Origin of the sequence: Sphingomonas sp. CFBP 8765, from assembly GCF_014841445.1 — a bacterium.
Classification (GTDB): Bacteria; Pseudomonadota; Alphaproteobacteria; order Sphingomonadales; family Sphingomonadaceae; genus Sphingomonas; species Sphingomonas aerolata.
Window position 1 is genome coordinate 230686 of sequence record NZ_JACYTY010000004.1, and the last position, 56625, is coordinate 287310.

Consider the following 56625-nt stretch of genomic DNA (forward strand, 5'->3'; position numbering starts at 1 on the left):
CGAAACGGAAACGGCGCTGCCCGCCAATGCGGCGCTGGTCGACACGGATGACGACCGCCTGCCGGACGTGGTGGCACGGCTGAACTGGAAGTCGACACTGGGCGATTTCGCACTGGCCGGCATCGCGCGCGAATTGCGCACCGATACGCTGGGCCGCGGCGATACCGCCTTTGGCTGGGGCGTTTCCGGGTCCGGGAAAATCCCAATCGGCAAGCGTCACGACCTGCGTTTCATGGCGACCTACGGCCAGGGCATCGGCCGGTATCTGGGATTGGGATATGTCCCCGACGCGATCTACGGCGGCACCGCGACGCAGCTCGAGCGGATCGACAATTTCGCGGGCTTCGCGGCACTGCGTATCGGCTGGACCGATGCGATCCACTCGACGCTGATGGGCAGCTACCAATCGGCCGATTATCCGGCCGGCGTGATCGTCACGGGGCTGGCCAATGCCAAGTCCTATGGCGGCGCTGCCAACCTGTTCTGGTCGCCGGGCAAGGGCTTCGACATCGGCGTCGAATATCGCCACGCCGTCCGCGAACTGGTTTCGGGTGATACCGGTGCGCTCGACCGCATGGAATTCGCCTTCAAATACGGGTTCTGATCGCCCGACGCTTAAAAATACCACCGCTCCACTTGAGAGGATACCGCCATGGCAACGACAACAGGGGACGCATCTCCCCTTGGTCACGTGAAGCAGAGCCAGCCACTGATCATTATCGCATCGTCGCTCGGCGCGGTGTTCGAATGGTATGACTTCTATCTCTACGGGCTGCTCGCGACGATCATCACCGCGCAGTTCTTCTCGGGCGTCAACGAGACGACCGGGTTCATCTTCGCGCTCGCGGCGTTCGCAGCGGGGTTCGCGGTGCGGCCGTTCGGTGCGCTGGTATTTGGGCGGATCGGCGATGTCGTCGGGCGCAAGAACACCTTCCTCGTCACGATGGCGATCATGGGCCTGTCGACGTTCCTCGTCGGCCTGCTCCCGAGCTATGCCTCGGTCGGCGTCGCCGCGCCGATCGCGCTGGTCGTGCTGCGGCTGCTGCAGGGCCTCGCGCTCGGCGGCGAATATGGCGGTGCTGCGACCTATGTCGCCGAGCATGCGCCCGACAAGAAGCGTGGGCTGTTCACCAGCTTCATCCAGACCACGGCGTCGCTCGGTCTGTTCGCCGCCCTGCTGATCGTGATCGGCGTGCGCACGCTCGTCGGCGAGGAGGCGTTCGCGGCTTGGGGCTGGCGCATCCCGTTCATCGTCTCGATCGCGCTGCTCGCAGTGTCGCTCTGGATCCGGATGCAGCTCGAGGAGAGCCCGGTGTTCCAGAAGATGAAGGAAGAGGGCAAGACTTCCAAGGCACCGCTGACCGAGGCGTTCGCCAAATGGGGCAACCTCAAGATCGTGCTGATCGCGCTGTTCGGTGCGGTCGTGGGGCAGGGCGTCGTGTTCTACACCAGCCAGTTCTACGCGCTGTTCTTCCTCGAGAAGAACCTGCGTGTCGACGGGCCGACCACCAACATCCTGATTGCGATCGCGCTGCTGATCGCGACGCCGGCATTCATCTTCTTCGGCTGGCTGTCGGACAAGGTCGGGCGGAAATGGATCATCCTGACCGGCTGTGCGCTCGCCGCACTGACCTATATGCCGTTGTTCCACGCGCTGTCGAAGGCGGCCAACCCCGCGCTCTATGCCGCGCAGCTGTCGTCGCCGGTCAGCGTCGTCGCCAACCCCGACGAATGCTCGGTACAGTTCGATCCGGTCGGCAAGAACAAGTTCGACAGCAGCTCGTGCGACATCGCCAAGTCGTATCTGGCCAAGGCGGGCATTTCCTACACCAACGTCGTCGCACCGGCGGGCACGGTCGCACAGATCCACATCGGCGGCGCGACCATTCCGGTCGTCAATCCGGCGATCGTGACAGGGGCCGATCGTACTGCAGCGATCAAGGCGTTCGGGGCCGAGGTGAAGACCGCACTGACCGCGGTCGGCTATCCCGAAAAGGCGGACCCGGCGCAGATCAACAAGCCGATGGTCGTCGCGATTTTGGTCCTGCTCGTGCTGTACGTGACGATGGTCTATGGCCCGATCGCCGCGCTGCTGGTCGAATTGTTCCCGACGCGAATCCGCTACACGTCGATGTCGCTGCCCTATCATATCGGCAATGGCTGGTTCGGCGGGTTCCTGCCGACCGCGGCCTTCGCAATGGTCGCGGCGACCGGGGACATCTATTACGGGCTCTGGTACCCGATCCTGGCCTGTGCGGTCACCGCATTGGTCGGTCTGGTTTTCCTGCCCGAGACGTTCCGCCGCTCGCTGCACGGCTGAACGCAAGTATCGAGCAGTCCCGGGGTGCGGCAGCCGCCGCACCCCGGACCTGTTTCAGAAGAGCGTCTTGAACAGTCCGGCATTGGTCTTGCCGAGTTCGATGATCGAATCCCCACGACCACTCATCACCGCTTTCGCCATATAGAGCGTGAAGCCCTTCATCTGTTCGAGCGTGATCTTGGGCGGCATCGACAGTTCGGTGCGCGCGGTGACGGCATCGAGCAGCGCAGGGCCCGGATGCGCAAGCACCTCGCGGACGCCCGCCTCGATCTCGCCAGGGTCGGTGACGCGAACGCCGTGGAGTCCGATCGCGCGCGCCATTGCGGCGAAATCGGGATTGTCGAGCGCGACGCCGGTCTCGATCATCCCCGCCGCCTTCATCTCCATTTCGACAAAGCCGAGCGTGCCGTTGTTGAAGACGATGATCTTCACGGGCAGGCCGAGCTGCCGAACGGTCAGCAATTCACCCATCAGCATCGCGAGGCCACCGTCGCCCGACAGGCTGACGATCTGACGGCCGGGATAGGCGGCCTGCGCGCCGATCGCCTGGGGCAGGGCGTTTGCCATCGAGCCATGGTTGAACGACCCGATCAGTCGGCGGCGGCCGTTCATCTCGAGGTAGCGCGCTGCCCAGACGGTCGGGGTGCCGACATCACATGCAAAGACGGCGTCGTCGCTTGCTAGGTAGCTGACGACGCGCGCGACATGCTGCGGGTGGATCACGCCGCTGCCCGGGGTGCCGGTCGCGAGCTCGTCCAGGCCTTTGCGCGACTTGGCGTAATCCTCGCGTGCGTCGCGCAGGAAGGCGCCGTCGCGCTCGCGTGTCAGCAGCGGCAGGACATGGTCGATCGTCGCGCCGACGTCGCCGACCAAGCCGAGGTCTATCGCGGTACGGCGGCCGAGATTTTCGGGCCGCAGGTCGATCTGCGCCACCTTCGCCTTTTCCGGATAGAATTGGCGGTAGGGAAAATCGGTGCCGAGCATCAGCAGCGTGTCGCAAGCCATCATCGCGTCATAGCCGGACGAGAAGCCGATCAGCCCGGTCATGCCGACATCATAGGGATTTTCATATTCGACGAATTCCTTGCCGCCGAGTGCATGGACGACCGGTGCCTGGAGCACGCCGGCAAGCGCGACGAGTTGCGCATGCGCCCCCCGACAGCCGCGACCCGCAAGGATCGTCACCTTGCCGGCGTCGTTCAGCAGCGCGGCAAGGCTGGCGAGCGAGGCCTGATCGGGGATGATCGTGGCCGCTTCGGGCAGCAACGCGGTGCGGGATCGGGCGATAAGGCCCGTGGTCGTGCGCAATGCAACATCGCCCGGCATCGCGACGACCGCGACGCCACGATGGCCGACCGCGGCACGGATCGCTGTGTCGAGCGTGCGCGGCATCTGATCGGCATCGGAGATCGTCTCGCAATAGACGCTGCATTCGCGGAACAGCTCTTCGGGACGGGTTTCCTGGAAATAGTTGGAGCCGATTTCGGCGCTCGGTATCTGCGCCGCAATTGCGAGCACGGGGACGCGGGTCCGGTTGCAGTCGTACAGCCCGTTGATCAGATGCAGGTTGCCCGGCCCGCAGGACCCGGCGCAGACCGCGAGCTTGCCGGTCAGTTGCGCTTCGGCGCCGGCCGCGAAGGCCGCCGCTTCCTCGTTGCGAACGTGCACCCATTCGATCGTTCCGCTCCGCCTGAGCGCTTCGGTGAGGCCGTTCAGGCTGTCGCCGGCCACGCCATAGATTCGCTCGACGCCGGCAAGCTCGAGCGTCTCGACGAACAGGTCGGCGATCAGGGTCTTGGGCATCGGGCGTCTCCGGGTCTCGAAAAAGGGTGAAGGTCGAGGCCTCAACGCGTCCCGGCGGCAAGTGACGCGGCGAAATCGCGGAATCGAACCTGGGAGCGGTACGGCCGGATCGTTGCAGAAATGTAACAAGTTCAAATTTTCGGTTGGAAAACGCGCGCAGATACGATCTCGTTACCCTGAATAGGTTGCATTCAAAATTTGGAGACCCGAGCATGCGCAACGGATCCCGGCAACATGCCGGGCCCATGACAAAGGATTGATTTCGGCACGGCCAGTATTGCGTGAGCAAACGACGTAAATCGTCGATGGACTTGGGGGAAGGATCCGAAAAGGCGCTCACCATTCGGGGGTAGCCTAATGAAGATCGCTCATCATATCTCGCGTCACGCCTTGATCGTTGCCGTTGCTGCTGGGGGGGGCATGTTTCGGCCAGTGCCCAAGAGCTTACCCAGACGACAAACCCCGCCACGGTAGGATCGGCCAGCCCGCCGACAAGTGATGCGTCCGCCGACATCCCCGACGACATCATCGTGACGGGGACGCGTGTGACCGGTATTACTGCCGCCGAAAGCGCGGCGCCGATCAAGGTGCTTGATGCCGACATGATGAGCCATGTCGGCCAGCCCAATCTGAACCAGATCCTGACGCAGCTGGTCCCGTCCTTCACCGCGCAGGCATTTGGCGGCGGCACCGCGAACCTGACGCTTTCCGCGCGGTTGCGCGGGCTGAGCCCCAACCACACACTGGTGCTCGTCAATGGCAAGCGCCGGCATGGCACCGCCAACCTTGCGGTGCTCGGCGGGCCCTATCAGGGGGCCGCGACCGCGGATCTCGACCTGATCTCCCCCTCGTCGATCAAGCGGATCGAGGTTCTGGAAGACGGCGCGGCGGCGCAATATGGCTCGGATGCGATCGCCGGGGTGATCAACATCATCCTCAAGGACGGCGGTACGGGCGGCGATGGCTATGCGACCGCGGGCGAGAATTACCAGACGGGCGGGCGGACCTATGCCGGGACGCTGCATCTCGCGACCAAGATCGGCGAGGACGGGTTCCTCAACGTGACCGCATTTCACCGCTATCACGACTTCACGCAGGTCGGCGGGCTCGACCGGCGGGTGACGGACGGTGATGGCAAATTGCTGACCGGCACGACGTCGCCGGCGCTAAGTCCCCTGCAACAGCAACTCTACCCCAATATTTCGGGCTTTCCGTACGTCAATCGCATCAACGGCGATGCGCAATCCCGCCTTACCAACCTGCAATTTAACAGCGCCTACGACTTCGGCGCGGCGGAGGTTTACAGTTTCGGCACCTATTCGAAGCGGATCGCCAGCGCGTACGAAAATCTGCGCGTACCGACGCGGGTCTCGCGGACGGTCGGTGGGGTCACGACCTATTTCGATCCTGACGGCGACAGCCCGGTCAACGGCTTTTCACCGCGCGAAAAGATCCGCGAGGACGACATGGCGTTTACCGGCGGGGTTCGCGGACTGCTGAGCGGTTTCACTTACGACCTGTCGACCAGTTTCGGGCAGGACAAGAACCTGATCTACACCGTCGATTCCGCCAACGCCTCGCTCTACGCGGATACCGGATTTACGCCGACGAGCTTCTATAACGGCTTCTTCAAGGCGACCGAGTTCACCGCGAACGCCGATGTCACCCGCGAGATCGCGGTGGGCATGGCGGCCCCGCTGAACCTCGCATTCGGCGCGGAGTATCGAAAGAACGTGTACGAGATCGGCTCGGGCGATGCCGCATCGATCTACAAGGAGGGCGGGCAATCCTATCCCGGGTTCCGGCCATCCGATGCGGGCGTGAACGGCCGCAACAGCCAGGCGGCCTATGTCGATGTCGCGATGATGCCAATCGACGGGCTGAAGGTCGATGTCGCCGGACGCTATGAACATTATTCCGATTTCGGCAGCAAGTTCATCTACAAGGGGACGAGCCGGTACGACTTTTCGGGTGCGTTCGCGCTTCGCGGCACGGTCTCGACCGGGTTCCGGGCGCCGACGCTCGCGGAGTCCTATTATTCCGCGACCAATGTCTCGCCGACGTCCGCGTTCGTGCAGCTGCCGGCCAATTCCGCCGCGGCCAAGCTCCTGGGGTTTGCCAATCTCAAGCCGGAGAAATCGACCAATTTCAGCCTTGGGACCGTGCTGCGCCCGGCACCACGCCTGACGATCACGATCGACGCCTATCAGGTCAAGATCCGCGACCGCATCCTCGGGACCGGCTCTCTGTACGGCAGCGGTGGTGCGACGAACTTCCCGATCGTGACCGCGGCCATTCGGGCGAACGGCAACATCCTCGACCCGACCGTCAACCAGACCGGGATCAACATTTTCACCAACGGCGCGGACACGCGGACGCGCGGCATCGATCTGGTGGCAAGTTACGTCACCGATCTTGCCGACTATGGCAAAGTGAACTGGATGCTGTCGGGCAACTATAACGAGACTAAGGCGCTCAGGCTGAATGCGGCGCCGGCGACGCTGGGCGGCATTCCGCTCTTTGACCAGGAGGCGATCAGTTATCTCGAGACGGCGTCGCCCAAGACCAAGGTGATCGGTTCGATCGTCTATGCGCTCGACAAGTTCGGCGCGACGCTGCGCGGGACCGTCTACGGCAAGACGACGGCGTATCTGACCCCGGATGGCGGCGCATATTATAAGCAGACGGTCGGGTCGGCGTTCATCGGCGATGTCGAACTCAACTACGATCTCACCGCCGCACTCAAGCTGTCGGTCGGTGCCAACAACCTGTTCAACAAGCGGCCGCCGACCGTCGGGCTGGTGCCGGGGTCGACCAACTCGCTGGTCAACGACGCCAATGTTCTCGACGGGCCGCTGACGTTCAGTCCCTACGGCATCAACGGCGGCTATTATTACGCGCGCTTCAATATCACCTTCTGACGAGATCGGGCGCGGCGCTCGGCGGCCGCGCCCGAACCTGCCTGCACGTCAGGCGGGGGCCATGACCGACAGGATATCATCGACCTGTGCGGTGGTGAACGCGGTATATTCGTCGCCGATCGCATAGGGCAGCAGGATGCGGCGCCCCTGCAACAGCCCGCCACAGCTATAGGTGACGTTCGGCACATAGCCGCCACGCTGCTCCGCGCTCGGGAACAGGAGCGGGGAGGGCGTGCGCGCCAGCACACGGCTGGGGTCCGCCTTGTCGAGCAGGCACGCGCCGATGCAATAGCCGCGGACCATGCCGACGCCGTGGGTGAAGACCAGCCAGCCCTCGTCGATCTCGATCGGGGATCCGCAATTGCCGAGCTGCACGAACTCCCATGGATATTTCGGCGCCATGATCGGCGTCCCGCGCTCCCAGGTGTAAAGATCGTCCGAGCGGAGCAGCCAGATCGTCTCGCTGTCCTGCCGCCCGAGCATCACGAACTGGCCATCGATCCGGCGCGGGAACAGCGCCATGCCCTTGTAGCCGGTCATGGCGCCGGCGAGGGGGCGCATTTCGAAGGTCCGCATGTCGACGCCGCGGAGCATTTCCTGCTGAACCTTGCGTCCGTCGAACGCGGTATAGGTCCCGATGATGCTGCGAACGCCGTCATGATCGGTGAAATTGACGAGGCGGAGATCCTCAACGCCCTGGCGCTGACTGGGCAGCACGGGAAAGATGACCGTTTCCGACGCGTCCTGGCTGTCGTCGCACAAGAGCCGGACCCAGCCATCCTGGTTGCGGTCGATTCGTGGCGGCACACCATGCGGGCTTGCCGGATCGATCACGAGGCGATCGTCGGGGCCCCATTCGCCAGTCCGGAACGTGACCGAGGAGATATGTCCTTCGCCGATGCCGCGCAACGACAGCACGAACTTGACGCTGCCCGTAGCCGATGCGGGTTCCTCGTCGATCCGCGCGATGCTCGGATTGAAAAGGGCCGCCGACTCGAACGCATATTCCTGACTGAAATAGGCGCCCAGCAGCAGGGCCTCGTCGGCGTCGATGTCGCCGATATCAAGCTCATCTTGAACCTCGGCAAAGCGGCGGCGGAAGACCTCATCGGCATTGCGATGCCGCTCCTCCATCGGTTTTGCGAGCAGTTCGACCATGCGTTTGCGCAGCGCGGGGTCGAGTGCCATCACCCGCTGCGCCACCGTTTGCGCGCGCGATGGACGGTTGGCCGCAAATGCCTCGGGATAGCTGAAGCTGAACGGGCGGATCACCGTTCGCGAAGGATCGGGCTTGAGTTCGATCTCAAGCTTCTTGAAGACGTTGGCAGCTTCCATGCGCGGACCTTTCATCGGGCGGCGTCCTGCATGCGCACACCCTTGCCCCGTTCAGCGATAGACCGCGCGTTTATATCCATGGATCGCATCGCCGCGGCGGATTTCCCCGTGACCTGCTGCTCTCGGACCTGACCGGAAATCGTCCAACAACTTTGCTATTGATAACCACTCGCAAACTTCTGTAGGGCATGACCATGCAGGCCACCCCGCAGCGCACGCCGGACCTAGGGCGAACGGCAACGTCGCCGCGGCGTCGGTTGCGTCCTGCGGTCGTGCCGATGATTGCCCGGATCGGGACCGCGCTGGTCGGTGGCTATGTTCTTGCCTCGGCGGTCGCCACGCTGATCGCGCGGCTGCTGCCAGTGGACCGTGCCGAGGCGACCAGCTGGGGAATGATCCTCTCGTTCCTGGTCTACGCAATCGCCGCGCTTTGGAGCTTTCACGGGCCACGCGTGATGCGCGTCATGCTCGGCATCTGGGGCGGCAGCGCGGCGATCGGCCTGGCACTGGCCTTGCTCGGGGTCCGCCCATGACGGCTGCCTTGCCGCTGCGGCAGAGCATGGCGTGGATCCATGGGTGGCTGGGACTGCTCGCGGGATGGCTGCTGTTCGCGATGTTCCTGACGGGGACGGCAAGCTATTTCCGGCCCGAAATCACTCATTGGATGCAACCCGAAATCCGCGCGAGCACGGTGTCGCCTGCGCAGGCGGCGCAAGGCGCGATGACCTATCTGCAGCGGATCGGCGCGGGTGACGACGTCCAGTGGTTCCTCTATCTTCCCGATGCCCGCTCGGCAGTGACGCGCGTGTTCGAGCAGCGGAGTCCGACGTCGACGGCACCGCCACGTCCCGCCGAACTGACGCTCGATCCCCGCAGCGGTGAGCCGGTTCGTGCCCGCGAAACGCGCGGCGGCGAGCATTTCTATCGGTTCCACTTCCAGCTTCAGCTGCCCTATCCCTGGGGGCGCTGGCTGGCCGGACTGTGTGCGATGGTGATGCTCGCGGCGATCGTCTCGGGGGTGATCACGCACAAGCGGATCTTTGCCGATTTCTTCACGCTGCGCTGGAACAAGGGACAGCGCAGCTGGCTCGATGCGCATAACGTCTCGGCCGTGCTTGCGCTGCCCTATCACGCGATGATCACCTATACCGGGCTGATCACGCTGGTGGCGATGTACATGCCGTGGCCGGCGATGGTGAACTACAAGACGCCGCTCGATTACGGGGCGGTCGCATTCGGCATTCCGACCGAACGCGCCGCGACCGGCATTGCCGCGCCGCTGCTGCCGATCGGGCCGATGATCGAGAAGGCCGAAGCGGTGCTCGGCGCGCCTGCGACGCGGGTCGTGGTACGCCATCCGAATGATCGTGCGGCAACGGTGACGGTGTATCGGCATGCCGGCGTGTCGATCAATGCGCGGCTGCCATCGGTGACCTATTCGGGAAGCACTGGGCAAATGCTCGAGCGATCGGGCGGCACCGGGCCCGCGCTGATGACTGCGGGGGTGATGCTCGGTCTACACGTCGCGAGCTATGCGGGTACCGGGCTGCGCTGGGCCTATTGCCTGCTCGGCCTGACCGGCGCCGCGATGGTCGGTACGGGCCTGCTGCTCTGGACGACCAAGCGGCGGCGGCCGGGCGCGGCGCCGTTCCCGGGGCTGACGCTTGTCGAGCGCTTGAACATCGCGGTGATTGCCGGGCTGCCGGTCGGGATGGCAGCGTATCTCCTGGCGAACCGGGTGATTCCTGCCGATGCGGCCGGGCGCGCCGATGGCGAAGTCGCCGCGATGTTCTGGGCCTGGGGCGCGGTCGCAGTCATGCAGCTGGCCCGATCGCCGCGGCGCGCCTGGATCGAGAGCTTCGCGATCGGCGCCATCGCGTTTGCCGCAATTCCGGTCATCAATGCCGTAACAACCGCGCGCGGTCTGCCGGCCTCATTGCGTGGCGACGACCCGGTATTTGCCGGGTTCGACCTGACCATGCTCGCGATCGCCACCGTGCTGGCGATGGCGGCATGGCGTGTCGCGCAACTTCGTCCGGCGGCTCCGGTACGACGTCCTGCCCGTGGAGTGGTTCATGCTTGAAACGATCATCGTTGCACTGGCGGGCTGGATGCTGCTCGCGGCCTCCGCGTTTCGCTATCGCCGGGATCTCGGGATCACCGCACCCGGGACGATACGGCTGTTGCGGATCGCCGCCGCCGCCGCGCTGACGCTGGCGTTCCTGCGGTGCGGGGCGCCGGTCAGCGGCGAACGCGTCGTGCGGTTTCTGGGTGGTGGCTCGATCGCGGCGGTCATCATGGTCGGCACGCTGTCGGTCGCGCCGATGTTCATTTTGCGGCCCGTCGTCCTGATCCTCGGCATGGCGCGTGCCCTACGACCTTCGAAAGACGAACACCGTACCGCTTCGGCCTGACGGCGGAAGCGGTACGGAGGGTGCCGGTCGTTCTCAATCGGCCTGAGGCCTCGATCCGCCACAGTTGTGGCGGATCGCAACCATCCTAGCGATTTACCGTGGCAGCCGGTGCGCGGGGTAGCGTTTGCGCGACGGGTGTGCCGACGGGTGCCGGTGGCGGCGTGACACCGGTTACGGATGGGGCGCAGCCTGGGACGGTGGACGGCGCCATTACACCGGGAGGGGCCAAGTTCGCGCCGCCCGGTGGCGGAGGCGGCGGACCATCGTGGCCGGGACCACCCGGGGCGCGAGGACCACCGGGGCCATGCGGCGGCGGCCCGCCCGCGACGATCCGCCCATTCGGATCGACCAGATAGGAGGCGCGCAGCTGTCCGTTGTCGTAGCGCCCCTGTACCGTCATCGTCGCGCCGGCGGTAACGCCATCACCGTTGCGGCCGGCATCGATCATCGTCCGCCCGGTTGCGTCCTGAAGGACGAAGCGGTCACCGAAGATCTCGACCACACGGCCCTTCACCGTCACCACGCCGCTCGTGCCCGACAGTCGGGCGATCGCGGTCGGCGTGGTGGGGGCCATCTCGATGCCGGGCCGCGTCAGCGATACGGCGCTGGCGCCGCCTGCGACGCCGACTGCGAGCAGGGCGGCAGCGGCGAGCCTCATCCGCGTTCCGCGGTTCAGTGTTTCCATCAAACGGGGCATTCATCGTCTCCTCTTCGTGTCGATGACCGGCTTCTAGGCGCCGCATCCCCACGCCCCGCTGAACTTCCCCGTTCAGTTTGGGTTTAGCGTGCACAGCTAGCGAGGTCGTCATGCGTATATTGCTCGTCGAGGACGATCCCGATCTCGGCCCCGCGCTGGCCAAGGCCTTGCGAGGCGAGAACTGCGCGGTCGATCTTGCCGCAAACGGCGTCGATGCGGGGCATCTGGGCGACACCGAGGCCTATGACGCCGCCGTGCTGGATCTTGGCCTGCCGGGCCGAGACGGCGTCACGATCCTGCGGGACTGGCGGGCGGCGGGGCGCGACCTTCCCGTGCTGATCCTCACCGCGCGCGACGGATGGTCGGACAAGGTGGCGGGGTTCAAGGCGGGGGCCGATGACTTCATGACCAAGCCATTCCGCGTCGAGGAATTGGTCATGCGGCTGCGTGCGCTGGTGCGCCGGGCGGCGGGGCATGGCGCCACGCGGCTCGAATGCGGCCCGCTCGCCTTCGAGACGCAGATCGGCCAGTTCGAGCTGGACGGTTTGCCGATTAAGCTGACTGCGCTCGAATGGCGGGTGCTCTCGGCGCTGATGCTGTCGAAGGACGCCGTGATCGAGCGGTTGGCGCTGATGGAGCGTGTCTATGAGGGCGATGCGGACGTCGATTCGAACAGCCTCGAGGTGATCGTAGGTCGCCTGCGCAAGAAGATCGGCGCGTCGCTGATCGATACCGTGCGCGGTCGAGGTTACCGGCTTGCGACGCCGATACCCCGATGACGCTGATCCCGCGGTCGATTCATGGGCGGATGCTCGGCCTTTCACTGCTCGCCACCCTCGTTGCTCTCGCGGTTGCGGGCGCGGCGATCGCCGGCGTGCTGCAGCGGTTCGTCACCCAGGGGCTCGACCAGCGGCTCGATGCCGAATTGTCCCTGCTTGCCGGTGCGGTCGATGGCGATGGGCGGATCGACCGGGCGCGACTGACACGGCTTCGTGGCCTGCTCGATGCCGGCCCTGGCTGGCAATGGCAGATCAGCGGTCCGGCACAAACAGTGAGTTCCGCCGAATTTCCGACGCTGCGGACGCCCGGCCCGGCACCGCGAGACGCGCTGCGCGGGGAAGGGGAGGCGCGTCCGCAACCACTGGAGGGACGCGACGGGGTCCATGCTCGACAGATTTCGATCGCGACCGACGCGGGGCCGGTGGTGCTGACCGCAGCGGCACCGCGCGACGTCGTCGCCCGACCGATCCAGGCGGCGGTGGTGCCGTTGCTCGCGACGCTCGGCATCCTTGGCATCTTGCTGGGAATTGCGACGCTGGTGCAGGTGCGGATCGGATTGCGACCGCTGCGCGCGTTGCGCGACGGTGTAGCCGCGATGCGCAGGGGGGCCGCCAGTGTGTCCGAAGCGCAGCCCGACGAGCTTCGTCCGCTCGCGATCGAACTGAACGCGCTCGCGCGGGACAATGCGGCGGCGCTCGCGACCGCGCGCGCGTCGGCGGCTAATCTGGCGCATGCGCTGAAGACCCCCGTCGCGACGCTTGCGCTAACGGTGCGTGACGATCCGGCCCAGGCGGCGCAGCTTGCACGGATCGACGCAACGATCCGGCATCATCTTGCCCGGGCACGCAACATCGCCGGCGGTCATGCGAGCCGCACCGCACTCGCCCCCGCGATCGCCGATCTGGTGTCGACGATCCGGCGGCTGAGGATGGAACGCGGCGTCGTGATCGATGCCGCGATCGATTCCGCGCTGCACGTCGCGGTCGATGCCGCGGATCTAGACGAGCTGGCGGGCAATCTGATCGACAATGCCGCGCGGCATGCGCGAACGACGGTGCGTGTCGCCGCGAGGGTCGATCAGGGCATGATCCGGCTCAGCGTCATCGACGATGGCCCGGGCATCGCGCTGGCGGACCGTCAGCGGGCGACCGCAGCCGGCGTGCGGCTCGACGAACGCGAGGATGGTCATGGGTTCGGCCTGGCGATCGCGCGCGAACTCGCGGCGCTGTATGGCGGCGTGCTGGTCCTCGACGATGCCGCGGGCGGCGGGCTCTCGGCTTCGGTCACATTGCCGATTGGTGCTGCCGTCTAGGATTAGACCACATGCGCGGCGATCAGGTCCGCGGCGTTCGGACGGCGCAGGATGCGGATGCCGTCATCGCGATAGTCGATCAGCCCCATCGCGACAAAGGCGTCGAACCAGCCCTGCATCGGCCACCAGCCCCACCGCGCGTGGAATATCGTCGCGTTGCGGACGATGTCGTCGAGATGCTGGACGGGCGGATCATAGCTGTCGTGATATTGATGACAGGCGATCGCACCGCCGACGAAGATTAGCGGGGTTTGTGCACGTTCGGCACGAAAGCCGAAATCGGTGTCTTCCGCGCCATAGCCGACGAAAGCCTCGTCGAAGCCACCAAGCGCATCGAACCGCGACCGGCGGATCGCGAACGCCAGCGACCAGAACAGGCCGGGATTGGTTTCGCGCCGCGTGCCCGTCGCGGGAAAACAGCGCACCGGATGTGGCCGCCCCGCCGCCAGCAGGACCTCTTCGTTCCACGTCGAACGCGCGTCGTCGGGTCCGAGATAGCGGATATCCGCGCAGAGCAACGCATCGTCCTCATCGAGTACCGCACCCATCCTACCGAGGCACTGCGCCATCGGGATACAGTCTACGTCGAGGAACAGCAGATGTGCAGACGTCGCGTGCCGTGCTGCAAGGTTGCGTGCGGCGGCAAGCGCAAGGGTGCCGGTCTGGAGCCGGTGGACGTGAACGGGGAAGGGCGCCTCCGGCTGCGCGACCGGGGTGCTGCTCATGTCGACGATGATCAGTTCGGCGGGGGCGACCGCGCTCCGTTTCAGGCCCTCGACCAGCTGGATCAGATGGGGTTCGCGGTCCTTGACGAGGGTCAGGACGGAGAGCGGCGTCATTACAGGCACCAGAGGTCGAGGCGGTACGCGTCTTTTCTTTCGGCGCGCTCGACCGCGACGCCGCCGAGCCGATCCCGTAGCTTGTTGACGGCTGCGTCGCCGGTCTGAGGATAGTCGGTATCGCCCGTCCAGTGCACGAGTATGATCCGGCAATCGGGCGTGGCGCTGGCGCGGATCGCGGCGGCTGCGCGCTCGATATCCGCGTCGTCCCAGTAATAAACGACCTCCGACAGCACGACGAGATCGAACGCGCCGTCGGGCGTCTGGGCCGGGAAGCTACAGCGGGTGATCGTGACATTGGGCAATGCGGCGCAGCGCGACCGGGCAAGCTCGACCGCGCGCAGGCTGATGTCGATCGAGGTCAGGATATTGCACAGTGGCGCAAGTTGCGCGGTCAGCACGCCGTGGGCGCAGCCGATCTCCAAGGCCGAACGATAGCGTCGATCGTCGATCGCGGCGATCGTCGCATCAAACTTGGCGGCCTCATACGGGCTCGAAGCGAGCGACCAGGGATCGTCGTCGCCGGTGAAGACGTCGTCGAAATAGCGCGCGTCGAGGCTATGGTCGGGTCGCATATCGGTTCGCTAGATAGAGGAGATCGGTGCCCGGCATGCGCTGTTGCGCGCGCGGCAGGCGAAAGCCGTCGCCCATCAATCCGGTCAACTGGCTGCGGTGCGCGCGAAGCGCGGCGCTGCGCCGGCCGGTCGGCATCGCCGCGGTGCGGACGACGCGCTTGCCCGCGGGGCGTTCGCCCCAGACGGCATATTCGAAGATCGCGACCGGCCTGCGCGCCGCGTACGCAGCATGCACCGCAAGCGTGAAGCACGCGGCATGATCGCAATGCGGCTCGCCTGCCGCGGTGGTCGCAATCGCGTTGACCGCGTGCCGGCGCAACAGGGCCGCGAGTTGCCGCACGGACCGACGGAACGCGGCGCTTCCGGGGCGGTGCGGGTTTGCATCGTGCCAGTCGAGAAACCGCGGGACGATCCGCCGTTCGCCGGTCAACAGCGCGACGGCATGTCGTGCCTCACTGCGCCGTCGCCGGATAAGCGCGCTACGATCCGCCGGCGTCGGGCAGGGATGCGAACCCGATCCGTCGGTCAGGATCATCACCCCGGCAAGGCGATTGCGCGCCGCCGTATCGACGATCAATGCCCCCGTGCCGAGCGTTTCATCATCGGCGTGCGGCGCGAGCACCAGCCACCGCGCGCTGCGCCAGGGACTTCGGCTCAGTGCAGTCGCGGGGGTCACCACAAGCGGTCACCGGCGCCCCAGACGTCGCGGTCGAGCCAGGCGAGCGCCGCCTGATCGCGCGCATAATCAGGGCCTGCCTGACGCAGATAGAGGCTAAGGTCGCGGCTGATCTTGTCCGCACGCTCACCATCAAACGCGCTGCGCGTACCGAGCAGACGGGCGGCGGCTTCCATGACGTCAAGCGCGGCACGCTCGACGACACCGCGCGTCATCTGGACGAAGACGATGGCGTCCGCCTCCTCACGCGCGGCACGTCCCGCAGCCTCACGGACCCAGAGGTAGGCGGTGCGCGCGGCAACTACCGCCTCGGCGAAGCGCGCACGCTGGACGGGGTCGCCGCGCGCGGCGTCGGACAAGGCGCGCCGGGTCTCGGTCAGCAGCCCCTCCATGCCGCCAAGCTGGACCGCCAGGAACCGCCATGCGCCCGCGGTGAACCGGGGTTCGCGGTCATAGTCGCCTGGTGCGCCCAGGGTCTGCATGACGCCGGCGGGATAGCCCGAACATTCATAGCGACCGCTCATGCTCGCACGCATGCCGCGTACGCGCCAGCGGGACGCGTCGGTACGCAGGGGATCATTGGCCGGGATGACGACGACCGGACGCTGGCCCGTTGCCGGACGCGCGGTGACGATTGCGTAATCGATACCGCCGGCTCCGCTTGCGAAGTGCTTGGCCCCATCGAGCACAGGGCCGTCAGGACTGCCGACCACTGCGACGCCGGGCGGGGGTTCGGTCGCCCAGACGCCGAACCAGGCGCCGCGGTCGAGTTCGGTATCGAGCCAGGCGAGCTGATCCGCCGATGCATACCAGTCGAACAGCGCGAGCGCGTTGACATGGCCTTCGAACAGCCGCCCGACGCTGAGGTCGCCGCGTCCGACCGTCCGCAACGCATCGAGCAGCTCGTCCGGTGCACAATTGGCCTGCCCACCGAGCGCCCGCGGGGCGAACCGCCGGTGCAGGCAGTGGCGGACCAGTGCGGCCATGCTGTCCGCGGGAAACATCGGGGCGGCATCATAACGCTCGCCGCAGGACGCGAGCGTCTCGACGAGGTCGAGGGACGGCGTCGCGGCGGCCGGCCGTGCAGTCGGGCCACTCATCGGTCGAGCCCCAGCGGCATGTCGCAGCGCATTGGCGGGAGCAGGGGTTCATCGCGCGCGACCCCGGAATCACCACCCGGCTGGTCGCGCCGCATCCGTCGCCACGCCGCGCGTGCGCGCCATTGATCGAACGACGGCAGAAGAATGGGCTCGCCGCGCGCCACCCGATCGGACAGCGCCTGCATATGGTCCGCCATGCCCCCGGTCGCGCGACCGATGGTGCGCGCGGACACACGGGTCCACACGCTCATCGGATGGCCAAGGCGACCACCTGCCGCGACCGCCGCCTCGACCAGTGCACGGTCTTCCCCGGCGGGGATAGCGGGGACACCGCCCGCCGCACGGTAGAGCGGGGCAAGAATCGCCAGGCTTGCGCCGGTATGGTCGCCGTGACGGGGCGCCAGATCCCAGCGGCACGGATCGATGTCGTCCTCGATCGCGCGAACACAGGCCCAGTAGCGGTCGAGCTTGACCTGCATCGCATCCATGTCCGCGGCGAGCGGTTCGGCATCGTCGACGACGATCCGGCCGCCGACGATATCAAGCCCCGCGTCGATCGCGCGAAGCATCGCCGAGATCCAGTCTGACGGCGGCCGGGTATCGGCATCGGTGGAGATGAGAACGCCGCGATCCGGATCGATGCGTGCCAAGCCAGCCTCCATCGCCAGGCGTCGTGCGGTGCCGGCATGCGCACGCTCGGGCGGAAGATCGTGGCACGCTACGGCGAGATGCAGTCGCTCGCCCCAGGCGGCCTGTGCCCGGGCCACCGCGGCGACGCTGTCATCGACGGTGTTATTGATCAAGATCGAGACGCGGATCGGCCCATCCACGTCCTGTCGCGCGAGGGCGTCGAGCAGAATTGGCAGGCGGTCTGCCTCGTCACGCGCGGGCACGCATACGCAGAAGCGGGCGTCCGTCATGCCGCCCCCGCCAACGTGATTGGATAGTCAGACGCGCCGCCCCGTGCGGCGTGCCGTGTCGGCCGGATCATCTCTTCGTACAAATCCTCATAGCGGTCGATCATGACGTCGGCGTCGCAGATCGCCTCGGCACGCAGGCGGCAGGCGCGGCGGTCGAGCAGCACCGCCCGCCGCGCGGCGTCCGCGAGCGATGCGACATCGTCCGCGCGTGCGAGCGTGCCACAGGACTCGTCGAGGAGCGCCGGAATCGCGCCGCGCGCAAAGGCGGCGACGGGCGTCCCGGACGCGAGGGCTTCGGCGACCACCAGCCCGAACGGTTCCTCCCAGCGAGGCGTACAGAGGAACGCACTCGCGCCGCCGACGAGCGCACCGAGTGCCGCATGCTCGAGATGGCCGACATGCGTGACGTCGGCGCCGAGCCGCGGCAGGATCTCGGCCGCATAATAGTCCGGATCGGAGATCGGTCCGGCGATGCGGAGCGGATAGCCTGCCAGCCTAGCCGCGTCGATCGCCAGATGAAGGCCCTTTTCGGCGACGATCCGCCCATACCAGATGAGATAGCGGTCGGGATCCGCGGCACGTTGGAAGGGGAAGCTCGCAAGGTCGATACCGTTCGGGATCGTCCGGTCGATCGGCGTCACGTGGCTCCACAGACCACGGATCGTATCAGATACGGCAACGAACCGCATCGATGGTGACTTGCAGAGGCGGATGCCGCTTTCCAGCCAGCAGAACGGGGGTGTGTGCAGCGTCGTGACCATCGGCGTATCGAGCGTTTCCGCCATCGAGACGGGAAGATAGTGGAGCGAGTTGTTGTGGATGACGTCGAACCGTCGATTTCTCAGCATGCTCATCAGCCGCAGATAGGCATGGTGTTCGCGGAAGAACGTCACGTCCTGCGCTTCGGCGGTGCCGGTTTCGAGAAGCGAGGTTTCGTCGCAGATTGCCTCGAGCCCCATTGCCGGATCGGATTTCATCGATGCGAATACTGTGACCGCATGTCCACGTCGGCGTAACGCGGTCGCCAACAGGTGCGTATGCATCTCAAGGCCACCGGCAAAAGGCTCGCGGATGGCATATTTGAGATGCGCAATAATCGCGATTCGCATTCCGACCCCTTCACCAGCGATCACGATCTAGGTCGCGTCGATTCGGTGAGAAACGCATCAATTCGGCTTTTATGTCCGATACTCGGACCGGGTTTGTGCTAATCTATATCAATACTATAGTAGGTCGCGGTCGGGCTGCATGTCGGGATGTGCAGCGGCGAAGGCCGGCAGGGTCGCGGCGTTCGCGGCGGCGGTGGCCAGACAGGGGTAGCGTGAGAGATCGACGGCGAAGCGTTCGGCCGCATAGACCTGCGGCACGAGATAGCAGTCGGCCAGCGTCGGCGTGGCGCCAAAGGCATAGCCGCCGCCATAGCGAGCGATCTGTGGCTCGATCGCATCGAATCCCGCGGTCATCCACCGCGCGATCCAGGCCGATACCTGATCGGGCGTCGCGGCGAAATCTGTCCTGAGTGCATCAAGGATCCGCAGATTGTTGACCGGATGAATGTCGCACCCGATCGTCGCCGCAATGCCGCGCACGATCGCGGCCTCGGTCGGATCGGCGGGCAATAGCGGCGCCGCCGGATAGGTCGCGTCGAGCCATTCGAGGATGGCAGGCGACTGCGTCAGGATCGTGCCGTCGCCGATCTCGAGCGCAGGTACCAGCCCTTGCGGGTTGAGCGCGAGATAGGCCGCGTCACGCTGCTCGCCGGTCCTGAGGTCGTGCGTGCGTTGCTCATAAGCGCACTGCTTCAGGTTCAGCCCGATCCGCACACGGTACGAGGTTGTCGACCGCCAATAGCCGTGCAGGATCATGCCGGCAGCACCGCCTTGGGGAAATCGGCCCAGACAGCGTCATAATCGAGCTGGGCATGCTCCAGCGCATGCGGCGTCGGTCGGTAGGGCCAGCAGCTCTCGACCATGAAGGCCATGGTCCCGTCGATCTTGTGCGGCTTGAGATCGGCGTTGGTCGCGGCAGTCCAGCTATCGAGGTCGGGACCGTGGCCTGCCATCAGATTGTGCAGGCTCAGACCGCCGGGCGTGAAGCCGGCCGCCTTGGCGTCATAGGCGCCGTGGATCAGCCCCATCGCCTCGGACATGACGTTGCGGTGGAACCAGGGCGGGCGGAACGTGTCCTCGGCGACCATCCAGCGCGGCGGGAAGACGACGAAATCGGCGTTCGCGCGCCCGGGTACGTCGGAGGGCGAGGTCAGAACGGTGAAGATCGACGGATCGGGATGGTCGAAGCTCACCGTGTTGATCGTGTTGAACTGCGCGAGATCGTAACGCCACGGCGCCAGATTGCCGTGCCACGCCACGACGTCGAGCGGACTGTGCTCGAGCGTCGTGCACCACAGCGCTCCCATGAATTTCTGGATAACCTCGAACCGCGTGTCGCGATCCTCGAACCAGGCGACCGGCGTTTCGAAATCGCGCGGATTGGCCAGCCCGTTCGCGCCGATTGGACCTAGATCGGGCAGACGGAACAGGGCGCCATGGTTTTCCGCGACATAGCCCGTTGCTTGCCCATCGGGTAGCAAAGCCCGGAAACGAACACCGCGCGGGATGAGCGCGATCTGGCCGGGCGCGACCATGATCCGCCCGAGCTCGGTCAGAAGTTCGAGCCGCCCCGCCTGGGGGATGAAGAGCAGTTCGCCATCGGCATCGACAAAGACCCGCGCGGTCATGTCGCGGTTGGCGGCATAGAGGTGGACCGCGACGCCCTCCAGATCCGCAGGATCGCGGGTGGCGAGCATCGTCGTCATGCCGTCGATCAGGTCGGTTCCCGCTGGCGGCGGCGCGCTCGGGTCCCAGCGCAGCCGGTTGGGCGCCAGTGGACCGTTATGCGCGCCCGCGGCAAAGCGGGCGGCGCCGTCATATCGGACATAGGGCGGATGTTCGGCGGTGGGACGCATGCGGTACAGCCAGCTCCGCCGGTTCTCGTGACGCGGTGCGGTGAAGGCCGTGCCTGACAGCTGCTCGGTGTACAGCCCGAAGGGCGGTCGCTGTGGCGCATTGCGCCCGACGGGTAGCGCGCCTGCGACGGCCTCGGTCGCGACATGGTTGCCGAAACCCGAAATATAGCCGGTGGCGGCCGGGTCATTGGCCATCGTAACACTCTCCTCGCGCACCCCTGTTCGACGTGCCGCGGGGGCCGGGGGTTTCAAGAAGGACGATGGCCCCCGACCAATATGGTGTCAACTGTTACCAGTTTGTGCCGCTTTCGCCTCCTGCCGGAAGCGGTGGAGCAGGGGTTCGGTATAGCCGTTCGGCTGATCAAGCCCTTCGAAGACGAGCGCGCGCGCGGCGCGATAGGCCAGGCTGGTCGCTTCGTGCCCGACCATCGGCCGATAGTGCGGATCGGAAGCATTCTGCGCATCGACCTTGGCCGCCATCTTCACGAAGGCGGCATCGACCTCGGCGGGTGTTGCGATGCCGTGGAGCATCCAGTTCGCCATATGTTGCGAGCTGATCCGCAGGGTCGCGCGATCTTCCATCAGGCCGATGTCATGAATGTCCGGCACCTTCGAGCAGCCGACGCCCTGGTCGATCCAGCGCACGACATAGCCGAGAATGCCCTGCGCATTGTTCTCGAGCTCGTCGCGGATCTCGTCGGGGGACCAGTTATGGCCGTGTGCCAGCGGGATCGTCAGCAGCTTCTCGAGCGGCGTGACGGGCTCGCTCTGTCGTGCCGCCTGCCGCGCGAAGACGTCGACGCGGTGGTAATGCGTCGCGTGGAGCGTCGCCGCGGTGGGTGAGGGGACCCAGGCGGTGTTGGCGCCGGTCATCGGGTGCGCGATCTTCTGGTCGAGCATGTCCGCCATGCGATCGGGCGCGGCCCACATGCCTTTGCCGATCTGAGCGCGACCGCTGAGGCCACAGGCGAGGCCGATCTGGACATTGCGATCTTCATAGGCGGCGATCCAGGCGCTCGCCTTCATCTCGCTCTTGCGGATCATCGGTCCGGCGCGCATCGCGGTGTGCATCTCGTCGCCCGTGCGATCGAGGAAGCCCGTGTTGATGAACACGATGCGGTCCTTCACCGCGGCGATACAGGCAGCCAGATTGGCCGAAGTGCGGCGCTCCTCGTCCATCACGCCGACCTTGATCGTGTGGCGGTCGAGGCCGAGCAGATCCTCGACCGCGTCGAACAGCCGATTGGTGAAGCCCGCTTCGTCGGGGCCGTGCATCTTCGGCTTGACGATGTAGATCGATCCCTGACGGCTGTTCCGGAAGCGGCCGGTGCCGTTCAGATCGTGCAGCGCGATCAGCGCGGTCATGATCCCGTCGAGAATGCCCTCGGGCGCTTCCGTCCCATCGGGCAGATGGATCGCGGGCGTGGTCATCAGATGGCCGACATTGCGGATGAACAACAGGCTGCGTCCCGGCAGGACGATCTCCGACCCGCCCTGCGCGATGTAGCGCCGGTCGTCCTCCAAGGACCGGGTCAGCGTCCGGCCTCCCTTGTCGAACTGCGCCTCCAGATCGCCCTTCATCAGCCCCAGCCAATTGGCATAGGCCGCGACCTTGTCGTCGGCATCGACCGCTGCGACCGAATCCTCGAGGTCGACGATCGTCGTGAGCGCGGATTCAAGCCGGACATCGGCAAGTCCGGCGGGGTCGGATGCGCCGATCGGATGGTCGCGATCGATGACAAGTTCGATATGCAGGCCATTGTGGCGCAACAGAATCGTGCTGCCGGCACGGCCGCGGAGCTGATCCGGTGTTGCCAGCACGGGCGGGCTGCCGTCCCAATCGGTCCATGAGCCCGACGCAAGCGGCACGCTGGAATCAAGGAACGCCTTGGCCCAGGCGATAACCTGCGCACCGCGGTCCGGATCATAACCCCGACCCGACGGCGTTCCGGGGATCACGTCGGTGCCGTAAAGCGCGTCGTACAGGCTACCCCAGCGTGCGTTTGCGGCGTTGAGGACGAACCGGGCATTGAGGATGGGCACGACGAGTTGCGGGCCTGCCAGCCGTGCCACCTCGTCATCGACGCGGGTCGAGGTCGCCACGAACGGCGCAGGCTCCTCAACGAGATAACCGATCTCGTGAAGAAAGCGCGCCTGCGCGTCCGGATCGACGGGGCGGCCGCCAAATGCGTCGTACCAGGCGTCGATCTTCGCCTGCAGCGCATCGCGGCGAGCAAGCAGATCGCGATTTTCGGGTGCGAAGCGGGCGTAGATGTCGGCCATTCCGGACCAGAAGGCGGACGGGTCGACCCCCGTGCCGGGCAGCGCCTGGTCTTCGAGGAACCGTGCCAGCGGTGCGGCGACACGCAGCCCCGCCTTGTCGATCATGCCGTCTGACGTCGCGCTCATCGCTCTCTCCCTATCTGACGATCATTCTATACGACCGCCAGGCTGTTCGGTAGACGATCAAGTGTTGAAGCTGTCGATCACCGGGGGAATGAATGGATCCGGATGCCGCCTTGTTCGTCGACGTCGTCGCGGCAGGAAGCCTGAGCGGGGCTGCCCGCTTGCGCCGCATCTCTCCGGCGATGGTGTCAAAACGGATCGTCCGGCTCGAGACGCGGCTCGGGGTGCGTCTGCTCAATCGTACGACACGGCGGTTAGAGCCGACGGCGCGGGGCGAGCGGTACCACGCCGACATGGTGGCGATCCTTGCCGCGATCCGGGAGGCCGAGGGGCGGGTCGGCGACCGGGCCGCCGGGCCGAGCGGTCCGCTTCGCGTCAGCGCGCCGACGTCGTTCGGGCGCTTGCATATCGCACCTCGGCTCAAGCCCTTTCTCGATGCGCATCCCGACATCGCGCTCGAACTAAATCTGTCAGACGGTTTTTCGGACCTGCTCGGCGAAGGGATCGACCTCGCGATCCGGATCGCGCCGACGGTCGAGCCGGGTTTTGACGCGCACCGGCTGGGCGACAGCCGCCGGGTCTTGTGTGCCGCACCCGCCTATCTCGAGACGGCGGGAATTCCCGGCAGCGCGGCGGCGCTGGGTGATCATCGCCTGCTCGCGGCGCGCGGCCAAATGCCGTGGCGGCTGACGGGGCCTGACGGCGATTTCACGATCGATGCCGCGAGCTATGTGCGCACGAATTCGAGCGAGGTCGTAAGAGAACTCGCGCTGTCGGGCGTGGGGATCGCGCTGCGGTCGCTGTGGGACGTTAGCAGCGATCTGGCGGCGGGGCGGCTCGTTCGCGTCCTGCCGGCGATCGAGGGGAGCGCGGATGTGGGGATCTTCGCGCTGCACCCGCGCGGTGCAGTGCCGTCGTCGGTCGTTGCACTGCTCGACTATTTGCGGACGCTGTGGACACCGTCACCGCCCTGGGCCGGCTGATCGAGCGCGCTGGTCACCGCGTCGATCCGGCGGAGCATCGCCGTGAATGCAGCGACTTCGGCCGGGTCGAACTGCGCAAAGATCCGCGCCTCCAGATCGCGCGCCTTGGGTGCGACCGCAGCGTAAAGCGTGCGACCGGCATCGCTGAGCATCAACAGGTGCGAGCGACGGTCGCTGGCATTGGCGCGCCGTTCGAGAAGGCCTCGCTCGACCAGCGCGATCGCCGCGCGGCTTACCGTAACCTTATCCATGCGCGTACGATGACCGATTTCCGCCTGCGTAATGCCGCCGGTTTCGGCGATGACGGCGACCAGCCGCCATTCGGGGATCGAGAGGCCGAACAGCGATTCATAGCTGCGCGCGATCGTGTCGCTGACGAGGTTCGACGTGAACGACAGCCGGAACGGGATGAAGTCGTCGAGCAGAAGTGGGCGGTCGGATGAAGCGGTCATGGCACGGGATAGTATCAGTTGACACGATCTGCGCAAACGCGCAGTTGGTATCCAACGATACTATAAAGCTGTGAGAGGCTGTCGCATCATGGAGCATATGGACGTCAACCCGATGGGGTTGGATGGTTTCGAGTTCTGCGAGTTCACATCGCCCGATCCGGCGGCGATGGGCAAACAGTTCGAGCAATTGGGTTTCGTGCCCGCGTCCCGGCATCCGACCAAGGCAGTGACCCGCTACAAACAGGGTCGCATCAACCTTCTGCTCAATGCGGAGCCGACGGGGCAGGCCGCGTCGTTCCGCGCCGACCATGGTCCGTCGGCCAATGGCATGGCGTTCCGTGTCGCGGACGCCAAGGCGGCCTTCGACGCTGCGCTGGCACGCGGTGCGAAGGCGGCCGATGCATCGCTCGGGGCGCTGGGCGACGAGAGCTACGCGCTGGAGGGGATCGGCGGATCGTTGCTCTATCTCGTCGACCGTCATGGCGGCGCGGGCAGCCTGTACGATGCGTGGGATCAGATCCCGGGTGCGGCGGAGGCCGAGGCAGAGAATTCGGTCGGTCTCGATCTGCTTGACCATCTTACCCACAACGTAAAGCGCGGGCAGATGCGGACCTGGTCGACCTTTTACGGTCAGATTTTCGGGTTCGAAGAGCAGAAATATTTCGACATCAAGGGCAAGGCGACGGGCCTGTTCAGCCAGGCGATGATCGCGCCCGATCGCGCGATCCGGATCCCGCTGAACGAGAGCCAGGACGACCACAGCCAGATCGAGGAGTTCATCCGCGATTATAACGGCGAAGGCATCCAGCATCTCGCGCTGACCACCGACGATATCTACACGACCGTCGAGAAACTGCGGGCTCGCGGCGTCCGGCTGCAGGACACGATCGAGACCTATTACGAACTGGTCGACAAGCGTGTGCCGAACCATGGCGAAGATCTCGAGCGGCTGCGGCGCAACCGGATCCTGCTCGACGGCAATGTCGGCGAAGAGGGGCTGCTGCTCCAGATCTTCACCGAACCGCTGTTCGGGCCGATCTTTTTCGAGGTCATCCAGCGCAAGGGCAATGAGGGGTTCGGCAACGGCAACTTTCAGGCGCTGTACGAATCGATCGAACTCGACCAGATCCGGCGTGGGGTGATCACGGTCGACGCGTGACGACGTCATGACGGACATGCAGGGCCAGCCGGGCGACGACAGTGCCGTGAGCGATGCGCCGTCGCCGGTGCGGCTGTTCGCCACGCCGGCCGGTATCGCGCTCGGGTCGATCGAGGCGATCGCACCCGGCCAGTCGAGAGGCTATGTCGTGCAGATGCGCGCGGGGCGGTTCCACGGTTTTGCGGTTCGGCGCGGTGACGGGGTCGTCGGCTATGTCGACCGCTGCCCGCACGCCGGACTGCCACTGGCGCGCGCCCTCGACGACTATCTGAGCCCGAATGGCGACTTGATCGTCTGTGGGTGGCATTCCGCACTGTTCAGAATCGACGATGGCCGCTGCGTCGGCGGCCCCTGCGTGGGTCAAGCGCTTGCGGTCTGGCCGATCACGGTCGTAGACGGCGTGATCACGACGCTCGGCGCGACGGCTGCGGTCCCTGACCCTCGCTGAGCATCGGGCGAGAACGGTAAAGAGAACAGCCCGGCAAGCCACGGGAACAATACGGTAAGGAGAGTTTCGTGACGCCAGATTTCGACTTCGCGCTGGGCGAAGCCGCGGACATGATCCGCGACACGACGCAGCGTTTTGCGAAGGAGAAGATCGCTCCGCTGGCTGCGAAGATCGATGCGGACGACTGGTTTCCCCGCGAGCTCTGGCCGGCAATGGGCGAGCTGGGGCTTCACGGCATCACCGTCGAGGAAGAGTATGGCGGGCTCGGGCTCGGCTATCTCGAGCATGTCGTTGCGGTCGAGGAAGTATCGCGCGCATCGGCGTCGATCGGCTTGAGCTATGGCGCGCATTCCAACTTGTGCGTCAATCAGATCCGCCGCTGGGGCAATGCCGAGCAAAAGGCGAAATATCTGCCCAAGCTGGTGTCGGGCGAGCATGTCGGAAGCCTCGCGATGTCCGAAGCCGGGGCGGGATCCGACGTCGTGTCGATGAAGCTGAAGGCGGTGAAGACTGAGCGCGGCTATGTCCTGAACGGCACCAAATTCTGGATCACAAACGCGGCCTATGCCGATACGCTCGTCGTCTATGCGAAGACGGGGGAGGGATCGAAAGGGATCACCGCCTTCCTGATCGAGAAGGACATGCCGGGTTTCGCGATCGGGCAGAAAATCGACAAGATGGGCATGCGGGGCTCCCCGACCGCCGAGCTCGTCTTCACCGATTGCCACGTGCCGTTCGACGCGGTGATGGGACCGGAGAATGGCGGCGTCGGTGTGCTGATGTCGGGCCTCGACTATGAACGCGCGGTGCTTGCGGGCATTCAGCTCGGCATCATGCAGGCCTGTCTCGACGTGGTCATCCCCTATGTCCGTGAACGCAGGCAGTTCGGGACCGCGATCGGGCAGTTCCAGCTGATCCAGGCCAAGATCGCCGACATGTATGTCGCGTTGAGTTCCGCGCGCGCCTATGTCTATGCCGTCGCGCGATCGTGCGATGCGGGCAAGACGACGCGGTTCGACGCGGCGGGCGCGATCCTGCTGGCGAGCGAGAGCGCGGTGAAGGTCTCGCTGGAATCGATCCAGGCTCTGGGTGGCGCTGGCTATACCAAGGACTGGCCGGTCGAGCGTTTCATGCGCGACGCCAAGCTGCTCGACATCGGCGCGGGAACGAACGAGATTCGCCGGATGCTGATCGGACGCGAACTGATCGGTGCCGCACCCAAGGTGATGCAATGAGCGTGCGGATCAGGTCGCTGCGGGGTGAACGGTGAGCGGGCCCGTCCTCGATACGAAGCTGTCGGTCGACGCCGAAACGTTCCAGGCGAATGCGGCGCACAACCGCGCGCTCGCCCAGCGCCTGCGCGACGACGTTGCGCGCGTCGCGCTCGGCGGGGACGCCCGTTCGCGCGACCGGCACGTTGCGCGTGGCAAACTGCTTCCGCGCGACCGGGTCGAGCGCTTGCTCGATCCGGGTTCGCCGTTCCTCGAGATTGGTCAGCTCGTCGCCAATGGCCTGTATGACGACGCGGTCCCCGGCGCGGGAGTGATCGCGGGGATCGGCCGCGTTGCCGGGCGGCAATGCATGATCCTGTGCAACGATGCGACGGTGAAGGGGGGGACCTATTTCCCGCTGACCGTCAAGAAACACCTGCGAGCGCAGGAAATCGCACAGGAAAATCGTCTGCCGTGCATCTATCTCGTTGATAGTGGCGGGGCGAATTTGCCCCATCAGGCGGAAGTGTTTCCCGATCGCGAGCATTTCGGGCGTATCTTCTACAACCAGGCGCAGATGTCGGCGCTGGGGATTCCGCAGATTGCCTGCGTGATGGGAAGCTGCACCGCGGGCGGCGCCTATGTCCCGGCAATGTCCGACGAGACGATCATCGTCCGCGGGCAGGGCACGATCTTCCTTGCCGGGCCGCCGCTGGTCAGGGCGGCGACGGGCGAGGTGATTTCCGCGGAGGACCTCGGCGGCGCGGACACGCATGGACGACGGTCGGGCGTCGTCGATCATGTCGCGGAATCGGACGACCACGCGCTGACGATCGTTCGCGACATCGTCTCGACTTTGCCGCCACAGGTCCCTGTCACGGTGAACCGGCAACCGGCACGCCCGCCGAAATACGACGCTGAGGGGCTTTACGGTGTCGTGCCGTCCGATGTGCGCGCACCCTATGACGTGCACGAGGTGATCGCACGGCTGGTCGATGGCAGCGAATTCCATGCGTTCAAGGCGCTTTATGGTACCTCGCTGGTGTGCGGGTTCGCACATATCCACGGGCTCCCCGTCGCGATCCTCGCCAACAACGGCGTCCTGTTCAGCGAAAGCGCACAGAAGGGCGCGCATTTCATCGAGCTCGCCTGCCAGCGCAAGGTACCGCTGTTGTTCCTCCAGAACATCTCGGGTTTCATGGTCGGCGGGAAGTATGAGGCGGAAGGCATTGCCAAACATGGTGCAAAGCTCGTGACGGCAGTCGCGACCGCGACCGTGCCGAAGATCACGGTGCTGATCGGCGGCAGTTTCGGCGCCGGCAATTACGGCATGTGCGGACGCGCCTATTCGCCACGTTTCCTGTTCAGCTGGCCGAACAGCCGGATCAGCGTGATGGGCGGCGAGCAGGCGGCCTCGGTCCTCGCCACCGTTCACCGCGACGCGGACGACTGGACGGCGGAGGAGGCGGAAGCGTTCAAGGCGCCGGTTCGTCAGAAATATGAGGACGAGGGGAATCCCTGGTACGCGACCGCGCGGCTGTGGGACGACGGGATCATCGATCCTGCGCAGACCCGCGACGTTCTCGGCCTCGCGCTCGCCGCGACGCTCAACGCTCCTATCGCCGAACGCCCCGCGTTCGGTGTGTTCAGGATGTAAGCCGATGATCCTGCTATCGTTTCTGCTGGCCGCGGGTCAGGTCACACCGGTCCAGCCGATCGTCAAGGGCACCGGCTTGCCGCCAGTCGTGGTGACCGAGGAGGCTGGCGTCATGGTGCCGATCGACGCGATGTTCGCTGCGTTGGCCACCCGCGATGGCCAGGCACTGCTCGCACAGGTACGCCCCGAGGGGGGTGCTACGGCAGTGGAAGAAATGGCCGACGGCACGCGCATCATCCGCCGGACCGGCTGGTCCGACTTCGCCGCCCGTCTGAAGCCCGGACCGGAGCGATATGCGGAACGCCTGACGGATCCCGCCGTGGATATCGATGGCGATATCGCGATGGTATGGTCGCCCTATGTCTTCACCATCGACGGCCGGGTCGCGCATTGCGGGACCGACCATTTCGACATGGTGCGCGACGCGGGCCGGTGGAAGATCCTCAACATCACTTGGTCTAAGCGGACCACCGGATGCCCCGCGCAATGATCGAATCACTGCTCATCGCCAATCGTGGCGAGATCGCCTGCCGCATCATCCGCACAGCTCGGGCGTTGGGAATCCGCACGATCGCGGTCTATTCCGATGCCGATGCGGGCGCGCTGCATGTCAGGCACGCGGACGAGGCGGTGCATATCGGTGCGAGCCCGGCGCGCGAGAGCTATCTGGTCGGAGAGCAGATCATCGCCGCCGCGCTCGCCACCGGCGCTGAGGCTATTCATCCGGGGTACGGGTTCCTGTCCGAGAATGCGGACTTCGCGCAGGCCGTGCTTGATGCAGGGATCCTGTGGGTTGGCCCCGATCCCGACAGCATCCGCGCGATGGGGCTGAAGGATGCCGCGAAGCAGCGAATGATGGCGGCCGGGGTCCCGGTGACGCCAGGCTATCTGGGGGAAGACCAGTCGCCTGATAGGCTCCAGCGTGAGGCGGATGCCATCGGCTACCCGGTCCTGATCAAGGCCGTCGCCGGCGGCGGCGGCAAGGGTATGCGCCGCGTCGACGCGTCCGCCGACTTTGCCGACGCGCTCGCGTCGTGCCAGCGCGAAGCTTCCGCATCCTTCGGCAATACCGACGTGCTGATCGAGAAATATATCCTCTCGCCGCGGCATATCGAGGTGCAGGTGTTCGGCGACCGTCAGGGTAACGTTGTCCATCTGTTCGAACGCGACTGTTCGTTGCAGCGCCGGCATCAGAAGGTGATCGAGGAGGCCCCGGCGCCCGGCATGGATGATGCGACGCGCGCGGCGATCTGCGCGGCGGCGGTGCGCGCGGCACAGGCCGTGAACTATATTGGCGCGGGTACGATCGAGTTCATCGCCGATGCGAGCGAAGGCCTGCGCGCCGATCGGATCTGGTTCATGGAAATGAACACCCGGTTGCAGGTCGAGCATCCCGTCACCGAGGAAATCACCGGACAGGATCTGGTCGAATGGCAGCTGCGGATTGCCAGCGGCGAGGCGTTGCCGCTGCAGCAGCATGATCTTGCGATCCGCGGATGGGCGATCGAGGCGCGGCTCTATGCGGAGGATCCCGCCAAGGGTTTCCTGCCGTCGATCGGGCGGCTCGAGGCGTTCGATCTGGGTGATGCGGCGCGGGTCGATACGGGCGTCGAACAGGGGGCGGACATCTCGCCCTATTATGACCCGATGATTGCCAAGGTGATTGCCTGGGGCGACACGCGTGAAGCCGCGCGCGAGACGTTGGCGGAGGCGCTGGACAAGGCGGTCGTCTGGCCGGTCCGGTCGAATGCGGGGTTTCTCGTCCAGGCGCTCGACCATTCGGAATTTGTCGCGGGAACGCTCGATACCGGGCTGATCGCCCGCGAAGGTGCGGCGCTGATGCCCCCGGCGCAGCCCAGCGAGGAAGCGCTGATCGAGGCCGCGCGCACGCTCGTACGCGCCGAGCCGATGGCGGGCTTTCGTCTCAACGCGGCCCCTTTGAAGGCCGCGCGGTTCCTGCTCGACGACGACGCGGTGACGATCGATCTCGACGGTCGCGGCGTCCATGAACCGGTCGATGCCGCCCTCGTTTCCGATGCCGGGCAGACCTGGCAGTTGCGGCCCTGGCGTGCGTCTGGCGCGGCGATGGGGGCGGCAGCGGATGGCGCGATCTTATCACCGATGCCGGGACGGATCATCGCGGTCGACGTGGCTGTCGGGGACCGTGTCGCAAAGGGGCAGAAGCTCGTGACGCTGGAGGCGATGAAGATGGAGCATTCGCTCGTCGCGCCGTTCGACGGGACGGTTGCCGAACTGACCGCGATCGAAGGCGGGCAGGTGAGCGATGGCATGGTGCTCGCGCGTATCGAGAAGGATGACTGATGGCCGGCCGCTATTTCGACCGATGGGTAGTCGGCGACCGGATCGTCCATGAGATCCGCCGCACCGTCACGGAGACGGACAACCTCCTGTTTTCGACGATGACGCACAATCCGCAGCCGCTGCACCTCGACGCGGAGGCGGCGAAGGCGAGCGAATTCGGCCAGATCCTCGTCAACGGCACCTTCACCTTCGCGCTGATGGTCGGCCTGTCGGTGGGGGACACGACGCTCGGGACGCTCGTCGCCAATCTCGGTTACGACAAGCTCGTGCATCCAAAACCCGTCTTTATCGGCGACACGATGCGCGCCGAGACCGAGGTCGCCGAGCTCAAGCCCAGCCGGTCGCGCCCGAACGCCGGGATCGTCACATTCATGCACCAATTGATCAACCAGCGTGACGAGATCGTCTGTCAGTGCCTTCGCTCGGCGCTGCTGCTGCGGACGTCGGCATGAGGTTGCGCTCGCTGCTATTCGTGCCCGCAGACCGGCCCGAGCGTTTTGCGAAGGCCGCAGCGAGCGGGGCCGATGCCATCATCCTCGATCTGGAGGATTCGGTCTCGCTCTCCCGCAAGGCTGTTGCCCGCGAGGCGGTCCGGGCCGCGTTGCAGGACCACACCGACGTCGTGCGGATGGTCCGGATCAATCCCGTCGACTCGGGGTGGCTGGACGACGATATCGCTGCGGCGAGGGGCGCCGATGCGATCATGCTGCCCAAGGCGACCGGACCCGCGACCGTCCTCGCGCTGGTCGAGGCTTATGGCGATGACTGTCCGCCGATCCTGCCGATCGCGACCGAAGTGCCCGCCGCGATCTTCACACTGGGCGAATATGCGCGGGTCAACGGCCGGTTATGCGGCCTGACCTGGGGCGCCGAAGACCTGCCCGCGGCGATCGGCGCGGCGACCAGTCGGGAGGACGACGGGTCCTATACCGAGCCCTATAAGCTCGTACGATCGCTGCTGCTGTTCGGCGCGCATGCGGCGGACGTAGCGGCGATCGAAACGGTCTATCCAGCAATCGCGGACATTGACGGGCTGGCAGCCTATGCCGCGCGCGGCAGCCGCGACGGCTTCACCGGCATGATGGCGATCCACCCGTCGCAGGTCGCCACGATCAACGCCGCGTTCACGCCGGATGCGGCGAGCGTGGCACGTGCGCATGCCGTCGTCGCAGCGTTTGCGGCGGCTCCCGAGGCCGGCGCGCTGCAGCTTGATGGACGGATGATCGATGCGCCGCACCTGCGCCAGGCGCGGGCGATCCTCGCGAGACTCTAGGCCCATTGGCGGCAGGAATTTTCTGCGCTACCGTCGCCCCGCGAAACCGGTGAAGGCCGGGGTCGCAGATCGCGTCGGTGCCCCTCGGGGCTTCAAAGGGAATGCGGTGCGGGAGGCGAGCCTCCTCATGCCGCGGCTGTCCCTGCAACTGTAAGCGGTGAGCGCGGTGCGCATGTTCCTTCGTCATGAGGGGACGACCACTAGGCCTGAGCGTAAGCGCAGGGCCCGGGAAGGTCGCGTACCGGGCGTCGACCCGCGAGCCAGGAGACCTGCCGGCGCTCGGTCGCTCTTGCCATGGTCCAGGGGATGGCCGCGGCACGGTACTCCGTCTGAGCGACGAACCATGCGGCGGGGGCCGCATCGGCGCGCGTGGCGGGTGCGGTTCGGCGTGCACCCCAAGTGTTGCGCCGGCTGTCCGTAGCATCGGACGGCAGGCCCCGGCCGGTCGCTCGTGACGCCGGGGGTATCGTTTCATGACTAGAATTTTCGTTTCGCTTGCGGTTCTCGCGACCGCCACGGCCTTTGCATCGCCAGCCGCGGCCGAGCCCGATCCGATTGCCGCGGCGACGGGCGAGGCGGCAGGGGGCGACGCCGAGCTGGTGGTTACCGCATCGCGATCGGGGGACGCGGTTCCCGCCGATCAGCTCGGGGCGTCGGTGACAGTGCTCGACGCCGCCACGCTCGACCAGCGGCAGACCCGGATCGTGTCCGACGTGCTGCGCGACGTCCCCGCGCTGGCGGTCAGCCGGACCGGCGCGGTCGGGGGGACGACGCAGGTCCGGATCCGCGGATCGGAGGGCAATCACGTGCTGGTGTTGATCGACGGGATCGAAGTGTCCGATCCCTATCAGGGCGAATATGATTTCGGCACGCTGATTGCCGACGAGGCGGCACGGGTCGAGGTGCTGCGCGGCCAGCAATCGGCGCTGTACGGGTCCGACGCGATCGGCGGCGTCATTCAGTATCTCACGCTCAGCGGCGCGGAAGCCCCGGGCGTATCGCTGCGGGCCGAGGGGGGATCGTTCGGCACGTTTTCGGGCGGCGCGCGGGTCGCAGGCGTAGCGGGCAATCTCGACTACGCGCTGTCGAGTTCGACCTATCTCACCGACGGCACGCCGACCGCACGGGGCGGATCGCGCGACATTGGCGCGAAGAGCGTCGGCGCGACGGGCAAGCTCAGCTGGTCGCCCACCGACACGCTGAAGGTCACGGGCGTCGGGCGCTACAGCTATACCGATGCCGACAGCAACGACACGGCATTGAGCGGCCCGCAGTTCGGCACGATCGTCGATACGCCAGGCGCGCGCAGCACGGTCGAGGCGCATTACGGGCTCATCCGCGCGGAGTTGGCGCTGGCGGATGGCCGCTGGACGAATGCGCTCAGCGGCCAGTTTGCCGATACGACACGCCGGGCGCTGGCCGACGATGCCTTGAGCTTTGGCAACAAGGGACGACGGTACAAGGGATCGTTCGAAAGCGCCTTCCGGTTCGGCACTGATAGCATCCGGCATCGGCTGACCGCCGCGGTCGATGTCGAGCGCGAGGAGTTCCAGACGCTTAGCGCGGCTCCTTCGGAGTTCGTCTTTACGGGACGGCGGCATACCGACAATGTCGGGTTCGTTGGCCAGTATGACGTTGTCGTCGACGATGCGCTCGCGATCGGCGGATCGGTGCGGCGCGACGAGAATAACCGGTTCGATGACACCACCACTTATCGCGCGCAGGCGAGCTACCGGTTCGCGACCGGGACGCGGGTGCGCGGCGCCTACGGGACGGGCGTGAAGAACCCCGGCTATTTCGATCTCTTCGGCTATTCCGACGGTCGTTACATCGGCAACCCCAACCTCAAGCCGGAAAAGTCAAAGGGGTGGGAAGCCGGGGTCGAACAGGCTTTCGGGGGGGATCGTGCGACGATCGGCGCGACCTATTTCGACAGTCGGCTGACGAACGAGATCTTTACCACCTATCCTGCCCCCGACTTCGTCGCGACGCCCGGCAACCGCAATACGCGATCGACGCAGCATGGCGTCGAGGTGTTTGCCACCGCCCAGCCGATTCCGCAGCTGCGCTTCGACCTCGCCTATACCTATCTGAAGGCGCGCGAGGACGGGGGCGTGGAGATCCGGCGCCCCAACCATATCGGCAGCGTCAACATGACTGCGTTCAGCCGCGACGAGAGCGCCTCGGCGACCCTCACCGTCCGGTATAATGGCCGGCAGCAGGACGATGCCTATACCGATCCGAGCTATGTCCCTGTCCGCGTTTCGCTCCAGGAATATGTCCTCGTCAACCTGAACGCGGCGTACAAGCTGACGCCCCGGCTATCGGTCTTCGGTCGGGTCGAAAACCTGTTCGACGAGCGGTACGAGGAGGTGTTCAGCTATGTTGGCCAGGGGCGTGGCGCCTATGCCGGCGTGAAGGCAGCATTCTGATGCGGAACGAGGCGGAGCACACGGCGCGGATGGCCAAGAAGAAGGTCGTCCAGGACAAGATCGTCGCGGCCAAGACGATCGAAAAGGGCCTGCTCATGGTCCACACCGGGCCGGGCAAGGGTAAGACCACCGCGGCGCTCGGCATGGCGGTGCGGATGATGGGGCACGGGCGAAAGGTTGGGATCGTACAGTTCGTCAAGGGTGCGATGACGACCGGTGAGAAGGTCATCTTTGACGCCTTTCCCGATCTGGTCGAGTTCAAGCCGATGGGCGAGGGCTTTACCTGGGATACGCAGGATCGGGCCCGCGATATCGCCGTGGCGCGCGAAGGGTGGGACGAGGTCCGCCGAATGATCCTCGACCCGAGCTATGCGATGGTCATCGCCGACGAGATCAACATCGTCCTGCGCTATGACTATCTGCCACTCGACGAGGTGCTTGCGGGGTTCGCGGCGCGACCGGCGATGACGCATGTCGTGGCGACGGGACGCAACGCGCCCGAGGCGTTGATTGCCGCGGCGGATCTCGTCACCGAGATGGGGCAGGTCAAGCATCCGTTCCGGGGCGGGGTCAAGGCCCAGGCCGGCGTTGAGTTCTAACGGTCGCGGCGAGGACCAGCCGGACGGGGCGTGCGCAACTGCGCCGCGAGGCTTTGCGCGGCCAGCACATAGGCGGGACCTCCGCAGACGGTCCACGCCTCGGGGATGCGCAGACGGGGAATCCCGTCGAGAATCGGATGATGCAGCATTTCGGTGCCCTGATCGGTCACGTGGTCGGTGGCGCTTTCGACTATGAGATAGTCCGGGCGTGCGAGCGCCATCTGTTCGAGCGACAGTTGCGATAGTGCCGGTTTGCCGAGCCGGGTCGCGAGATTGGCCAGCCCGAGACGCTGCATCAATTCGTCGACGAGCGTGCCGGTGCCGGTCAGGAAACCCCGACGCTGATAATAGGCCGCCGTATGACCACCTCCCGGCGCGCGCGGCAATCGTGCGAGCGCGGTGTCCATCCGGCGGATCAGCGTTTCGCCGCGATCGGGGTGCCCGATGGCGGCAGCAACCTGACGGACTTGCCTCACGATCGCGGCATAGCTGTCCGCGGGGGGCAGATCGAGCGTATCGACGTGCCGTCCGGCCAGCACGGCCGTGACCGTCTGGCGTCGGAACGGCGAGGCGATCACGAGATCGGGGCGGAGCATCAGCACGTCTTCGGCGCTGCCACGGCTGACTGGCATGGTACGCGCGGCGTTGGCGGCTGCGGACATGTTCGGATCGCGCGCGAACCGGGTGAGCGCGACGATCTGCGCGGGGTCGGCCAGCGCCAGAAGATACTGGTCAGCGCATAGGTTAAGCGAAACGATACGCGCCGGCGGTCGAGGCGCTGCCGCCGGAGCAGGTGCACCGGCGGCGGCGATCATCAGGATGGTCAGGAGACGGCGGCCGCGCATGCGCAAAGCCCTGCCGCAGCGGCCGCTTATGCGCTAGGCGGAAATCGATGCGGTGGGATCTGGCACTATGGAACGCGTGACGCGTGCGCGATTGGTCGGTGGCCTCGCGCTGCTTGCGCTGTTGGCCGGCGCCGCGTCGGTCGCGGTGGGTAGCGCGGCGATCCCGCTGGCGCATGTCGTGCGGGCGCTCAGCGGGCAGGGCGATCCGATCGAACGCGCCATCCTGTTCGAACTTCGTCTGCCGCGCGCGATCCTCGGGCTGGCGGTCGGCGCGATGCTGGGGCTTTCGGGTGCCGCGCTGCAGGGGTTCCTGCGCAATCCGTTGGCCGAGCCATCGGTGCTGGGTGCGTCGAATGGCGCATCGCTGGGCGCGGTGATCGCGCTGTATTTCGGGCTGGCGGAGCTTTACCCGGCGATGCTGCCGATTGTGGCGATCGCCGGGGCGTTCGCGGCGCTGGGGTTGCTGTTCGTGCTGTCGGCGGGGTCGCAAAGCGCCTTGTCACTGATCCTCGCGGGGATCGCGGTCGGAACGCTGGCCGTCGCGGGGGTCAGTCTTGCGCTCAACCTGTCCCCGAACCCGTTTGCGGCGATGGAGATCATGACCTGGTTGCTCGGGTCGCTCGAAGACCGGTCGTTCAGCCATGTCGCGCTGGCGCTGCCCTGTATCACACTCGGCATGGTGCTGGTCGCCTGGGACAGCCATGCGCTCGACGCGCTGACGCTTGGCGAGGATGGCGCGCGCGCGCTCGGCGTCGATCTGCGTCGGACGCGCGTTCGGATGCTGGTCGGGGTGGCGATCGGGGTCGGCGGCGCAGTCGCGGTATCGGGCGCGATCGGGTTCATCGGCCTGATCGTCCCGCATCTCGTCCGGCCGATGACAGATCGTTCGCCGTCGGCGATCCTGCTGCCCTCCGCACTGGGCGGGGCCGCATTGCTCACCTTTGCCGACGTGCTGGTCCGGGTGATCCCGACGTCGAACGAACTCAAGCTCGGGGTCGTCACCGCGTTTCTCGGCGTGCCGGTGTTCCTCGTCCACCTCATGCGCGAGCGGCGGCTGTGGTAGCCCTCTCCGCGGACCGCCTCAACGTCCGCCGTGCACGGCGGGTCGTGGTCGACGATGTCAGCTTCGCGGCAGAGGGCGGCGCGCTCATCGGGATCGTCGGCCCCAATGGGGCGGGCAAATCGACGCTGGTCCAGGCGCTGCTCGGGCTGGTTCCCGCTACGGGGGCGATCCTGCTCGACCGCGTTCCGCTGGCGGAGCGCTCGCGACGCGAGATTGCGCAGACGGTCGCGTATCTGCCGCAGGGTCAAAATCTTCATTGGCCGCTGAGCGTCGAACGTCTCGTCGCGCTGGGCCGATTGCCCCATCTCGCACCGCTGTCCCGCATCTCACGGGACGACCATGCCGCGATTGCCCGTGCGATGGCGGCGGCGGACGTGACCACGCTTGCGGCGCGTGTCGCGACCGAGATTTCGGGGGGCGAGCGGGCCCGCGTCCTGCTGGCAAGGGCGCTCGCGGTGGAGGCGCCGGCGCTGATCGTCGACGAGCCACTCGCGTCGCTCGATCCCGCGCATCAGATCGCAGTCATGGAGATCCTGCGGGCGCAGGCCGCGCGGGGTGTCCTGGTGATCGCCGTCCTGCATGATCTGGGGCTCGCCGCACGCTATTGCGATCGCATCCTCGTGCTAGACGCGGGCCGGCTCGTCGCCGACGGCGCGCCGTCGGCAGTGCTGACGCCGGCGCGGCTGCGTGAGACCTATGGTGTTCGGGCGTGGTTCGGATCGATCGAGGGCGTACCGGTCGTGGTACCGCTGACGCGTGACAGCGCGCAGGGCGATTGACCCGGGCCGCTCGCCCGGCCTATCCCTCTGACCGCGACAGGTTCCCCGGCGACGGGGATGAAAAGGGAACGGGAGAACCCCGGCTGCCCCTGCAACTGTAAGCGGCGAGCCATCGTGCCATCATGCCATTGGGATCCCGGTCCCGAGAAGGCGGCGCGAAGGGCTGTGACCCGTGAGCCAGGAGACCTGCCCGTCGCAGTCGTCTTTCGTCCGGCCAGGGTGCGCCGAGCGGACGGGGGTAAACCCGCGCGACGACATAACCAGCCTGCGGCCTGTGCCGCGGGCGCGTATGTCATGGGGTTTCAATGCCGAATCTACTGGTTCCCGCCGAAGACGGTGCGGCCGTCGTCGCCTGCAGCACCTGCCGCGCGTCCACCGATGCGAAGGACGATGCCGAGGGCATGCGCGGCGGTGCGAGACTCGTCGCGGCATTGCAGGCGGTCCAGGCGAGTGATTCGCGCTATGCCGGGATTGCGGTGCAGGCGATGCCGTGCCTGTTCGCCTGCCAGGACTTCTGCACCATCCACGTCCGCGGGCCCGCGAAGATCGGCTATGTGCTGGGGCGCTTCACGCCTGATGAGGAGGCGGCACGGGCGATCCTCGATTACGCCGTGCTGCATGCGGAGAGTTCGGAGGGGCAGGTGCCGTTTCGGCAGTGGCCTGCGGGGATCAAGGGGCATTTCATCACCCGGACGCCCCCCGCCGGCTATGTCGCGCAGTGACGCTGTTCCCGACGGTCGCGGCGTTCGAGGCGGCGCTGGAGGCCCTTCCCGTGGCAGACGACGCCGCGCGAGGGGCCGCATCGCTGCGGCAAACACAGTTGACCAAGCCGCCCGGATCGCTCGGCCGACTTGAAGACCTCGCGGTCTTCATGGCGGGCTGGCAGGGGCGCGAGCGGCCGCGGTTCGAGCGTGCGCGGGCGGCGATTTTCGCCGGAAATCACGGCGTTGCGGTGCACGGGGTGAGCGCTTTCCCGGTCTCCGTGACCGCACAGATGGTCGAGAATTTCCGTCGTGGGGGCGCGGCGATCAATGCGCTGGCGGATGCCGTCGGGCTCGAACTCGTCATCGCTGACATCGATCTGGAAACCCCCACGGCGGATTTCACGACGGGGCCGGCGATGGACGAAGCCGCGTGTCTCGCCGCACTCAACATCGGTGCCGACGTCGTCGTGCCTGGGCTCGACATACTCGTCGTGGGTGAGATGGGGATCGGGAATTCTACGTCGGCCGCAGCACTGTGTCTGCGCAGTTACGGCGGAACCGCCGCCGACTGGGTTGGCCCGGGGACGGGGGTTGATGTGGCGGGAATCGCGCGGAAAATCGCGGTCGTCGAGGCGGGGATTGCGCGGCATGCTGATTTCCCGCGTACGCCGTTCGAGACGTTGCGGCGGGTGGGGGGGCGTGAAATCGTCGCGATCGCTGGCGCGGTGGTGGCGGCGCGGCTGGCGGGGGTGCCGGTGATGCTGGACGGATTCATTTCGTCGGCGGCGATCGCACCGATCGCGGCGGCGTATCCTAGCATTACAGAGCATTGCATTGCCGGGCATTGTTCGGCCGAGCCGGGGCATGAGCGATTGCTTCAAGCGCTGAAACTCGAGCCTTTACTGAGACTTGGGATGCGGCTGGGGGAGGGAAGCGGGGCGGCGGTTGCGGTGGGAGTGATCCGGTCGGCGTTGGCGGCGCATGACGGGATGGCGACGTTTGCCGAGGCGGGGGTGTCGGTGGCGTGAGTGGGGCGGTCCTGCTCCACCTGTTGCGGCATGGTGCGCCTGAACTGACCGGGCGGATGCTGGGGCGGACCGATAGCCCGGTTACGGCGGGGGGGCTGGCGGCCTGTGTGGCGCGGGTAAAATCACTGGGTTTCAAACAGATCGTCTGTTCTGATCTCATGCGATCGCAGGCTATTGCGGATGCGATCGGGCGGGAGCGGGGGATGGCTCCAACGACCGATGCGCGGTGGCGGGAGCTGGATTTCGGCGATTGGGACGGGCTGGCTGCGGCGGAGATCGACGCTGCGGCGTTGCAGCCGTTTTGGGACGATCCGGATGGTGCACCGCCACCGGGTGGGGAACGGTGGAGCGATCTGGTCGCGAGAATTGCCGATGCAATAGAAGATCTTAAATCTGAAACCTCATTGATCGTGACACATGGCGGGGCGATCCGGGCGGCGCTGAAATCACTGTGCGGGTTCGGGTTGCGCGAGCTCTGGGCGTTCGATTTGCCCTATGCAGCGTTGATTACGTTGCGGATCTGGCCGGACCGGACGGCGCAGATCGTGGGGCTGCAGACGGATCCGGTTTCGTGACGCGGCTGATCGTCGCCTTCGGCTTCCTGACGCGCGTGCCGATGCCGCAAGTCGCTGCGGACGCTGAGGATTTTGCTGCGGCGATCCGGTGGTATCCGGTCGTCGGGGCGTGCATCGGGGTGGTCGTCGCGGCGGCGGGGTGGGTCGGCGCGCAGGTCGATCCGTGGACCGGTGCGCTCGCCGCGCTGACAATTTGGGTAGCGATTACAGGGGCTTTGCACCTGGATGGGCTGGCGGATCTGGCAGACGGGCTGGGTGCCGCGCATGGCGATCGCGACAGGCTGATCGCGGTGATGGCGGATCCGCATATCGGCAGCTTCGGCGTTGTGATGATCGCCCTGCAACTCCTTGCAAAACTTGTCTTACTGCATGCTGTCTCCGCGCAGGGATGGGCGGTCGTGATCGTCGTCCCGATGCTCGCGCGGATCGGGCCGTTATGCTGGGCGCGGTGGGTGCCGCTGCTCCGGGAGGGCGGGCTGGGAGGGATGGTGGCAGGGAAGATCAGGGTGCACGATCTGGTCTTTTGGGGGTGCGTAACAGGGTGTTTAGGGGTGCCTGTGCATGCCGTTGCAGGGGCCCCTGCACTGATCGCGCTATTCGGCTGGTGGCTGGTCCGGCGGGTCGGGGGCGTATCGGGGGATTGCCACGGCGCGGGGATCGAATTCGTCGAGACCGGGATGCTAGTCGCGATAGCCATTGCCGGCCGCGTCTGAGCCCGCGAGCTTCGACAGCGCGATCAGCGCGTCGATATCGAGATGGCGTTCGAGTGTTTCGGCGATCGCATCGAGCGCGGCGTCGATCGACGCGCCATGGTCGGGCCCGACCGCACCGACACCGAGCCGGCTGAGCCAGGCGCGACGCTGATCCGCGAGGCCGAGCAGGCCGTGGACATAGCTGCCAGAGACGAGCCCGTCGGGACTGACCGCGCCGTCGCGGCGGCCATCGTCGCGGGTCGTCAGCGCGCGCGCGGTGTCGGGGCCGGTGGTTTCGCCGATATGGATCTCATAGCCGTCGAACCGTGCGCCGATCGCGGTGCCGGCGACGCGCTCGAGCGTCTTGGCGGGGGACAGGATCGTCGTGACGTCGAGCAGGCCGAGCCCGGGGGCGATACCGGCGGGACCCTCCAGCCCGTCCGGATCGGCGATGCTGCGGCCGAGCATCTGATAACCGCCGCAAAGACCGAGCACCGGGCGGCCGTGGCGGCGATGCGCGTGGATGTCGATGTCCCAGCCCTGCGCGCGCACAAAGGCGAGGTCGGGGATCGTCGCCTTGGAGCCGGCGAGGATGATCATGTCGGCGTCGGGGATCGGTTCGCCGGGCGCGACCATGACCAACGTGACGCCGGGGTCGAGCCGCAGCGGATCGAGATCGTCGAAATTGGCGATGCGCGGGGTGATCGGACAGGCGATGACGACCTGGCCGTCCTGCCGGTCGTGACCGGTCCCGCGTTCGAGGATGACCGCATCCTCGCTCGGCAGGCGGGCGGCCTCGGGCAGCCAGGGGATGACGCCATAGCCGCGCCAGCCCGACCGCGCCTCGATCGCGCGATAGCCGTCGTCGAACAGTGCGGGGTCGCCGCGAAACTTGTTGACGAGGAAGCCGTGGATCATCGCGGCGTCGGCGGGATCGATCACCGCGCGCGTGCCGACGAGCGAGGCGATGACGCCGCCCCGGTCGATGTCGCCGATCAGGATGACGGGGACGCCGGCGGCGCGCGCAAAGCCCATGTTTGCGATGTCGGCGGCGCGCAGATTGATCTCGGCGGGGCTGCCCGCGCCTTCGACGACGACGATGTCCGCCTGCGCCCGGAGCCGGTGATAGCTGGCGAGCACGTCGTCCATCAGCCCCGCGCGCCCCTCGCGCCAGCGGCTCGCGCGCAGGATGCCGCGGACGTTGCCGTGGACGACGAGCTGCGAACTGCGGTCGCCCTGCGGCTTGAGCAGGACGGGGTTCATGTCGGTGGTCGCAGCGGTGCGCGCAGCGATCGCCTGGGTCGCCTGGGCGCGGCCGATCTCGCCGCCATCGGCGGTGACGGCGGCGTTGTTCGACATGTTCTGCGGCTTGAAGGGCCGGACGGCGAGCCCGCGATTGGCCAGCGCGCGACAGAGGCCGGCGACGAGCACCGACTTGCCGACGTCCGAGCCGGTGCCCTGGAGCATCACCGCACCCACAGCAGCACCCCCGTGACGATCCAGAGCAGCAGGCAGGCGCGGCGATAGACCTGGAGCGCGCGGGCGATGTCGGCGGCGGTGGCGGCGGGCCGGCCGCTGCCGATCCAGGGCTTCAGCTGGGTGACGCCGTCATAGCTGACCGGCCCGGCGAGGCGGAGGTCGAGCACGCCCGCCATCGCCGCTTCGGGCCAGCCGGCATTGGGCGAGGCGTGTTTGCGCGCGTCGCGCCGCATCACGCGCCAGCCGCCGGGACCGGCGAGGCACAGCAGGGCGCCGCTGATCCGCGCGGGGATCCAGTTGGCGAGGTCGTCGATCCGTGCGGACGCCCAGCCGAACGCGCGCCAGCGTGGCTCGCGGTGGCCGATCAGGCTGTCGGCAGTGTTGATCGCCTTGTAGATCCACAGCCCGGGGAGCCCGCCGATAAGCAGCCAGAAGAGCGGCGCGACGATGCCGTCGCAGAAGCTTTCGGCGAGGCTCTCGATCCCGGCGCGGGCGATGCCGGCGGAGTCGAGCCGGTCGGTGTCGCGACCGACGATCCGGCCGACCACGATCCGCGCACCCTGCACGTCGCCCATGCCAAGCGCAGTGGCGATCGGGGCGACGTGATCGTTGAGGCTGCGCTGCGCAAGACCGGGGGCGGCGAGGAGGCCGATGCCGATCCAGGCATAGGCGCCGAGATAGGTCGCGAGCAGCCAGGTCGCGCCCCAGGCGATCCCGCCCGTTACCGCGAGCGTGATCGCGAGCGTCGCGACCCCGGCGATGCGGCGCGTCGCGTCTGGCCATGAGGAACGGTTGAGCGCCTTTTCGAGGCTGCCGATGATCGCGGCGATCCCGCCGACGGGGTGACCGACCCGACGGTAGAGCCGCTCCGGCCAGCCGAACGCGGCGTCGAGCGCGAGGGCGATGAGCGCGACGGGGTCAGCCATGCGCGAGCGCCGTGTAGAGACGCGCCAGTGCGGCTGCGTCGGCGGGGACGCCGAGACGCAGCCAGCGGGGGTCATAGGTAAAGGGGCGGGTCAGGATGCCCGCCATATTCAGGCGCTCGAACAGGGACTTGGCGTCGTCTGTTACGATGAGGCGGAAGAGCGGGCAGGCGCCTTTCGCAGTCAGCCCGTGGCGGAGAAGCACCGCGTCGAACGCGGCTGCACGGGTGACGAGCTGTGCGCGCGTCGTGTCGATCCAGTCGCGGTCGGCATAGGCGGCGGTGCCAATCGCGAGCGCGGTGGCGGAAATCGGCCAGCTGCCCAGACGGTCGCGGACCCGCGCGACGATGCCGGGCGGTGCGATCATGAAGCCAAGCCTCACACCCGCTAGACCGAAGAATTTGCCAAATGATCGGAACAGGATGACGGGATCTTCTGCGGACAGGTGCGAGGCCAGGCCGACGTCGGGGAGCGTGTCGGCGAAGGCCTCGTCGACGACCAGCCAGCCCGCATTCTCGCGGAGCCGGTCGATCACTGGCTTGAGCGCGTCCGGACTGACCAGCCGGCCGTCGGGGTTGTTCGGGTTGGCGAGCAGGATGGTGCCGCCATGTGCTGCTTCGTCGGCGAGGCTGTCGATCGAGATCCGCGCGGGGAAGACCGCTTCGTGTGTCGCGTAGCTGGGGCCGACATGGCGGGCGGGGGCGGGCAGGCCGAGCGCGCCGAGCAGGCGCAGGCCGATTTCGGTGCCGGGCAGCGCGACGACGCGCGCGGGGTCGGCGCCGAAATGGCGCGCGGCGACGGCCTCGAGCGTGGCGAGTGCGGCGGGCGAGGGGAGGCTGCGGAGGTCGACCGCGAGATCGGCGGGGGGCTCCCACGCGCAGGGGTTGATCCCGGTCGACAGGTCGAGCCAGGGACGCGGCGCGTGCGGGTACAGCGCCTGCGCGCTGTCGATCCGGCCGCCATGTTCCATCAGCGCGTGCACATGCGTCCCCTGCGCCGGCGATGCCGCGGCGTTGCTGCTGGCCTTCGCCATTCGCCGGCGATAGCGCAAGGGGCGATGGAGGAGACGGTCGTGCAGGGGTTTGGAAAGACGGTGTTGGTGACCGGCGGTGCGCGCTCGGGCAAGAGCCGCCATGCGCAAACTTTGGCAGAGGCGGGGGCAGAGGCGGCAGGTGGCCACGCGCTGGTCTATATCGCGACCGCGCAGGCGTTCGACGGGGAGATGACCGAGCGGATCGCGCGGCATCGCTCCGAGCGGGACGAACGGTGGCGGACGGTCGAGGCGCCGCTCGCGCTGGCGGAGGCGATCGTCGAGGCGGATGCGCCGGACGGGGTGGTACTGGTCGACTGCCTGACCTTGTGGGCGTCGAACCTGATGCTGGCGGAGGCGGATGCGGAGACGGCGATCGCCGCGCTGCTGGACGCGATCGGTCGCGTCGAGGGGCGGCTGGTGCTGGTCACCAACGAGGTCGGGATGGGGATCGTGCCCGACAATGCGATGGCGCGGCGGTTCCGCGATCTGGCCGGGATGCTCAACCAGCGGGTCGCGGCTGCGGTCGAGACGGTCGATCTCGCGGTGTCGGGGCTGACGATCCGGATGAAGGGATAGGGTGCCCCTCCCCGTACGGGGAGGGGCGGTTAGCGTCAGAACGAGACGCGGGCGCCGAGCGAGGTGACGATCGCGCTGGCGTCGCGGAGCGCGCCGTTGGTGCGGATGATGCTGCCCGCGACCAGCGTGGCGCGGTCGATCGTCGTGTTCTCGAAGTCGACATATTGCGCGGCGGCGTCGACCGCGATGCGCGGCGTCACCTGGTAGGAGGCACCGGCGGCATAGGTCCAGCGATCGGCGTCGGGGACGCGCGCGTCGCGCTGGCCGTCCTGGGTCGGCGTCTTGGTGCGCTGGACACCGCCACGCACGGTCAGCTTGGGCGTGACGTCATAGTCGAGACCGCCCGCGAGGCTCCAGCTGTCGCGGTAGTTTTCCGGGATCGACGTGTTGAGCGGTGCGCCGAGATCGATCGTGTCGAACTTGCTCCAGTTGAACGCGATGACCTGTGCGTTGAGCGTCAGCTGGTCGGTGGCGCGGACGCGGCCCGCGACGATGACCTGACCGGGGGTGTTGAACTCGGCGGTTGCGCCCGAGACTTCGGTGTTGCCGCTGGCGAGCGGGCCGAGCAGGCCGGTGACGACGAGGTCGCCCTTCAGCTTGTGGCGGATGCTCGACTTGTAGGTGACGCCGACGGTGGCGAAGTCGTTGTGGAGCTGGACGCCCGCGGTCCAGCCGAGATCCCAGCCGTCGCCGCTGAGTTCCTGGCGGCCGTCGGGCTGTGCTGCGGAGACGTTGGGGAGCGCGTTGCTGAGGATCGCGTCGGTATATTCGACGTTGAGCGCACCGCCGACGCGGAGCCAGTCGGTCAGCTCGACGCCGATCGAGGGCTGGATGTCGATCGTGCGCAGGCGGGTCTTGTCCGCGCTGTAGCGGGCCCAGCTGTCGGCGTCATAGTTGGTCGTGAAGCTGAACGGCGAGGTGACGACGAGGCCGACCGCAATCCGGTCGGTCAGCGGATAGGCGACCGCACCCGAGGGGACGACGCCCTTGTTGACCGGGTCGCTCGAGTTCGACTGGCCGCTGATCGCGGTGCAGGGCTGGCCGCCCGGACGGCAGATCTGCGAGCCGGTGTCGATCACGTCGCCGCGCGGGATGATCGCGCTGGCGCTGAGCGTCGCGCTGCCGTCGCGGATGCCGGCGATCGCGGCGGGGTTCCACCAGAGCGACGCGGCGCCGGTATCGGCGGCTTCACCCGAAAACGCACGGCCCGCGCCGCGCGCCGACTGCGCCTGGAGATAGAAGGCGTCGGCATAGGCGGTGCTGGCACATCCGAAAGCGGAGACGAGCACGGTCACGGCCAGCAACGGGGCCTTGGTACGAAACGACATTTACAAAATTCCTGAACGCTAACTTTTGGGGAGATGAAAGGGACCTGGGATCAGCGGACGCGCGTCCAGGTCTGGGTCTTGCAGAGCGGGAAGAAGACGCAGCCGCGCAGCTTCAACTGGTTCGCGCCGACCGGGGTGATCTTGCCGCTATAGGTCTTGCCGTCCTCGGCATTGTAGACCTGGCCGCTGCTCCAGACGCCGTCCTTGTCGGACTTGAAGCCGCTGAGCATCTGCATGCCCTGGATCGGGCGGCTGCGGAGCGCGGTGTTGCTGTTGTTGGCGTCCTTCATCGACGGGTTGGCGCGCAGCGCGTCGGAGGTCAGGATCTTGCCGCAGATCGAGGGGCCGCAGCGCGCGATCTCGACGATGGCGTTGTGCGTCTCGGTCCGCCAGCGGCCGACCACGGTGTCGGCGGTCGCGGGCGCGCCGGCGAGCAGCGCGGCGATCATCATCAGGGACATCGTCTATCCTCTCCTAAGCTTCGGGGTCGTCGTAAGTGTACGATCGTGAATATCTCACAAGATCAGCGACGTAAGCGCGACCTTGTTGCCGTATACGGCAGTAATCGTTCCGCCCTTAGTTTTGTACAAAGACAAGTCAAGTCTTCTTACGGATCCGGGGCGGTGAAAAGGTGTTTATCGGGGTCGCGACCGTCATCCCCGCCTTCGCGGGGATGACGGGTGTTCAGTTGCGCAGTGGCTTGCCCGTCTGAAGCATGTGGACGACGCGCGCCTGGGTGCGCTGGTCCTTGACGCTCGCCATGAAGGCGGCGCGTTCGAGGTCGAGGAGCTGCGCCTCGGTGACGGTGTCGACGAGGTCGGCCTCGCCGCCGGTCAGCACCTCGGCGAGACGGTCGGCGACCACCACGTCATAGTCGGTCGCCATGCCCTTCTTGTGGAAGTCGGACACCGCCATCGACAGACCGGTACGACCGCTCGCGCCCGCCAGACGGAAGGTCGGCGACTCGGGGGCGACATAGCCCTCGACCAGCGCGAGCGCCTTCGCCTTGGCGTCGGCGAGCAGGCGATCACGGTTCATCGTGATGCCGTCGTCCTTGCGAAGGATCATCATCTCCTTCGCCTCCGCCGCCGACTTGGCGACCTGCGCGGTGGAGACCGCCTGGAACACCTTGGTCAGCGCGGGCATCGGCCCGTTGGGAAGCGTGCGCGACTTCGTCCAGCGATCGAGCATCTCGCCATTGCCGCCCCAGCCGGGCACCAGCCCGACGCCGCATTCGACGAGGCCGGCATAGGTCTCGGCATGCGCCTGCACCGCGTCCGAGTGAAGCAGCATCTCGCAGCCGCCGCCGAGCGCGAGCCCGGCGGGCGCGCTGACGACGGGGAAGGGCGCGTATTTGAGCGCCTTGTACGCCTGCTGCCCGCGCGAAACGCTCGCCTCGACCATGTCCCACAGGCCCGCACCGACCGCGAACATCGCCGCGCCGAGATTGGCGCCGGCCGAGAAGTTGCTGCCCTCGTTATAGACGACCAGCGCCTTGAAGCGCTCGCGCACGACCGGGACCGCTTCCTCGATGAGCGCGATGACCTGATCGTCGAGCGCGTTCATCTTGGTGTGGAATTCGAGTGCGGCGACACCGTCGCCGACGTCCCAGAGTGACGCCGAGGCGTTGGTCAGGACGGGCTGTGACCGGAGCTTGATGTCCTCGAGCAGTTCGACGCCGTCGGCGCGCGGCACGTCGACATAGTCGCCCGCGGTGGTCAGATACTGGCGGTTGCCGTTCTCGACGCGGTAGAAGGGGCGGTCGCCCGCGGTCGTCAGGATCGACGGCAGGTCGCGGCCCTCGGCGGCGAGACGCTGGGCAAGCAGGCCCGGCCCCATCCGGTCGATCAGCTCGAACGGCCCGTATTTCCAGTTGTAGCCGAGCTTCATCGCGTCATCGATCGCGACGATATCGTCCGCCGCCTCGCCGACGAGCATCGCCGCATAGGACAGCGTGTTGCCGAGGATCGTCCACGCATAGGTGCCGATCTTGCCGGGCTCGGCGATCAGCGCGGCGAGATCCTTGCCGGTCTTGCCGGGCAGTTCGGCGGGCTTCGCCTCGGGGCGATAGTCGCCGGTCGCGAGGTCGAGCGAGAGCTTGGTGCGCGTCGCCTTGTCGAAGCGGTAGAAGCCGCCCTTGCCCTTGCGGCCGGTAAAGCCCTCCGCGATCATCTTGTCGACGAGCGGCATGTCGCGGACGGTGTCGAAATAGGGGTCGCCCGCGGGGAGCGTCGAGGAGAGGCTCTTCGACAGCAGCGGCATGAGGTCGACGCCGACGAGATCGACGAGCCCGAAGATTCCGGTCTTGGGGACGCCCATCGGCCGGCCGCCGATCTGGTCGGCCTCCTCGACGGTCAGCCCCTGGTCCATCGCGGCGTTGATCGCGATCGCCAGCCAGTAGGTGCCGATGCGGTTGGCGATGAAGCCCGGCGTGTCCTTTGCGCGGACGATCCGCTTGCCCATGAAGCGATCGACGAAATCCTCGACCTTTCCGGCGACCGCGGCATCGGTTTGCTCGCCGCGGACGATCTCGACCAGCCGCATGTAGCGCGGCGGGTTGAAGAAATGGGTGATGAGGAAGTCGGCCTTGAACTGGTCCGAGCGGCCGTCGACGAGGTGGCCGAGCGGGATCGTCGAGGTGTTCGACGAGACCGCGGTGCCGGGACGCTTCAGTGCCTCGAGCTTGGCATAGAGCGCCTGCTTGATGTCGAGCCGCTCGACGATCGCCTCGACGATCCAGTCGCATTCGGCGACGCGGTCGAGATGATCGTCGATATTGCCCGTCTCGACGAGCTTGGCCGCACGCTTCGACATGAAGGGGGCGGGGTCGGTCTTGAGCATCTTCGCGACCGCGCCCTTGGCGACCGCATCGCGATCGTCACCCTCGCGGGGGACGATGTCGAGCAGCAGCACCGGGATGCCGGCATTGGCGACCTGTGCCGCAATCCCTGCGCCCATCACGCCTGCGCCGATGACGCAGACTTTTTTGATCTGGTCCGACATCATGCGCGCTCCAGCACCGTTGCGATGCCCTGACCGCCGCCGATGCACTGAGTGGCCAGCGCGTAGCGGCCGCCTTCGCGGGCGAGCAAGGCTGCGGCCTTGCCGACGATGCGCGCGCCGGTCGCGCCGAGCGGATGGCCGATCGCGATCGCGCCGCCATCGAGGTTGATCGTCTCGTCCTTGAGCCCGAGGTCGCGGATGCAGGCGATCGCCTGGCTGGCGAACGCCTCGTTGATCTCGACCACGTCGAGGTCGGCAACCGTGATCCCGGCGCGCTCCATCGCCTTTTGCGAGGCGTAGATCGGGCCGAGGCCCATCGTCGACGGCTCGTTACCCGAGACCGCGACCGACTTGATGCGGGCGAGGATGGTCAGGCCGTGCTTCGTCGCGAACTCTTCCGAGGTGACGAGGACGGCGGAGGCGCCGTCGGTCAGCGGCGAGGAGGTGCCGGCGGTGACCGAGCCGTCCGCGCTGAACGCAGGCTTGAGGCCGGCGAGCGCTTCGGTGGTGGTGCCGGCGCGGATCGTGCCGTCCTGGCTGACCGGGCCCGCCTTGGTCTGGATCGTCACGATTTCGTCCGACAGGCGGCCATCGGCGCGCGCGGCGGCGGCCTTGTCCTGGCTCTTCACCGCGAACGCATCCTGCTCGGCGCGCGTGATCTGGTAATCGCGTGCGACGTTTTCGGCGGTCTCGCCCATGCCCATGTACGCGCCGGCGTTCTTCTTGAAGAGATCGGGGTTGGGGAGCGGGTTGTAGCCGCCCATCGGCACGCGGCTCATCGATTCGAGCCCGGCGCAGATGAACGCGTCGCCAGCCCCGATGTTGATCTGGCCGACCGCGATGTGGATCGCGCTCATCGACGAGCCGCAGAAGCGGTTGACCGTCATGCCGCCGACCGACAGCGGCAGGTCGGCGAGCAGGCCGATCATCCGCGCGACGTTCAGCCCCTGCTCGCCCTCGGGGAAGGCGCAGCCGAGGATGATGTCCTCGATCGCGGCGGGATCGACGCCGGTCTTGTCGAGCAGACCGCGGATCGTCTGCGCGGCGAGATCGTCGGGGCGGACGCGGGCGAGATCGCCCTTGCCGGCAAGGTGGAACGGCGAGCGGGCGTACCCGGCGATGACGACGTTGGTCACGATGATCCTCTCCAATTGCAATCGGTCCGCTTAAGACTTGCGGGCTACCCTTAAGGTGCGATACCTCTCCTATACGTCAAGGTGATGCGGCCTACAATATCAGTCGAGAGCGCACGCCGAAAAGGAGAGAGAGATGCTGGACACCGACGGCCGTGCGATCGGCGTACCGCTAGAAGGCGAAGCGCGTTTGCTGGGCGACATGCTCGACACGGCGGTTCGCGGATTCGGGTCGCGGACGGTGCTCGATTTCCTCGGGTCGACGATGACCTATGCCGAGCTTGGCGACGCGGTCACGCATGCGGCGCGGGGACTGCAGGATCTGGGCGTGGTGAAGGGTACCCGCGTCGCGCTGTGCCTGCCGAACACGCCTTATTATCCGGTGCTGTTCTTCGCGGTGCTGAAGGCCGGCGGGATCGTCGTCAACGTCAACCCGCTCTATGTCGAACGCGAGCTGTGCCACCTGCTGAAGGATTCGGGCGCGGAGATCATTGCGACCTGCGACATTACCGAGATCCATGCGCGCGTGCTGAAGGTCGCGGGCGAGACGGGGCTGCAGCATGTCATCACCTGCCCGATCGCGGGCGCGCTGCCGACGCTGAAGTCGATCGCCTACCGGATCTTCAAGCGCGCCGAGATCGCCCGCGCGCCGAACGACGCGCGGCATCGCAGCTTCGAGTCGCTGGTGCGTGCGAAGGGCGCGCCCACGCCGGTCGCGGTGACGCCGGACGAGGTCGCGGTGCTGCAATATACCGGGGGGACGACCGGCGAGCCCAAGGCGGCGATGCTGAGCCACGCCAATCTGGTGTCGAACGCGGATGCGATGATGACGTTCGTCGGCGGCGAGACGCCCGAACAGGACCGGGTGATGGGGGCGCTGCCGCTGTTCCATGTCTTCGCGCTGACGACGGTGCTGACCTATTCGATCCGCGCGGGCGCGCAGATGATCCTGTTGCCGCGGTTCGAGCTGCAGCAGCTGCTCAAGACGATCGTGCGGACCAAACCGACCTATTTCCCCGCGGTGCCGACCATCTATGCCGCGATCACCAAGGCGGCGGAGACGCAGCCGATCGACCTGTCGTCGATCCATGCGTGCATCTCGGGCGGTGCGCCGTTGCCCGCCGAAGTGCGTACCGCGTTCGAGGCGGCGACAGGGTCGAAGCTGGTCGAGGGTTATGGCCTGTCGGAGGCGTCGCCGATCATCACCTGCAATCCGATCGAGGGGCTGAACAAGCCGGGATCGGCGGGGCTGCCCTTTCCCGGCACGATCATCGAGATCCGCGACCGCGAGGACCCGACCCGGCTGCTGCCGGTCGGTGAGAATGGCGAGATTTGCGCGCGTGGCCCGCAGGTTACGCAAGGATATTGGCACAAGCCGGAAGCGAGCGCTGCGCTGTTCGCGGACGGGGCGCTGCGCACCGGCGACGTCGGGCATCTCGACGCGGACGGCTATCTGTTCATCGTCGACCGGATCAAGGACCTGATCCTGTGCGGCGGCTACAACGTCTATCCGCGGGTGATCGAGGAGGCGCTGTACGAGCATCCCGCGGTCGCCGAGGTGGTGGTGATCGGGGTCGCCGACGCCTATCGCGGCCAGGCGCCCAAGGCGTTCGTCACGCTGGTCGAAGGTGCGGTCGCAACCCCTGTGGAATTGCGTGATTTTCTGCGCGACAAGATCAGCAAGATCGAGCTTCCCCGCGAGGTCGAAATCCGCGACACTCTGCCCAAGACGTTGATCGGCAAGCTATCCAAAAAGGAACTTGTCGCGGAGGAAGAGGCCAGGCTGGCACACGCGATGCCGGCCGGGGCGGCGTCGGGGGAGAGGGGAGCGACACCGTGAACGAGCGGCAGGACGATCTTACCGGGATTCAGGACGTGTCGCAGGCGCTGGGGGTCAGCGCGCGGACGCTGCGTTTCTATGAGGACAAGGGGCTGATCGAGCCGTGCCGGATCGGCACGACGCGCGTCTATACGCGGCGCGACGTCGCGCGGATGCAGCTGATCTTGCGCGGCAAGCGGCTGGGATTCTCGCTGCGCGACATCGAGGAGTTTCTCGTCCTGTATGATGCGGATCCGCAGCATGTCGAACAGATGCGCGCGCTTGCCGAACGCTGTCGCCAGCGGATCGACGACCTCCAGCAGCAGCAGGCGGCGATCGCGCAGACGCTGGAGGAGCTGGAGAAGATCGAGGCGCAGGCGCTCGAGCGGATTGCGTCCTGACCGGCGTGTAACGCGTGCGCGGTTGCGCCGGCTCGCGCGGCGCGGCAGGGACGGGCGATGCGTACCATCTCCTCCGCCGTCGGCGTTCGTCTCTATCATCTCGACGATGTGCTCGAGGGCGGGGCGGCGACGACCTTGTTCTATGGCCCGCTCGGCGAGGCGCTGGCGATTTCCGCGCAGCAGCCCGAGGAGGTCCAGGCGGGGCTGTACATCGCGACCGAGAACGACGTTGTCGCCTATCTCGACCTCGACGACTGAGGCTCAGGCGCCGGCGGTGAAGCCGTCGTCGCGGTCGGCGGGGACGGGCGCGCTGACCGCCTTGCAGATCGCCCGGAGTGCAGGCTTCAGCCCCTCCTCGAGCGTCGGGTGATAGAAGGGCATGTCGAGCAGGTCGGTCGCGGTGCGGCCCTGCTGGATCGCCCAGGCGATCAGGTGCGCACTGTGCTCGACCCCGGGGGCGGCCATCGTCGCGCCGGTCAGCCGGCCGGTGCCCGCCTCCGCATAGAAACGGATCAGCCCGGCGTTGCGCGCCATGACCTTCGCGCGACCCTGATCCTCGTAGGAGGCTTCGCCGATGACGATGCCGTTCTGGTCGTCGGGGGTGATGTCGCCGATGACCGCGACGGTCGGGTCGGTGAACATGATCGCGAGGGGGACCATCCGCGGGCCGGGGGTGACGTCGGGGAACTGCGCGGCGTTGCGGCCGGCGATCATCCCCTCGGCGGACGCCTCGCCGAGCACGGTGCGGTCGTGATCCGCGTCGCCGGCGATAAAGATCGGCGCGTCGCCGCACTGCATCGTCGTTTTGTCGAACACCGGCGTGCCGTGATCGTCGAGCGCGATCCCGGTGGTCTCTAGCCCGAGGCCCTTGAGCCGCGGCGGCCGGCCGGTCGCGACGAGCAGATAGTCGAAGCGGCGGGATCCCGATTGCTCGCCCGACCAGGACAGGCGGACGCCGCCGCTGTCGTGTTCCGCCTTCAGTTCCATTTCGAGATGGATCGGCAGTTCCTTGTCGAGGATACCGTGCAGCACCGCCGAGACCATCTCGTCCTTCAGCGCGGCGAGGCCGGGCGACTGGTCGAACACCATCGTCTCGACCCCAAGCCGGACGAGAGCCTGGGCGAGTTCGAGGCCGATCGGGCCGGCGCCGATCACACCGACCGAGCCGGGCAGGGTCGGCAGTTCGAAGATCGTCTCGTTGGTCAGCACGCGGTCGCGGACCGCGTCGAAACTGTCGGGGATGTTCGGGTAGGAGCCGGTGGCGATCACGATTGCCTTGGCGGTCACGGTGCGGCCGTCGTCGAGGCGGAGCGTGGTCGCGTCGACGAAACGCGCGCGGGCCTGGACCTTCACGCCGTCGGGAAGCTTGTCGAGCGAGTCGCAGACGCCCGCGACGAACGCGTCGCGCTCGCGCTGGACGCGCGCCATGACTGCGGCCCCGTCGATCCGTGGCTCGGCGGTGATGCCGAAGACCGATGCCTGGCGGACCGCGTGCGCGGCGTGAGCGGCGGCGATCAGCAGCTTGGAGGGCATGCAGCCGACGCTGGCGCAGGTGGTGCCCGAGAAGGTCTCGTCGATCAGCAGCGTGCGCGCGCCGTTGCGCCGTGCGTTGCGCTCGGCCGCGAGACCGGCGGTGCCCGCGCCGATGATCGCGACGTCGCAGGTTAACTCGGGGCTGGTGTTCGGCATGATCGACTCCGTCTCCGGAGTATTCCGGTCATGGCAGCGAAACCTTCCAACCGCCTGACCCGTTCCGCATGCCGATCCGATAATCACCACGATCCGAGGACCCGCCATGCTGACCGTCCATCACCTGAATTTCTCCCGGTCTTCCCGCATCTTGTGGCTGCTGGAGGAACTGCAGCTGCCCTATGAGCTGGTCCGGTACGAGCGCGATGCGAGCTTCCGTGCGCCCGCGTCGCTGAAGGCGGTGCATCCGCTGGGCAAGGCGCCGATCGTGCAGGACGATGAGCTGACGCTTGCCGAGAGCGCGTCGATCCTGTCCTATCTCGATCGCAAGTACGGCGGCGCGCGGCTCAGCCCGCCCGAGGGCACGCCCGAGGCGGCGATCCATGACGAATGGCTGCACTATGTCGAGAGTTCGGCGGCGTTCCCGATCATGATGACGGTGATCGGCAAGATGATGGGCGGGCTGCCCGAGGGCCTCGGCAAATTCTCCGAGCCCGAGGTCGCCAAGACCTTTGCGTACATCGCCGACGCGGTTGGCGAGGGGCCGTATCTGATGGGGGCCAAGCTGACGCTGGCGGATATCCAGATGTCGTACCTGCTCGCGACCGCGGAGAGCGCGGGGCTGCTGAAAGACCAGCCGGTGGTGAGCGCGTATTTCGAGCGGCTGAAGGCGGTGCCGGGCTATCAGAAGGCGATCGAGATCGGCGGGCCGCTGGCGCCACCGCGGCGCTGACGTGTGAGCGGACCGGCGCTGCGATACGGCAGCGCCGGTCCTGTCGGCTCAGCGTGCCTTGAAGCGGATCGCCTGACCGCCGCCGGGCGCGAGCGCGAGCGTCAGCGTGTCGCCCTTGCGGACGCGCTTGGTCTCGATCGTGATCGCGTGGCGTGCGGTCGTCTTATAGTCCGCGCCGGGGCCGTCGCGGTAGATCTGCGCGGTGTAGGTCCTGCCGGCGTCGAGGAAGTCGAGCGCGACGGTGAGCGTCCGGGCATTCTCGTCGGTGACGCTGCCGACATACCAGTCGTTCGACTTGCGGTCCTTGCGCGCGAAGGTGACGAAGTCGCCGACCTCGCCGTTGAGCACGCGGGTGTCGGACCAGTCGGTCGGCACGTCCTTGATGAACTGGAACGCGGCGGGATATTTCGCGTAGTTCTCCGGCGTGTCCGCCGCCATCACGACGGGCGAATAGAGCACGACATAGAGCGCGAGCTGCTTGGCGATGGTCGACAGGAGATCGCTGTCGTCGGTGCCCTTGAGGCTGAGCACGCCGGGGGTGAAGTCCATCGGCCCCTCGAGCATCCGCGTGAAGGCGAGGTTCGCCTCATGCTCGGGCGGGTTCTTGCCGGCCCAGCTGTTATATTCCATGCCGCGCGACCCCTCGCGCGCGATCCAGTTGGGATAGGTGCGGCGCAGGCCGGTGTCCTTGACGGGCTCGTGGCTGTCGATCGACACCTTGTACTTGGCGGCGGTGGTGACGACGCGGGTATAGTGGTTCACCATCCACTGGCCCTCATGCCATTCGCGGTGCTGCGACCCGTCGGGATCGACGCGTTCGATCTGGCCCGCGTCGGTGACATAGCCGGTCTTGATCGCGGGAATGCCGTGATCACGCGCAAAGGCGAAGGCGCGGTCGAGCTGGCCGTCATAATGGCTGGCCGAGCCGCCGGTCTCGTTATGACCGATCAGATAGACGCCCTTCGACTTGGCGTATTTGGCGAGATAGCCGGCGTCGAAATCGGGGGTCGGCGTGTCGAACTGCATCGCGGTGCCGTCGCCGAACCAGTCGCCGTCCCAGCCGACATTCCAGCCCTCGACGAGCACGCCGGGGATTTTGTTCGCGCTGGCGAAGTCGATATAGGTCTTCACATGCGCGGTGGTGGCGCCGTGATTGGGGCCGGTCGCCCAGCTCCACTTGCCGGTGATCATGTTCCACCACACGCCGACGAACTTGCCGGGCT

At 66.7% G+C, this 56625-nt stretch carries 53 protein-coding genes and 2 riboswitches (2 of these 55 cut by a window edge); of the genes, 30 read left to right on the forward strand and 23 right to left on the reverse strand.

Going from position 1 to position 56625, the window contains the following annotated elements:
• Positions 1 to 604, forward strand: the end of a protein-coding gene (locus IFT87_RS12365) for a DcaP family trimeric outer membrane transporter (protein ID WP_152555342.1). It extends 824 nt beyond the left edge of the window; 604 of the gene's 1428 nt are visible here — the last part of the coding sequence; its start codon lies beyond the left edge, outside the window; its stop codon occupies positions 602 to 604.
• Positions 605 to 652: 48 nt separating this feature from the next.
• On the forward strand, positions 653 to 2320 hold the full coding sequence (locus IFT87_RS12370) for an MFS transporter (protein ID WP_031395000.1): 1668 nt from the start codon (positions 653 to 655) through the stop codon (positions 2318 to 2320).
• Between the two features lie 54 nt (positions 2321 to 2374).
• On the opposite strand, the gene poxB is transcribed toward IFT87_RS12370, so the two are convergent.
• Positions 2375 to 4123 (reverse strand): ubiquinone-dependent pyruvate dehydrogenase, encoded by a 1749-nt coding sequence (gene poxB / locus IFT87_RS12375; protein WP_192008665.1) that lies wholly within the window; start codon positions 4121 to 4123, stop codon positions 2375 to 2377.
• A gap of 545 nt (positions 4124 to 4668) precedes the next feature.
• Here poxB and IFT87_RS12380 point away from each other — a divergent pair.
• Positions 4669 to 7044: a TonB-dependent receptor plug domain-containing protein gene (locus tag IFT87_RS12380; RefSeq protein ID WP_342211157.1), complete on the forward strand. Its 2376-nt coding sequence runs from the start codon at positions 4669 to 4671 to the stop codon at positions 7042 to 7044.
• 48 nt (positions 7045 to 7092) lie between these two features.
• Here IFT87_RS12380 and IFT87_RS12385 read toward each other — a convergent pair whose 3' ends face one another.
• Positions 7093 to 8379, reverse strand: coding sequence for a glycoside hydrolase family 130 protein (locus IFT87_RS12385; RefSeq protein ID WP_192008835.1), 1287 nt, complete (start codon positions 8377 to 8379; stop codon positions 7093 to 7095).
• 188 nt (positions 8380 to 8567) lie between these two features.
• Between IFT87_RS12385 and IFT87_RS12390 the strand changes: the two genes are divergently transcribed.
• Genes IFT87_RS12390 through IFT87_RS12400 form a run of 3 tightly spaced genes read left to right on the forward strand, consistent with a single transcriptional unit; the run spans position 8568 to position 10793 of the window.
• Positions 8568 to 8912 (forward strand): hypothetical protein, encoded by a 345-nt coding sequence (locus tag IFT87_RS12390; protein WP_052149013.1) that lies wholly within the window; start codon positions 8568 to 8570, stop codon positions 8910 to 8912.
• On the forward strand, positions 8909 to 10462 hold the full coding sequence (locus tag IFT87_RS12395) for a PepSY-associated TM helix domain-containing protein (protein WP_192008667.1): 1554 nt from the start codon (positions 8909 to 8911) through the stop codon (positions 10460 to 10462). The genes IFT87_RS12390 and IFT87_RS12395 overlap by 4 nt, the downstream gene beginning before the upstream one ends.
• Positions 10455 to 10793 (forward strand): hypothetical protein, encoded by a 339-nt coding sequence (locus tag IFT87_RS12400; protein WP_031439083.1) that lies wholly within the window; start codon positions 10455 to 10457, stop codon positions 10791 to 10793. Before IFT87_RS12395 ends, IFT87_RS12400 begins: the two co-directional genes overlap by 8 nt.
• Before the next feature lie 85 nt (positions 10794 to 10878).
• Here the strand turns inward: IFT87_RS12400 and IFT87_RS12405 are convergent, their stop codons facing one another.
• Entirely contained in the window at positions 10879 to 11490 is a 612-nt protein-coding gene (locus IFT87_RS12405) for a hypothetical protein (RefSeq protein WP_128082095.1), read from the reverse strand.
• Positions 11491 to 11600: 110 nt separating this feature from the next.
• On the opposite strand from IFT87_RS12405, the gene IFT87_RS12410 reads away from it, so the two are divergent.
• A complete protein-coding gene (locus IFT87_RS12410) occupies positions 11601 to 12269 on the forward strand; it encodes a response regulator (protein ID WP_031439081.1) in 669 nt (222 codons plus the stop codon).
• Positions 12266 to 13582 carry a sensor histidine kinase gene (locus IFT87_RS12415; protein ID WP_037528750.1) on the forward strand — a complete coding sequence of 439 codons (1317 nt, stop codon included), beginning with the start codon at positions 12266 to 12268 and terminating at the stop codon, positions 13580 to 13582. The genes IFT87_RS12410 and IFT87_RS12415 overlap by 4 nt, the downstream gene beginning before the upstream one ends.
• 2 nt (positions 13583 to 13584) lie before the next feature.
• Here IFT87_RS12415 and IFT87_RS12420 read toward each other — a convergent pair whose 3' ends face one another.
• The 9 genes from IFT87_RS12420 to IFT87_RS12460 all read right to left on the reverse strand — a co-directional run bounded on the left by IFT87_RS12420 (position 13585) and on the right by IFT87_RS12460 (position 23066).
• A complete protein-coding gene (locus IFT87_RS12420; protein WP_037528753.1) occupies positions 13585 to 14421 on the reverse strand; it encodes a glycosyltransferase family 2 protein in 837 nt (278 codons plus the stop codon).
• Positions 14421 to 14996: an SAM-dependent methyltransferase gene (locus IFT87_RS12425; RefSeq protein WP_037528755.1), complete on the reverse strand. Its 576-nt coding sequence runs from the start codon at positions 14994 to 14996 to the stop codon at positions 14421 to 14423. The genes IFT87_RS12420 and IFT87_RS12425 overlap by 1 nt, the downstream gene beginning before the upstream one ends.
• Positions 14980 to 15672, reverse strand: a complete 693-nt coding sequence (locus IFT87_RS12430; RefSeq protein WP_342211158.1) for a PIG-L deacetylase family protein — start codon at positions 15670 to 15672, stop codon at positions 14980 to 14982. The genes IFT87_RS12425 and IFT87_RS12430 overlap by 17 nt, the downstream gene beginning before the upstream one ends.
• Positions 15669 to 16772, reverse strand: a complete 1104-nt coding sequence (locus IFT87_RS12435) for an acyl-CoA dehydrogenase family protein (protein WP_192008669.1) — start codon at positions 16770 to 16772, stop codon at positions 15669 to 15671. The genes IFT87_RS12430 and IFT87_RS12435 overlap by 4 nt, the downstream gene beginning before the upstream one ends.
• Positions 16769 to 17692 carry a glycosyltransferase gene (locus IFT87_RS12440; protein ID WP_192008671.1) on the reverse strand — a complete coding sequence of 308 codons (924 nt, stop codon included), beginning with the start codon at positions 17690 to 17692 and terminating at the stop codon, positions 16769 to 16771. Before IFT87_RS12440 ends, IFT87_RS12435 begins: the two co-directional genes overlap by 4 nt.
• Positions 17689 to 18801 (reverse strand): glycosyltransferase family 4 protein, encoded by a 1113-nt coding sequence (locus IFT87_RS12445; RefSeq protein WP_192008673.1) that lies wholly within the window; start codon positions 18799 to 18801, stop codon positions 17689 to 17691. The genes IFT87_RS12440 and IFT87_RS12445 overlap by 4 nt, the downstream gene beginning before the upstream one ends.
• 114 nt (positions 18802 to 18915) lie before the next feature.
• Entirely contained in the window at positions 18916 to 19557 is a 642-nt protein-coding gene (maiA, locus tag IFT87_RS12450) for a maleylacetoacetate isomerase (RefSeq protein WP_037528759.1), read from the reverse strand.
• Positions 19554 to 20852 (reverse strand): homogentisate 1,2-dioxygenase, encoded by a 1299-nt coding sequence (gene hmgA, locus IFT87_RS12455; RefSeq protein ID WP_192008675.1) that lies wholly within the window; start codon positions 20850 to 20852, stop codon positions 19554 to 19556. Before hmgA ends, maiA begins: the two co-directional genes overlap by 4 nt.
• 87 nt (positions 20853 to 20939) lie before the next feature.
• The gene (locus tag IFT87_RS12460; protein ID WP_249403328.1) at positions 20940 to 23066 is read right to left on the reverse strand and encodes a malate synthase G; all 2127 of its coding nucleotides are present in this window, start codon (positions 23064 to 23066) and stop codon (positions 20940 to 20942) included.
• A 92-nt stretch (positions 23067 to 23158) separates the two neighbouring features.
• Here IFT87_RS12460 and IFT87_RS12465 point away from each other — a divergent pair, with 92 nt between their 5' ends.
• Positions 23159 to 24046: a LysR family transcriptional regulator gene (locus IFT87_RS12465; protein ID WP_037528761.1), complete on the forward strand. Its 888-nt coding sequence runs from the start codon at positions 23159 to 23161 to the stop codon at positions 24044 to 24046.
• Here the strand turns inward: IFT87_RS12465 and IFT87_RS12470 are convergent.
• Entirely contained in the window at positions 24001 to 24498 is a 498-nt protein-coding gene (locus IFT87_RS12470; protein ID WP_031439069.1) for a MarR family winged helix-turn-helix transcriptional regulator, read from the reverse strand. The two genes, IFT87_RS12465 and IFT87_RS12470, sit on opposite strands and share 46 nt — an antisense overlap.
• Before the next feature lie 88 nt (positions 24499 to 24586).
• On the opposite strand from IFT87_RS12470, the gene hppD reads away from it, so the two are divergent.
• From hppD to cobO, 10 genes are all read left to right on the forward strand, one after another.
• On the forward strand, positions 24587 to 25657 hold the full coding sequence (hppD, locus tag IFT87_RS12475) for a 4-hydroxyphenylpyruvate dioxygenase (protein ID WP_037528764.1): 1071 nt from the start codon (positions 24587 to 24589) through the stop codon (positions 25655 to 25657).
• A gap of 16 nt (positions 25658 to 25673) precedes the next feature.
• The gene (locus tag IFT87_RS12480) at positions 25674 to 26105 is read left to right on the forward strand and encodes a Rieske (2Fe-2S) protein (RefSeq protein ID WP_128082097.1); all 432 of its coding nucleotides are present in this window, start codon (positions 25674 to 25676) and stop codon (positions 26103 to 26105) included.
• A 68-nt stretch (positions 26106 to 26173) separates the two neighbouring features.
• Positions 26174 to 27340, forward strand: coding sequence for an acyl-CoA dehydrogenase family protein (locus tag IFT87_RS12485; protein WP_192008677.1), 1167 nt, complete (start codon positions 26174 to 26176; stop codon positions 27338 to 27340).
• A 31-nt stretch (positions 27341 to 27371) separates the two neighbouring features.
• Positions 27372 to 28973 (forward strand): carboxyl transferase domain-containing protein, encoded by a 1602-nt coding sequence (locus tag IFT87_RS12490; protein WP_031439065.1) that lies wholly within the window; start codon positions 27372 to 27374, stop codon positions 28971 to 28973.
• 4 nt (positions 28974 to 28977) lie between these two features.
• The gene (locus IFT87_RS12495) at positions 28978 to 29463 is read left to right on the forward strand and encodes a nuclear transport factor 2 family protein (protein ID WP_031439064.1); all 486 of its coding nucleotides are present in this window, start codon (positions 28978 to 28980) and stop codon (positions 29461 to 29463) included.
• Entirely contained in the window at positions 29460 to 31295 is a 1836-nt protein-coding gene (locus IFT87_RS12500) for an acetyl/propionyl/methylcrotonyl-CoA carboxylase subunit alpha (protein ID WP_031439063.1), read from the forward strand. Before IFT87_RS12495 ends, IFT87_RS12500 begins: the two co-directional genes overlap by 4 nt.
• Positions 31295 to 31747 carry a MaoC family dehydratase gene (locus IFT87_RS12505; protein ID WP_031439062.1) on the forward strand — a complete coding sequence of 151 codons (453 nt, stop codon included), beginning with the start codon at positions 31295 to 31297 and terminating at the stop codon, positions 31745 to 31747. The genes IFT87_RS12500 and IFT87_RS12505 overlap by 1 nt, the downstream gene beginning before the upstream one ends.
• The gene (locus tag IFT87_RS12510) at positions 31744 to 32568 is read left to right on the forward strand and encodes an HpcH/HpaI aldolase/citrate lyase family protein (protein ID WP_031439061.1); all 825 of its coding nucleotides are present in this window, start codon (positions 31744 to 31746) and stop codon (positions 32566 to 32568) included. Before IFT87_RS12505 ends, IFT87_RS12510 begins: the two co-directional genes overlap by 4 nt.
• A 58-nt stretch (positions 32569 to 32626) precedes the next feature.
• Positions 32627 to 32859, forward strand: a riboswitch (cobalamin riboswitch).
• Positions 32860 to 33041: 182 nt separating this feature from the next.
• Positions 33042 to 35000 (forward strand): TonB-dependent receptor plug domain-containing protein, encoded by a 1959-nt coding sequence (locus IFT87_RS12515; RefSeq protein ID WP_192008679.1) that lies wholly within the window; start codon positions 33042 to 33044, stop codon positions 34998 to 35000.
• On the forward strand, positions 35000 to 35599 hold the full coding sequence (gene cobO / locus IFT87_RS12520; RefSeq protein ID WP_128082096.1) for a cob(I)yrinic acid a,c-diamide adenosyltransferase: 600 nt from the start codon (positions 35000 to 35002) through the stop codon (positions 35597 to 35599). The genes IFT87_RS12515 and cobO overlap by 1 nt, the downstream gene beginning before the upstream one ends.
• On the opposite strand, the gene IFT87_RS12525 is transcribed toward cobO, so the two are convergent.
• Entirely contained in the window at positions 35596 to 36444 is an 849-nt protein-coding gene (locus tag IFT87_RS12525) for an ABC transporter substrate-binding protein (protein ID WP_052149019.1), read from the reverse strand. The two genes, cobO and IFT87_RS12525, sit on opposite strands and share 4 nt — an antisense overlap.
• A gap of 67 nt (positions 36445 to 36511) precedes the next feature.
• Here IFT87_RS12525 and IFT87_RS12530 point away from each other — a divergent pair, with 67 nt between their 5' ends.
• From IFT87_RS12530 to cobS, 6 genes are all read left to right on the forward strand, one after another.
• Positions 36512 to 37507: a FecCD family ABC transporter permease gene (locus IFT87_RS12530; protein WP_037528769.1), complete on the forward strand. Its 996-nt coding sequence runs from the start codon at positions 36512 to 36514 to the stop codon at positions 37505 to 37507.
• The gene (locus tag IFT87_RS12535; protein WP_037528771.1) at positions 37501 to 38286 is read left to right on the forward strand and encodes an ABC transporter ATP-binding protein; all 786 of its coding nucleotides are present in this window, start codon (positions 37501 to 37503) and stop codon (positions 38284 to 38286) included. Before IFT87_RS12530 ends, IFT87_RS12535 begins: the two co-directional genes overlap by 7 nt.
• 21 nt (positions 38287 to 38307) lie before the next feature.
• Positions 38308 to 38494, forward strand: a riboswitch (cobalamin riboswitch).
• 97 nt (positions 38495 to 38591) lie between these two features.
• Positions 38592 to 39008 carry a DUF1636 domain-containing protein gene (locus tag IFT87_RS12540; RefSeq protein ID WP_037528773.1) on the forward strand — a complete coding sequence of 139 codons (417 nt, stop codon included), beginning with the start codon at positions 38592 to 38594 and terminating at the stop codon, positions 39006 to 39008.
• Positions 39005 to 40018, forward strand: coding sequence for a nicotinate-nucleotide--dimethylbenzimidazole phosphoribosyltransferase (cobT, locus tag IFT87_RS12545; RefSeq protein WP_192008681.1), 1014 nt, complete (start codon positions 39005 to 39007; stop codon positions 40016 to 40018). Before IFT87_RS12540 ends, cobT begins: the two co-directional genes overlap by 4 nt.
• Positions 40015 to 40593 carry a histidine phosphatase family protein gene (locus IFT87_RS12550; RefSeq protein ID WP_192008683.1) on the forward strand — a complete coding sequence of 193 codons (579 nt, stop codon included), beginning with the start codon at positions 40015 to 40017 and terminating at the stop codon, positions 40591 to 40593. The genes cobT and IFT87_RS12550 overlap by 4 nt, the downstream gene beginning before the upstream one ends.
• Positions 40590 to 41306 carry an adenosylcobinamide-GDP ribazoletransferase gene (gene cobS, locus IFT87_RS12555; RefSeq protein WP_192008685.1) on the forward strand — a complete coding sequence of 239 codons (717 nt, stop codon included), beginning with the start codon at positions 40590 to 40592 and terminating at the stop codon, positions 41304 to 41306. Before IFT87_RS12550 ends, cobS begins: the two co-directional genes overlap by 4 nt.
• Here the strand turns inward: cobS and IFT87_RS12560 are convergent.
• Genes IFT87_RS12560 through IFT87_RS12570 form a run of 3 tightly spaced genes read right to left on the reverse strand, consistent with a single transcriptional unit; the run spans position 41274 to position 44657 of the window.
• On the reverse strand, positions 41274 to 42764 hold the full coding sequence (locus tag IFT87_RS12560; RefSeq protein WP_192008687.1) for a cobyric acid synthase: 1491 nt from the start codon (positions 42762 to 42764) through the stop codon (positions 41274 to 41276). The two genes, cobS and IFT87_RS12560, sit on opposite strands and share 33 nt — an antisense overlap.
• Entirely contained in the window at positions 42752 to 43690 is a 939-nt protein-coding gene (gene cbiB / locus IFT87_RS12565; RefSeq protein ID WP_192008689.1) for an adenosylcobinamide-phosphate synthase CbiB, read from the reverse strand. Before cbiB ends, IFT87_RS12560 begins: the two co-directional genes overlap by 13 nt.
• Complete coding sequence (locus tag IFT87_RS12570) at positions 43683 to 44657, reverse strand: threonine-phosphate decarboxylase (protein WP_192008838.1); 975 nt, start codon at positions 44655 to 44657, stop codon at positions 43683 to 43685. The genes cbiB and IFT87_RS12570 overlap by 8 nt, the downstream gene beginning before the upstream one ends.
• A gap of 87 nt (positions 44658 to 44744) precedes the next feature.
• Between IFT87_RS12570 and cobU the strand changes: the two genes are divergently transcribed.
• On the forward strand, positions 44745 to 45296 hold the full coding sequence (gene cobU, locus IFT87_RS12575) for a bifunctional adenosylcobinamide kinase/adenosylcobinamide-phosphate guanylyltransferase (protein WP_037528556.1): 552 nt from the start codon (positions 44745 to 44747) through the stop codon (positions 45294 to 45296).
• Positions 45297 to 45331: 35 nt separating this feature from the next.
• On the opposite strand, the gene IFT87_RS12580 is transcribed toward cobU, so the two are convergent.
• The 4 genes from IFT87_RS12580 to IFT87_RS12595 all read right to left on the reverse strand — a co-directional run bounded on the left by IFT87_RS12580 (position 45332) and on the right by IFT87_RS12595 (position 50763).
• Positions 45332 to 46624, reverse strand: a complete 1293-nt coding sequence (locus IFT87_RS12580) for an OmpP1/FadL family transporter (RefSeq protein WP_192008691.1) — start codon at positions 46622 to 46624, stop codon at positions 45332 to 45334.
• Between the two features lie 50 nt (positions 46625 to 46674).
• Positions 46675 to 47085 carry a DUF2147 domain-containing protein gene (locus tag IFT87_RS12585; RefSeq protein WP_031395134.1) on the reverse strand — a complete coding sequence of 137 codons (411 nt, stop codon included), beginning with the start codon at positions 47083 to 47085 and terminating at the stop codon, positions 46675 to 46677.
• Positions 47086 to 47308: 223 nt separating this feature from the next.
• Positions 47309 to 49627: a 3-hydroxyacyl-CoA dehydrogenase/enoyl-CoA hydratase family protein gene (locus IFT87_RS12590; protein WP_192008840.1), complete on the reverse strand. Its 2319-nt coding sequence runs from the start codon at positions 49625 to 49627 to the stop codon at positions 47309 to 47311.
• On the reverse strand, positions 49627 to 50763 hold the full coding sequence (locus IFT87_RS12595; protein ID WP_031395136.1) for a thiolase family protein: 1137 nt from the start codon (positions 50761 to 50763) through the stop codon (positions 49627 to 49629). Before IFT87_RS12595 ends, IFT87_RS12590 begins: the two co-directional genes overlap by 1 nt.
• 133 nt (positions 50764 to 50896) lie before the next feature.
• Between IFT87_RS12595 and IFT87_RS12600 the strand changes: the two genes are divergently transcribed.
• From IFT87_RS12600 to IFT87_RS12610, 3 genes are read left to right on the forward strand one after another with little or no spacing between them, the layout of a single operon-like run.
• Positions 50897 to 52600 carry a long-chain-fatty-acid--CoA ligase gene (locus tag IFT87_RS12600; protein ID WP_249403329.1) on the forward strand — a complete coding sequence of 568 codons (1704 nt, stop codon included), beginning with the start codon at positions 50897 to 50899 and terminating at the stop codon, positions 52598 to 52600.
• Positions 52597 to 52980, forward strand: coding sequence for a MerR family transcriptional regulator (locus IFT87_RS12605; protein WP_031440676.1), 384 nt, complete (start codon positions 52597 to 52599; stop codon positions 52978 to 52980). Before IFT87_RS12600 ends, IFT87_RS12605 begins: the two co-directional genes overlap by 4 nt.
• 57 nt (positions 52981 to 53037) lie before the next feature.
• Entirely contained in the window at positions 53038 to 53238 is a 201-nt protein-coding gene (locus tag IFT87_RS12610; RefSeq protein ID WP_192008693.1) for a hypothetical protein, read from the forward strand.
• Between the two features lie 3 nt (positions 53239 to 53241).
• On the opposite strand, the gene IFT87_RS12615 is transcribed toward IFT87_RS12610, so the two are convergent.
• Positions 53242 to 54669 carry a dihydrolipoyl dehydrogenase gene (locus IFT87_RS12615; RefSeq protein ID WP_192008695.1) on the reverse strand — a complete coding sequence of 476 codons (1428 nt, stop codon included), beginning with the start codon at positions 54667 to 54669 and terminating at the stop codon, positions 53242 to 53244.
• A gap of 106 nt (positions 54670 to 54775) precedes the next feature.
• Here IFT87_RS12615 and IFT87_RS12620 point away from each other — a divergent pair, with 106 nt between their 5' ends.
• On the forward strand, positions 54776 to 55402 hold the full coding sequence (locus tag IFT87_RS12620; RefSeq protein ID WP_037528549.1) for a glutathione S-transferase family protein: 627 nt from the start codon (positions 54776 to 54778) through the stop codon (positions 55400 to 55402).
• A gap of 48 nt (positions 55403 to 55450) precedes the next feature.
• Here the strand turns inward: IFT87_RS12620 and IFT87_RS12625 are convergent, their stop codons facing one another.
• A protein-coding gene (locus IFT87_RS12625; protein WP_192008697.1) for a glycoside hydrolase family 97 protein crosses the window boundary here: on the reverse strand, positions 55451 to 56625 show its 3' portion. Its footprint extends 913 nt past the window's final position; 1175 of the gene's 2088 nt are visible here — the last part of the coding sequence; its start codon lies off the right edge, out of view — the gene reads right to left on this strand; it ends in the stop codon at positions 55451 to 55453.

Bases quoted from the DNA above. Each gene is read 5' to 3' on its own strand.
- IFT87_RS12530 (WP_037528769.1), top strand. From the start codon at position 36,512: ATGGAACGCGTGACGCGTGCGCGATTGGTCGGTGGCCTCGCGCTGCTT.
- IFT87_RS12400 (WP_031439083.1), top strand. From the start codon at position 10,455: ATGCTTGAAACGATCATCGTTGCACTGGCGGGCTGGATGCTGCTCGCG.
- IFT87_RS12420 (WP_037528753.1), bottom strand. From the start codon at position 14,421: ATGACGCCGCTCTCCGTCCTGACCCTCGTCAAGGACCGCGAACCCCAT.
- IFT87_RS12440 (WP_192008671.1), bottom strand. From the start codon at position 17,692: ATGACGGACGCCCGCTTCTGCGTATGCGTGCCCGCGCGTGACGAGGCA.
- IFT87_RS12510 (WP_031439061.1), top strand. From the start codon at position 31,744: ATGAGGTTGCGCTCGCTGCTATTCGTGCCCGCAGACCGGCCCGAGCGT.
- IFT87_RS12500 (WP_031439063.1), top strand. From the start codon at position 29,460: ATGATCGAATCACTGCTCATCGCCAATCGTGGCGAGATCGCCTGCCGC.
- IFT87_RS12435 (WP_192008669.1), bottom strand. From the start codon at position 16,772: ATGAGTGGCCCGACTGCACGGCCGGCCGCCGCGACGCCGTCCCTCGAC.
- IFT87_RS12600 (WP_249403329.1), top strand. From the start codon at position 50,897: ATGCTGGACACCGACGGCCGTGCGATCGGCGTACCGCTAGAAGGCGAA.
- IFT87_RS12505 (WP_031439062.1), top strand. From the start codon at position 31,295: ATGGCCGGCCGCTATTTCGACCGATGGGTAGTCGGCGACCGGATCGTC.
- IFT87_RS12410 (WP_031439081.1), top strand. From the start codon at position 11,601: ATGCGTATATTGCTCGTCGAGGACGATCCCGATCTCGGCCCCGCGCTG.
- IFT87_RS12515 (WP_192008679.1), top strand. From the start codon at position 33,042: ATGACTAGAATTTTCGTTTCGCTTGCGGTTCTCGCGACCGCCACGGCC.
- maiA (WP_037528759.1), bottom strand. From the start codon at position 19,557: ATGATCCTGCACGGCTATTGGCGGTCGACAACCTCGTACCGTGTGCGG.
- IFT87_RS12460 (WP_249403328.1), bottom strand. From the start codon at position 23,066: ATGAGCGCGACGTCAGACGGCATGATCGACAAGGCGGGGCTGCGTGTC.
- IFT87_RS12570 (WP_192008838.1), bottom strand. From the start codon at position 44,657: ATGGAACATGGCGGCCGGATCGACAGCGCGCAGGCGCTGTACCCGCAC.
- cobO (WP_128082096.1), top strand. From the start codon at position 35,000: ATGCGGAACGAGGCGGAGCACACGGCGCGGATGGCCAAGAAGAAGGTC.
- IFT87_RS12620 (WP_037528549.1), top strand. From the start codon at position 54,776: ATGCTGACCGTCCATCACCTGAATTTCTCCCGGTCTTCCCGCATCTTG.
- IFT87_RS12370 (WP_031395000.1), top strand. From the start codon at position 653: ATGGCAACGACAACAGGGGACGCATCTCCCCTTGGTCACGTGAAGCAG.
- IFT87_RS12590 (WP_192008840.1), bottom strand. From the start codon at position 49,627: ATGTCGGACCAGATCAAAAAAGTCTGCGTCATCGGCGCAGGCGTGATG.
- cobU (WP_037528556.1), top strand. From the start codon at position 44,745: ATGGAGGAGACGGTCGTGCAGGGGTTTGGAAAGACGGTGTTGGTGACC.
- IFT87_RS12585 (WP_031395134.1), bottom strand. From the start codon at position 47,085: ATGTCCCTGATGATGATCGCCGCGCTGCTCGCCGGCGCGCCCGCGACC.
- IFT87_RS12610 (WP_192008693.1), top strand. From the start codon at position 53,038: ATGCGTACCATCTCCTCCGCCGTCGGCGTTCGTCTCTATCATCTCGAC.
- IFT87_RS12425 (WP_037528755.1), bottom strand. From the start codon at position 14,996: ATGCGACCCGACCATAGCCTCGACGCGCGCTATTTCGACGACGTCTTC.
- hppD (WP_037528764.1), top strand. From the start codon at position 24,587: ATGGAGCATATGGACGTCAACCCGATGGGGTTGGATGGTTTCGAGTTC.
- IFT87_RS12615 (WP_192008695.1), bottom strand. From the start codon at position 54,669: ATGCCGAACACCAGCCCCGAGTTAACCTGCGACGTCGCGATCATCGGC.
- cbiB (WP_192008689.1), bottom strand. From the start codon at position 43,690: ATGGCTGACCCCGTCGCGCTCATCGCCCTCGCGCTCGACGCCGCGTTC.
- IFT87_RS12480 (WP_128082097.1), top strand. From the start codon at position 25,674: ATGCAGGGCCAGCCGGGCGACGACAGTGCCGTGAGCGATGCGCCGTCG.
- IFT87_RS12415 (WP_037528750.1), top strand. From the start codon at position 12,266: ATGACGCTGATCCCGCGGTCGATTCATGGGCGGATGCTCGGCCTTTCA.
- IFT87_RS12385 (WP_192008835.1), bottom strand. From the start codon at position 8,379: ATGGAAGCTGCCAACGTCTTCAAGAAGCTTGAGATCGAACTCAAGCCC.
- IFT87_RS12580 (WP_192008691.1), bottom strand. From the start codon at position 46,624: ATGTCGTTTCGTACCAAGGCCCCGTTGCTGGCCGTGACCGTGCTCGTC.
- IFT87_RS12405 (WP_128082095.1), bottom strand. From the start codon at position 11,490: ATGCCCCGTTTGATGGAAACACTGAACCGCGGAACGCGGATGAGGCTC.
- IFT87_RS12470 (WP_031439069.1), bottom strand. From the start codon at position 24,498: ATGACCGCTTCATCCGACCGCCCACTTCTGCTCGACGACTTCATCCCG.
- IFT87_RS12465 (WP_037528761.1), top strand. From the start codon at position 23,159: ATGGATCCGGATGCCGCCTTGTTCGTCGACGTCGTCGCGGCAGGAAGC.
- IFT87_RS12395 (WP_192008667.1), top strand. From the start codon at position 8,909: ATGACGGCTGCCTTGCCGCTGCGGCAGAGCATGGCGTGGATCCATGGG.
- IFT87_RS12445 (WP_192008673.1), bottom strand. From the start codon at position 18,801: ATGCGAATCGCGATTATTGCGCATCTCAAATATGCCATCCGCGAGCCT.
- IFT87_RS12540 (WP_037528773.1), top strand. From the start codon at position 38,592: ATGCCGAATCTACTGGTTCCCGCCGAAGACGGTGCGGCCGTCGTCGCC.
- poxB (WP_192008665.1), bottom strand. From the start codon at position 4,123: ATGCCCAAGACCCTGATCGCCGACCTGTTCGTCGAGACGCTCGAGCTT.
- IFT87_RS12390 (WP_052149013.1), top strand. From the start codon at position 8,568: ATGACCATGCAGGCCACCCCGCAGCGCACGCCGGACCTAGGGCGAACG.
- IFT87_RS12525 (WP_052149019.1), bottom strand. From the start codon at position 36,444: ATGCGCGGCCGCCGTCTCCTGACCATCCTGATGATCGCCGCCGCCGGT.
- hmgA (WP_192008675.1), bottom strand. From the start codon at position 20,852: ATGGCCAATGACCCGGCCGCCACCGGCTATATTTCGGGTTTCGGCAAC.
- IFT87_RS12495 (WP_031439064.1), top strand. From the start codon at position 28,978: ATGATCCTGCTATCGTTTCTGCTGGCCGCGGGTCAGGTCACACCGGTC.